Origin of the sequence: Sulfobacillus thermosulfidooxidans DSM 9293, from assembly GCF_900176145.1 — a bacterium.
Lineage (GTDB): Bacteria > Bacillota > Sulfobacillia > Sulfobacillales > Sulfobacillaceae > Sulfobacillus > Sulfobacillus thermosulfidooxidans.
In genome coordinates this window covers 1,603,420-1,661,090 of sequence record NZ_FWWY01000001.1, presented here as the reverse complement: position 1 = coordinate 1,661,090, position 57,671 = coordinate 1,603,420, and the positions used below count along the sequence as shown (strand labels likewise).

Annotated in this window: 50 protein-coding genes (2 of these 50 only partly in view); 13 read left to right on the top strand and 37 right to left on the bottom strand. The window is 48.2% G+C overall.

Annotated elements, in window-relative coordinates; all coding sequences use genetic code 11:
- A protein-coding gene (locus B8987_RS08345; protein ID WP_084661225.1) for a UDP-glucose dehydrogenase family protein crosses the window boundary here: on the top strand, positions 1-576 show its final stretch. 801 nt of this gene lie to the left of the window's left edge; only the last 576 of its 1,377 coding nucleotides appear in the window; its start codon lies off the left edge, out of view; the stop codon is at positions 574-576.
- 49 nt (positions 577-625) lie between these two features.
- Positions 626-1,579: an NAD-dependent epimerase/dehydratase family protein gene (locus B8987_RS08340; RefSeq protein WP_242940648.1), complete on the top strand. Its 954-nt coding sequence runs from the start codon at positions 626-628 to the stop codon at positions 1,577-1,579.
- Between the two features lie 90 nt (positions 1,580-1,669).
- Here B8987_RS08340 and B8987_RS08335 read toward each other — a convergent pair whose 3' ends face one another.
- From B8987_RS08335 to B8987_RS08310, 6 genes are all read right to left on the bottom strand, one after another.
- Positions 1,670-2,962: an arsenical efflux pump membrane protein ArsB gene (locus B8987_RS08335; RefSeq protein WP_176213267.1), complete on the bottom strand. Its 1,293-nt coding sequence runs from the start codon at positions 2,960-2,962 to the stop codon at positions 1,670-1,672.
- Between the two features lie 32 nt (positions 2,963-2,994).
- Positions 2,995-3,342: an ArsR/SmtB family transcription factor gene (locus B8987_RS08330; RefSeq protein WP_084661222.1), complete on the bottom strand. Its 348-nt coding sequence runs from the start codon at positions 3,340-3,342 to the stop codon at positions 2,995-2,997.
- A gap of 73 nt (positions 3,343-3,415) precedes the next feature.
- The gene (locus B8987_RS08325) at positions 3,416-4,993 is read right to left on the bottom strand and encodes a S53 family peptidase (protein WP_084661221.1); all 1,578 of its coding nucleotides are present in this window, start codon (positions 4,991-4,993) and stop codon (positions 3,416-3,418) included.
- A 30-nt stretch (positions 4,994-5,023) separates the two neighbouring features.
- Complete coding sequence (locus B8987_RS08320; RefSeq protein ID WP_084661220.1) at positions 5,024-5,500, bottom strand: hypothetical protein; 477 nt, start codon at positions 5,498-5,500, stop codon at positions 5,024-5,026.
- A gap of 122 nt (positions 5,501-5,622) precedes the next feature.
- A complete protein-coding gene (locus B8987_RS08315; RefSeq protein ID WP_084661219.1) occupies positions 5,623-7,026 on the bottom strand; it encodes a sugar transferase in 1,404 nt (467 codons plus the stop codon).
- A 131-nt stretch (positions 7,027-7,157) separates the two neighbouring features.
- A complete protein-coding gene (locus tag B8987_RS08310; RefSeq protein WP_084661218.1) occupies positions 7,158-8,237 on the bottom strand; it encodes a DUF3048 domain-containing protein in 1,080 nt (359 codons plus the stop codon).
- A gap of 159 nt (positions 8,238-8,396) precedes the next feature.
- Here B8987_RS08310 and B8987_RS08305 point away from each other — a divergent pair, with 159 nt between their 5' ends.
- Positions 8,397-9,551 (top strand): geranylgeranyl reductase family protein, encoded by a 1,155-nt coding sequence (locus B8987_RS08305; protein WP_278281299.1) that lies wholly within the window; start codon positions 8,397-8,399, stop codon positions 9,549-9,551.
- On the opposite strand, the gene B8987_RS08300 is transcribed toward B8987_RS08305, so the two are convergent.
- The 6 genes from B8987_RS08300 to B8987_RS08275 all read right to left on the bottom strand — a co-directional run bounded on the left by B8987_RS08300 (position 9,540) and on the right by B8987_RS08275 (position 16,583).
- Positions 9,540-10,661, bottom strand: coding sequence for a glycosyltransferase (locus B8987_RS08300; protein ID WP_084661216.1), 1,122 nt, complete (start codon positions 10,659-10,661; stop codon positions 9,540-9,542). The two genes, B8987_RS08305 and B8987_RS08300, sit on opposite strands and share 12 nt — an antisense overlap.
- On the bottom strand, positions 10,661-11,587 hold the full coding sequence (locus tag B8987_RS08295; RefSeq protein ID WP_084661215.1) for an NAD-dependent epimerase/dehydratase family protein: 927 nt from the start codon (positions 11,585-11,587) through the stop codon (positions 10,661-10,663). Before B8987_RS08295 ends, B8987_RS08300 begins: the two co-directional genes overlap by 1 nt.
- A 52-nt stretch (positions 11,588-11,639) precedes the next feature.
- The gene (locus B8987_RS08290) at positions 11,640-12,743 is read right to left on the bottom strand and encodes a glycosyltransferase family 4 protein (RefSeq protein ID WP_084661214.1); all 1,104 of its coding nucleotides are present in this window, start codon (positions 12,741-12,743) and stop codon (positions 11,640-11,642) included.
- 113 nt (positions 12,744-12,856) lie between these two features.
- A complete protein-coding gene (locus B8987_RS08285; RefSeq protein WP_084661213.1) occupies positions 12,857-13,954 on the bottom strand; it encodes a glycosyltransferase in 1,098 nt (365 codons plus the stop codon).
- Positions 13,954-15,414, bottom strand: a complete 1,461-nt coding sequence (locus B8987_RS08280; RefSeq protein ID WP_139793505.1) for an O-antigen ligase family protein — start codon at positions 15,412-15,414, stop codon at positions 13,954-13,956. The genes B8987_RS08285 and B8987_RS08280 overlap by 1 nt, the downstream gene beginning before the upstream one ends.
- Positions 15,415-15,437: 23 nt before the next feature.
- Entirely contained in the window at positions 15,438-16,583 is a 1,146-nt protein-coding gene (locus B8987_RS08275) for a glycosyltransferase family 4 protein (protein WP_084661212.1), read from the bottom strand.
- 237 nt (positions 16,584-16,820) lie between these two features.
- Between B8987_RS08275 and B8987_RS08270 the strand changes: the two genes are divergently transcribed.
- On the top strand, positions 16,821-20,117 hold the full coding sequence (locus B8987_RS08270) for a glycosyl hydrolase family 18 protein (protein WP_084661211.1): 3,297 nt from the start codon (positions 16,821-16,823) through the stop codon (positions 20,115-20,117).
- Between the two features lie 82 nt (positions 20,118-20,199).
- A complete protein-coding gene (locus B8987_RS08265) occupies positions 20,200-20,868 on the top strand; it encodes a hypothetical protein (protein ID WP_139793504.1) in 669 nt (222 codons plus the stop codon).
- On the opposite strand, the gene B8987_RS08260 is transcribed toward B8987_RS08265, so the two are convergent.
- The 18 genes from B8987_RS08260 to B8987_RS08175 form a co-directional block, all read right to left on the bottom strand.
- Complete coding sequence (locus B8987_RS08260) at positions 20,845-21,954, bottom strand: glycosyltransferase (protein WP_084661210.1); 1,110 nt, start codon at positions 21,952-21,954, stop codon at positions 20,845-20,847. The two genes, B8987_RS08265 and B8987_RS08260, sit on opposite strands and share 24 nt — an antisense overlap.
- Complete coding sequence (locus B8987_RS08255; RefSeq protein WP_242940647.1) at positions 21,918-23,243, bottom strand: glycosyltransferase family 4 protein; 1,326 nt, start codon at positions 23,241-23,243, stop codon at positions 21,918-21,920. Before B8987_RS08255 ends, B8987_RS08260 begins: the two co-directional genes overlap by 37 nt.
- A 205-nt stretch (positions 23,244-23,448) precedes the next feature.
- Positions 23,449-23,823: a carbohydrate-binding protein gene (locus B8987_RS08250; protein ID WP_084661209.1), complete on the bottom strand. Its 375-nt coding sequence runs from the start codon at positions 23,821-23,823 to the stop codon at positions 23,449-23,451.
- Between the two features lie 114 nt (positions 23,824-23,937).
- The gene (locus B8987_RS08245; RefSeq protein WP_020375618.1) at positions 23,938-25,839 is read right to left on the bottom strand and encodes a serine protein kinase; all 1,902 of its coding nucleotides are present in this window, start codon (positions 25,837-25,839) and stop codon (positions 23,938-23,940) included.
- Position 25,840: 1 nt separating this feature from the next.
- Entirely contained in the window at positions 25,841-27,190 is a 1,350-nt protein-coding gene (locus B8987_RS08240; RefSeq protein ID WP_076006359.1) for a SpoVR family protein, read from the bottom strand.
- 39 nt (positions 27,191-27,229) lie between these two features.
- Positions 27,230-28,270 carry a DUF444 family protein gene (locus B8987_RS08235; protein WP_076006360.1) on the bottom strand — a complete coding sequence of 347 codons (1,041 nt, stop codon included), beginning with the start codon at positions 28,268-28,270 and terminating at the stop codon, positions 27,230-27,232.
- 477 nt (positions 28,271-28,747) lie between these two features.
- On the bottom strand, positions 28,748-30,226 hold the full coding sequence (locus B8987_RS08230) for an MFS transporter (protein WP_084661208.1): 1,479 nt from the start codon (positions 30,224-30,226) through the stop codon (positions 28,748-28,750).
- Entirely contained in the window at positions 30,226-30,684 is a 459-nt protein-coding gene (locus B8987_RS08225; protein ID WP_084661207.1) for a MerR family transcriptional regulator, read from the bottom strand. The genes B8987_RS08230 and B8987_RS08225 overlap by 1 nt, the downstream gene beginning before the upstream one ends.
- A 114-nt stretch (positions 30,685-30,798) precedes the next feature.
- On the bottom strand, positions 30,799-31,332 hold the full coding sequence (locus B8987_RS08220; protein ID WP_020375613.1) for a chromate transporter: 534 nt from the start codon (positions 31,330-31,332) through the stop codon (positions 30,799-30,801).
- Between the two features lie 30 nt (positions 31,333-31,362).
- Complete coding sequence (locus tag B8987_RS08215; protein ID WP_084661206.1) at positions 31,363-32,499, bottom strand: ParB N-terminal domain-containing protein; 1,137 nt, start codon at positions 32,497-32,499, stop codon at positions 31,363-31,365.
- Between the two features lie 94 nt (positions 32,500-32,593).
- Positions 32,594-33,187, bottom strand: a complete 594-nt coding sequence (locus tag B8987_RS08210; protein WP_084661205.1) for a sugar transferase — start codon at positions 33,185-33,187, stop codon at positions 32,594-32,596.
- A gap of 1 nt (position 33,188) precedes the next feature.
- Positions 33,189-34,346, bottom strand: a complete 1,158-nt coding sequence (locus B8987_RS08205; protein ID WP_084661204.1) for a DegT/DnrJ/EryC1/StrS family aminotransferase — start codon at positions 34,344-34,346, stop codon at positions 33,189-33,191.
- Entirely contained in the window at positions 34,339-35,400 is a 1,062-nt protein-coding gene (gene wecB, locus B8987_RS08200; RefSeq protein ID WP_084661203.1) for a non-hydrolyzing UDP-N-acetylglucosamine 2-epimerase, read from the bottom strand. Before wecB ends, B8987_RS08205 begins: the two co-directional genes overlap by 8 nt.
- A 3-nt stretch (positions 35,401-35,403) precedes the next feature.
- Positions 35,404-36,519, bottom strand: a complete 1,116-nt coding sequence (locus B8987_RS08195) for a DegT/DnrJ/EryC1/StrS family aminotransferase (RefSeq protein WP_139793503.1) — start codon at positions 36,517-36,519, stop codon at positions 35,404-35,406.
- Between the two features lie 58 nt (positions 36,520-36,577).
- Positions 36,578-37,303, bottom strand: coding sequence for an acyltransferase (locus B8987_RS20135; protein ID WP_020375607.1), 726 nt, complete (start codon positions 37,301-37,303; stop codon positions 36,578-36,580).
- Entirely contained in the window at positions 37,300-38,334 is a 1,035-nt protein-coding gene (locus B8987_RS08185) for a Gfo/Idh/MocA family protein (RefSeq protein WP_020375606.1), read from the bottom strand. The genes B8987_RS20135 and B8987_RS08185 overlap by 4 nt, the downstream gene beginning before the upstream one ends.
- A gap of 54 nt (positions 38,335-38,388) precedes the next feature.
- Entirely contained in the window at positions 38,389-39,735 is a 1,347-nt protein-coding gene (locus tag B8987_RS08180; RefSeq protein ID WP_026040704.1) for a nucleotide sugar dehydrogenase, read from the bottom strand.
- Positions 39,719-41,620 (bottom strand): polysaccharide biosynthesis protein, encoded by a 1,902-nt coding sequence (locus B8987_RS08175; RefSeq protein WP_020375604.1) that lies wholly within the window; start codon positions 41,618-41,620, stop codon positions 39,719-39,721. Before B8987_RS08175 ends, B8987_RS08180 begins: the two co-directional genes overlap by 17 nt.
- Positions 41,621-41,924: 304 nt before the next feature.
- Between B8987_RS08175 and B8987_RS08170 the strand changes: the two genes are divergently transcribed.
- Positions 41,925-42,185, top strand: coding sequence for a hypothetical protein (locus B8987_RS08170; protein ID WP_020375603.1), 261 nt, complete (start codon positions 41,925-41,927; stop codon positions 42,183-42,185).
- Positions 42,186-42,226: 41 nt separating this feature from the next.
- Here B8987_RS08170 and ftsH read toward each other — a convergent pair whose 3' ends face one another.
- Positions 42,227-44,029, bottom strand: a complete 1,803-nt coding sequence (ftsH, locus tag B8987_RS08165; RefSeq protein WP_020375602.1) for an ATP-dependent zinc metalloprotease FtsH — start codon at positions 44,027-44,029, stop codon at positions 42,227-42,229.
- A gap of 170 nt (positions 44,030-44,199) precedes the next feature.
- Between ftsH and B8987_RS08160 the strand changes: the two genes are divergently transcribed.
- On the top strand, positions 44,200-44,736 hold the full coding sequence (locus B8987_RS08160; RefSeq protein ID WP_139793502.1) for a hypothetical protein: 537 nt from the start codon (positions 44,200-44,202) through the stop codon (positions 44,734-44,736).
- A 25-nt stretch (positions 44,737-44,761) separates the two neighbouring features.
- Here B8987_RS08160 and B8987_RS08155 read toward each other — a convergent pair whose 3' ends face one another.
- Entirely contained in the window at positions 44,762-46,081 is a 1,320-nt protein-coding gene (locus tag B8987_RS08155) for a transglycosylase SLT domain-containing protein (RefSeq protein ID WP_020375600.1), read from the bottom strand.
- Between the two features lie 257 nt (positions 46,082-46,338).
- Between B8987_RS08155 and B8987_RS08150 the strand changes: the two genes are divergently transcribed.
- From B8987_RS08150 to B8987_RS08135, 4 genes are all read left to right on the top strand, one after another.
- Positions 46,339-46,782: a MarR family winged helix-turn-helix transcriptional regulator gene (locus B8987_RS08150; protein WP_020375599.1), complete on the top strand. Its 444-nt coding sequence runs from the start codon at positions 46,339-46,341 to the stop codon at positions 46,780-46,782.
- A 238-nt stretch (positions 46,783-47,020) separates the two neighbouring features.
- Positions 47,021-47,902 (top strand): glycosyltransferase family A protein, encoded by an 882-nt coding sequence (locus tag B8987_RS08145; RefSeq protein ID WP_020375598.1) that lies wholly within the window; start codon positions 47,021-47,023, stop codon positions 47,900-47,902.
- A 264-nt stretch (positions 47,903-48,166) separates the two neighbouring features.
- Positions 48,167-48,778, top strand: coding sequence for a TetR/AcrR family transcriptional regulator (locus B8987_RS08140; RefSeq protein ID WP_037913984.1), 612 nt, complete (start codon positions 48,167-48,169; stop codon positions 48,776-48,778).
- A gap of 55 nt (positions 48,779-48,833) precedes the next feature.
- A complete protein-coding gene (locus tag B8987_RS08135) occupies positions 48,834-49,745 on the top strand; it encodes a glycosyltransferase family 2 protein (RefSeq protein WP_020375596.1) in 912 nt (303 codons plus the stop codon).
- Between the two features lie 8 nt (positions 49,746-49,753).
- Here the strand turns inward: B8987_RS08135 and B8987_RS08130 are convergent, their stop codons facing one another.
- Together B8987_RS08130 and B8987_RS08125 are read right to left on the bottom strand one after the other, a co-directional pair.
- Complete coding sequence (locus B8987_RS08130) at positions 49,754-50,728, bottom strand: Gfo/Idh/MocA family protein (RefSeq protein WP_020375595.1); 975 nt, start codon at positions 50,726-50,728, stop codon at positions 49,754-49,756.
- Between the two features lie 210 nt (positions 50,729-50,938).
- The gene (locus tag B8987_RS08125) at positions 50,939-52,162 is read right to left on the bottom strand and encodes an MFS transporter (protein ID WP_020375594.1); all 1,224 of its coding nucleotides are present in this window, start codon (positions 52,160-52,162) and stop codon (positions 50,939-50,941) included.
- 105 nt (positions 52,163-52,267) lie between these two features.
- Between B8987_RS08125 and B8987_RS08120 the strand changes: the two genes are divergently transcribed.
- A complete protein-coding gene (locus tag B8987_RS08120; protein WP_020375593.1) occupies positions 52,268-52,753 on the top strand; it encodes a hypothetical protein in 486 nt (161 codons plus the stop codon).
- A gap of 93 nt (positions 52,754-52,846) precedes the next feature.
- On the opposite strand, the gene B8987_RS08115 is transcribed toward B8987_RS08120, so the two are convergent.
- The gene (locus B8987_RS08115) at positions 52,847-53,773 is read right to left on the bottom strand and encodes a GHMP family kinase ATP-binding protein (RefSeq protein WP_020375591.1); all 927 of its coding nucleotides are present in this window, start codon (positions 53,771-53,773) and stop codon (positions 52,847-52,849) included.
- 84 nt (positions 53,774-53,857) lie between these two features.
- Positions 53,858-54,958, bottom strand: a complete 1,101-nt coding sequence (locus tag B8987_RS08110) for a LolA-like protein (protein ID WP_020375590.1) — start codon at positions 54,956-54,958, stop codon at positions 53,858-53,860.
- Positions 54,959-55,110: 152 nt separating this feature from the next.
- On the opposite strand from B8987_RS08110, the gene B8987_RS08105 reads away from it, so the two are divergent.
- Positions 55,111-56,883, top strand: coding sequence for a cation:proton antiporter (locus B8987_RS08105; RefSeq protein ID WP_020375589.1), 1,773 nt, complete (start codon positions 55,111-55,113; stop codon positions 56,881-56,883).
- Between the two features lies 1 nt (position 56,884).
- On the opposite strand, the gene B8987_RS08100 is transcribed toward B8987_RS08105, so the two are convergent.
- Positions 56,885-57,671: the 3' portion of an N-acetylglucosamine kinase gene (locus B8987_RS08100; protein WP_020375588.1), read on the bottom strand. 182 nt of this gene lie beyond the right edge of the window; only the last 787 of its 969 coding nucleotides appear in the window; its start codon lies off the right edge, out of view; the stop codon is at positions 56,885-56,887.

Genomic DNA, 57,671 nt, shown 5'->3' with positions numbered 1-57,671 from the left:
CTCGATACCCGCATTGGTTCCAAGTTTCTCAATGCGGGCATTGGTTGGGGCGGTAGCTGTTTTGGCAAAGATCTGGCTGCGTTGATTTATACGGCTAAAGAATATGGGTATGAACCCGCCTTACTCGAATCCACTCAACACGTCAACATACAACAGCGCAAGGGCGTCATTAAACGCCTCCAAGAAGAATTAAAAACTCTTAAAGGTCGGCGAATAGCTCTGTGGGGGTTAGCCTTTAAGCCAGGGACCGATGATTTGCGTGATGCTCCCTCGCTCAGCGTGATTCAAGAACTACTGCATTTAAATGCCCGGGTCATTGTTTATGATCCGGTAGCTATGGACAATATGCGCAAGCAATATCCCCACTGGGACATTCGATATGCCTCCAGTGCCTTAGCCGCCGTAGATGGAGCGCATGCGCTGTTAGTTATGACGGAATGGGACGTCTTTCGTCAAATCCCTCTCGCTGAGATCATGAGCCGTCTAGATTTCCCCGTGATCATTGATGGTCGTAACATTTTTGATCCGCAGGAGGCTAGCCGACTTGGGATCCGGTACCGGGGCATCGGACGCTAAGCCTATGACAAGCTGGTCAACGTTGGGAAAAAGAAAGGGACGAGAATCGATGAAAACGGCTATTATTACCGGTGCTGCAGGATTTATGGGCAGTCATTTAGTGGACAAGTTGGTGGAAAACGACTATTTTGTGGTAGCCATTGACAACCTGGCGACCGGAACTTGGGATAATTTGAAGCATCATCGTGATGAGCACGTCAAACGCCTAACATGGGATATTACAGAATATCCTCCTGATGATGTTTTGAGCATTGATCAGGCAGACGTTGTTGTCCACTTGGCTTCTGCAGCATCTCCCATTCATTACCGCCGCCTTGCGTTAGAAACATTACGTGTCAATTCCATTGGTACAGAAAACGCGTTGAAACTCGCCCGAAAATTTCAAGCCCGTTTCATTCTGGGATCGACTTCGGAGGTGTATGGTGATCCCCAAGTCTCCCCTCAAAGTGAAACCTACTGGGGCCATGTGAATCCCAATGGTGAACGGGCTTGTTATGATGAAGGTAAGCGCTATGGGGAAGCCATCGCTATGGAATATCATCGCCAATTTGGCCTTGACTTGCGGATTTTACGATTTTTTAACTGTTATGGACCACGCATGCAATCAGAAGATGGTCGCGTCGTACCCAATTTCGTTCGCCAAGCCTTAGAAGGCAAGCCCTTGACAGTCTATGGCGATGGACAACAAACACGCAGCTTCTGCTATGTTTCTGACGAAGTGGAAGGGATTTATCAAGCCATTATTCGGGACGGCTTGTCTGGTGAAGTATTCAATATTGGTAATCCGGAAGAGCGAACCATCTTAAACTTTGCTCAAGCCGTCGCCAAAGTAGCGGGGGTCCCTCTTTACACGGAATTTCGCCCCTTGCCAGCAGATGATCCCACCAATCGCTGCCCGAATATTGATAAAGCCAAAAAATATTTGGGTTGGTCTCCTAAAGTCTCTTTAGAAGAGGGACTCGAGAAAACTTTTGCCTATTTCAAAGAACAGTTAGGACAATAATCCCTATCAAAGACAGCTTCCTTTACTGAGCTCTTGGGCCTATATGATCCAAGAGCTCTTTTGTTGTCCAACATCCTCGAAAAGACAATATTAAGCTCCAATCACACCTGTCCAAATCGCTAAAGCGACTAAAGTCGTCAACAGCACCGGAATCGTGAGTAAAAATCCTACTTTCATGTAATAAAGATAGCTAATCCGCACCTGGCGCTGCTCTAAGACGTGAAGCCATAACAGTGTAGCCAAAGAGCCAATCGGTGTGAGTTTAGGGCCCAAATCCGAACCAATAACATTAGCATAGGCCATTAAATGCGTCATGACCGCTGAAAGATGGGCATGATGAATGGCTAAGGCATCAATTAGAACAGTCGGCATATTATTCATGACCGATGAAAGAAGTGCAGCAATAAACCCTGTGCCCACGGCGGCTGTTAAAGTGCCCCCTACACTCAACTGGTGAAATTGGTGGCCCAAAATGGCAGTTAGCCCTTGGTTTCTCAACCCAAAAACGACAATATACATGCCAATTGAAAAGACCACAATTTTCCAGGGAGCCTCTTTAATAAGCTTGAGCGATGAGATATAAGGACTTTGGGCAGCTCCTGCTAATAACACGGCCACTGCCGCCATCGTAAAAATTGAGACGGGCCAATGAAGAAACTGGCTAAGAAAATATCCGGATAGTAACAGCGGAAGAATAATCCAAGCCAGGCGAAATACCCGGACGTCTTTTATCCGACTTTTGGGATCCGGTAAAGCACTGGTGTCAATGTGTACGGGGATATGCTTGTGGTAATAAATGAATAATGCCACTAAGCTCGCGCTTAAGGCCACAAGATCGACGGGAACCATGTGCACCAGGTAGGATAAGAAACCGAGATGGAAATAGTCGGCGGACACAATATTAACCAAATTGGAAATCACCAGCGGGACAGAGGTTGTATCGGCAATAAAACCGCTGGTCATAATGAACGCCAACGTCGCTTTCGGAGACAGCTTTAAAATGCGCGTTTGCTCATAGACTAGCGGTGTCAGAATTAAGGCGGCCCCATCATTGGCAAAGAACATGGCCACCACTGCCCCCAATAATCCTATCCATATAAATAGCTTGTATCCACTGTCTTTGGCGAGGTGGCTCATGCTAAGCGCTGCCCATTCGAAAAAACCAATGCGGTCCAGTACCATCGAAATGAGAATAAGCGCCACGAACGTTAAGGTCGCATCCCAGACAATATCCACGACTTCAACCACATTAGCTATGGACACGAGTCCGAGTAATAACGCGATAATCGCGCCACCCGCCGCACTATAGCCGATGGACAGCCCTCTTGGCTGGACAATAACTAAAACCAGAACAATGATAAATAAGATAATAGCCAGCAACACACAATCCCCTTTGTTCTTATCTTGCAATCCCATTAATGTCGTTCATGGTCAGGCACAGGACAACCAGGTGCTTGGTCTACAGTTCTAAGAATGACCGCATCATGTTGTCCCAAATCTTCCAGAATTTGCGAAAAGGATGGCAGACGATCCCACGTTGACGGATTCAAGGAATAATAAATCCATTGTCCCGGCCGTCTTTCATGGATTAAACGGGCCTCTTTGAGACGGGCAATATGGCGAGAGATAGCCGGTTGGGAAATCCCGAAAATAGACACAAATTCGCAGTTGCAATACTCCCGGCGGGAAAGTAAGGTGACCATGCGTAGCCTTGTTTGATCACTCAACGCTTTAAACAAGATACTGACCTCTTCGGTGGTCATTGGTCCCGCTCCTCTCATTGATATATTCATAATCATATTATTATGTTTTGCCGCATGAAAAAAGCTTGCCCTGTTAAGACAAGCTCTTTACCAAAGACACCACGATAGGACTTCCCCATCCCGTCACAGCATCCCATCCCGGCGTGCAATCATAACCTGTTACCCCGTCATAAGAATTATTCCCCACGGTAATATCGTGAAAAGTGGAGGCATGATCGATCCCATAAAGTCTGGGATTCATATACCCTATAAGAGATTTCCCTGCCTGGACCCGATTTTGATTAATCAGCGCCGTAATAGCCGCCCAAATGGGAGAAGCCACCGATGTTCCTCCCACTACGGTCCACATCCCTTGAAAAAACACCGCGTAGCCCGTATCCGGATCGGCATTCAACGCCACATCGGGCACCCCGCGTCCCACATGATAACCCGCTTTCACAGGCAGTGGGATGCCCTCTTGATAGGCCGGGACCGCAAATACCTGACTGATACCTCCCCCCGATGCTCCGTTATTATTCACATCCGTCCAGCCGGTTTCTTCGACTATCTGCCCTTGGCTATTTAAGAGCAAATGCGTGCCACCTACCGATACCATATGCGGAGAGTTCGCCGGCGCATCGACATGACAAATTTTTCGTCCGGGTCCGTGCAGACCATAAGCTCCCTGATCCCCAGAAGCGACGAAGATCGTCATACCAATCAAAGCCGCATTGCGAGCCACCATATCCCATGCCTGCATAGTAGAAACGGGAAACCGTGTTTCGCCATCCCCATAACTGATCGATAAAATATCGGGACAATTAAGCACGTCGTTATAAGCATACTGCAAAGCCTTAAGAACGGATAAAGCAAAAGAGGTATCCGACGAGCCTGCATTGGCTTCATAAACCACCAAGTTTGCCAAAGGAGCCATAGCTCCTGCCCATTCAATATCCAACGTTGCCTCCAAATCGTAGGCATTAACCCCCAGATCATTCGGGGTTCCATCAACCGATACAAAGCTCACATTTGGGCAAGCAATACCAAATTGGTTCCAGAACGTCATCACATCCTGGGGATTAAAGCCATTTGAAAATTCGAGAAGCCCAATGGTAAGCCCTGAACCATTGAGCGAAGCGGGAAACGCGTAAGCCGTTTGAATATCAAGGGGAAAGAACCCCTGCCCATTATTAGCCAACTCTTCTGGGTGTGTCGGGAATCGAAAACGGGGATATAACTTAGACACGTTTTCCAAGCCCACAAATCCAACAATATGGGGAGCGAGCCATTCAGGCACCAAGGGTTCACGGAGCGGCATAAACTGTCCATCTTTTTCCCCAAAGGGGATTTTCAACGTTTCTTCAATTTGACCCAAGCTTCCTTGCAACCACAAAATAAAGCCATCTTGTTTCAACACTCTTACCCCGTGGCGACTTAGCCATTGACGGGCCCGGTCGATAAGATCAGGATCAGGTCCATAAAGTTGGAGGACCTCCTCACGCGTTAACACGCTGGAATCGTAAGCCAATCGTCTTTTAAGGTCCGTTTCGTGACGAGATTTGAAGACGCATGCCCACTGGGTGGTCCGCTCTTTGTAGGAAATGCGGTGATAATCCTGAAGGGTTTCCTCGGGCAATAGATGTCCAGTTGCTCTCACTAGTTTCGCCTGCATCGTATCCCGCCCACCTTTCTCCCTAAAACGCTACCGTTCAACTACTCCCCATGGGTTAAGAACATGGGATGTTTGCACCATACAAGATGGGCACAGCACTTCCACCGTAATTTGCCCCCGTGAATTAGGCGGCAAAGCATTGGCCAAGGCCTCAAGAACTTCCCCATGAGGGACCATCTCATGACACTGTCCACAGCGCCGTAAGGTCATATACCATGGTTCATCAGGCTTTTTCCATAACTCTTGAATGTCATCAGTGTCTACAACAATCGTCTCGAGTTCCCCAGTTTGTTGTAGCCGGTGCAAAATTGCCATGCGCCCAATACGCTCAATAAGTGACAAATCAGAAGAAAAGGGATCGCGCCTGCTGATTTCGAGCCAAAGTGAGCGTGGAATAATCACCGAGACCATGGCCGTGTGGTCTCCTGTAGGCAATGAAAATACGCTCCATGGCCCTTCAGGTGCATCCCCAATCACATGCAAGAGTTGGGGCTCTAATTCCGGCATCTGCTACCTCCCTCATAATGATTTGGAAATATCTTCATCCATCATAAGATAGGGAGATTCAGGATGCAAAGGTGGAGAGAGAAGAATAGCTTATGCCATCTCCCCTCTCCGGCTTTATCCGCCTAGTGAGCACCTTTTTGTTGAAGAACAGCGGGAATAGTTTTCAAAAGAATTTTGAAGTCTAACAAGAGGGACCATGAATCGATATATTCCATATCTAATTGCATCCACTGCTCGAAATCGATCTCATTGCGCCCTGAAATTTGCCATAAACACGTAATGCCAGGACGGACCGATAAGCGTTTACGGTAGTCTTCCCCGTAGCGTTCGACTTCAGAGGGAAGAGCCGGTCTCGGTCCCACTAAGCTCATGTGACCTAATAAGACATTCAGTAATTGGGGGAGTTCATCGAGGCTCGTTTTGCGTAAAAACTTTCCAATGCGGGTCACACGGGGATCATCTGGCACCTTAAACACGGGACCACTCATAACATTCAAATGGGCAATTTCTTCTTTAAGGCTTTCGGCATTGGGAACCATGGTCCGAAACTTGAAACAGGGAAATAAGCGCCCGTTAAGACCAACCCGTTGTTGAACAAAAAAGACGGGGCCATCAGGACTGTCCCATTTGATTAACAATGCCACCAGCGCCATAATGGGCAACGTCACGATGATCCCCAAAAATGAGAAGAGAACATCCATTATTCGCTTGACGGCTTGACGAGCTGACTGTTGGCCGCGGCTGGAATTGACCACTAAAACGGAATTCCCATAAAAATCATAGAGCACCGATTTATAGGCAAACGCTCCGACTTCGTCTAACACTAATCGTACTTCTTTCCCTTGTTGATGGGCCATGCGAATCGCATTCATCATCACGTCATCGGCCATGGGCAGAGCTAAGACGACGGTGTCCACCACCGTAGAATGTAGTAATTGCCGGAGTTTATCAATTCCCTGATGCCCCTTTTCGACAGACCCTAATGGAATTTCCAAACGATCAATCACTTCCATGCCGGCTTCTGGGACAGCATCAACCGTCCGGGCAAAAATTTTTACCCGTTTAGGATACCCCATCACAATAAGACGCCGAACATCCATGCCTCCCAACCGAAACCGGTTAACGCCCACCTTGGTCAAGGTGTGCACCGTTAACTGCAAGATTAAGGAAATCACAGGAAGAAGGACGAAAATGAGGCGGGAAAACCATGTCGCTTTCACAAAGAAAATGAGTAGGGCTAAAGCTAGCGTACTCTCCAGGTTGGAAAGTACGAGCATCCGCGCTTCGGCGGGAAGCTGATTCCACCGCCTTGAGTATCCTTTAAAGTTAAATTTGAGCACAAGCCAGTTCAATGCTAACAAAACCGGAGAAAACGAAAAATAAAAGGTGATTAGTTCCACCGTTGCTACACGTGGATTGAGCCACGTTAAATACACATGCACCGCAATGAGATAGGCTAGATAAGCAGCGCCGGTGTCGACTAAAACCGCCAACTCATCCCATCTATTGGTCCAGTGTTTGAACACCCTATCACCCCAGTTTCAATATCCTCATTATACCAGCCCAAGTGTTGTCATGAATGATAAAAATTCAAGGTACTAACCCTAAGACATTGATCATACGGGGTGAAATCTTCAGTTTCTCATCACCTATCTCATCATTGCAACTGCAATTGAAAAGGATTGGCTGCCGATTGGCTATTAGGCACGACTTCGATCCAGGTTTGACCGGGAGCAAATTTGGCTGGTTCCCCATTATTCAAATAAAACTTAGTGGGCATCCCCGGCCCTTGATTACGCCATGTTCCGTGATAAATGTGATTGCCTAAAATGAGGAGAGCCTTGCCCTGACCATGGGTTTGAATTTGAATCCATCCCGTATGAGCCGGATCGGGTAAATACTCTTCTTGGGTATATTGGATAATGATATTGGAGGCCAAAACCGGCTTATGACTATTCTCGCCCATAACCTGGACATATTGATTATCCGGACATTCCGGGCAGAGCACCCACCGGGTCCAGCCTCTTTGTTGTTCATCCCACCGCCATTGTTCAATCGTGTTGTGCGTATTCCATGTCAAAGTGATCGTTTGATAGCGGGGTGGCGTTTTTCCCGGCTTGGGGCCAAATTGCCAATGAGGGCTAATCCCTGGATTTCCCCAAGATGCTTGCGCCATCTGAGCCGCTTTAGGAATGCTGACAAACAAATTATGTGGAGCTGGCCGGTAGTTGACCCGGTACGCGAGTCCGTAGGCATTCGCATCAACGTCCAAATTGTGGATATGATCGCGGTTAATGCTAACATATCCCGGATCGGATGCGCCCGCATGCACATAGGCCGCCCCGGGCCATTCATGGACCCAACTCACAAAATACGGCCTGGCCGATCTCACCGGGCCGACTTGAGCCGGTTCTTTTCCATAAAACAAAAGCATAAACCTGGAATAATAAAAGAACTCGGTATAGGCCTCATAAACCACATCGGCGGAGCGAAGGCCATATTGCGGACGCCCATATTCGCTATTTTCTACCATTACCGCAAGTAAAGGACCATGATGGGACGATGGCAATCCTGTCAAAGGATCAAGATTTTTCATTGAGGCGCGAGACGGCGAAGCCGAATTCAATGAAGAAGGAGCGGAGGTATGAGAACGAGGCGAGGTTTTGGCTGTGCCACAGCCAGCAAGAAGTAAAGCGGATCCCAAAATCACAAAATGTTTGCTTTTCCAATGTATCATTCAATTAATCTCCTATCAGCATGTATGGTTGATACCGGTTATATTTCACCCAAGTATTCATGGGCATGACATCGGTTTTATTGCAGTTTTCTGTCCTATTCAAAAAACCTCTCATGTTACACTAAAACGGAATAGGGAAATAAAGCAAGGTCTAAGTCTATTTTAGGGGGTTATGTCATGGAGGACGTCATTATTATTGGAGCAGGTCCCGCAGGTTCCACCGCAGCCAGGCTTCTCGCTCAAAGTGGCAAGCAAGTGTTGGTGCTGGAACAGGCAACATTTCCCCGCAAAAAACCTTGTGGAGGAGCCATAACCTCTCGCGCTGTACCGTTACTTCCCGATCAATTTATGAACCATGTGTTATCTTCCCCCACAGCATGGACCTTTCGAGGCAAAAAAGGATCGCGCACGCTCAAAACCTCCAAGCCGTTTTGTTATACTGTGGACCGTTCCCAGTTTGATCACTGGCTGGCGCAAGAGGCACAAAAAGCGGGAGCCCAAGTGATGTTTAACACTCCTGTGACGGCCCTAGCTTTTGATGGAGAACAGTACATTGTTAAAACGTCCCACCGTTATTATTACAGCCGCTATCTCATCGGTGCCGATGGTGCCAAAGGCGTCACGGCCAAATATTTAGGACTGACAAGACCCCATAATGGAGCGGCGGTGGAAACCGAAATTCCCTTTCCTAGCTCCTTACTCGATCACAGTAAAGACCTGGTAGAAATTGACGTATCGCGCTATCCCTGGGGATACGCCTGGATTATTCCCCATGGGTCTATAGCCAATATTGGCGTGGGATCCTTCAAAGCCAGCAAACTTCCCTCACTCAAAGGGTTACTGCAAGATTATATCATGGCCTCTTTCCCTGGTGCCTCGGCCTTAGATACGATCTGGGCTCATCCCCTGCCTTATCGTGTCCATTTTAGTTCTTTGGCCATTGACCACGCCGTTCTTGTTGGCGATGCGGCGGGACTCATGGACAGTTTTTCGGCCGAAGGTATTTTTTCCGCCCTCTATAGTGCCCATATCGCCAGTGAGGCCATTAATATCGCCTACCAACACCACAGCGGCACCGAAAGTTATAATGCTCGCATCCGTGAAGATTTCTGGACTCACTTACGCCCGGCCATTAAAATGTCCCATCTTTTTTATCCTCTAGCCGGATTCTGGACTGAGTGGTTTTTACATCACACAGAATTACTCGAAGAGTATCTGGCCCTGACTCAAGGAGAGTCGACCTATGATCAACTGCTCGCCAAAACCCAAGCCACCCTTCTGGCTAAGCTTCATATCCGTCCGTTAACGCGTTAGCTGATTAATCCACTCCGCTTGCATAGCCAAACCAAACAGCTGGTCTGTGATGCTCTTCTGGGATCGATAACGCTCGCGGATATGGGGTTCGGTCAACCACATAGCGAGCCTGTCTGCCATCTCCATGGGATTTCCCGTTTCCACTAATTCTCCCCCTCCATGGGCCGAGATGAGCTCCTTCACGGCCGAAGGGCCCTCATAGCCCAAAACCGGAACGCCCACAAACATCGCTAGCTGAGCATCGATACCACTGCCATCCCAGTATTGAGGGGCCACGATGATGTCACAAGCCCGAAACCACGCCAAAATATCGGCTGGCCACTTGGGAAAAAGGCAATCTAAGGACAATGATTGCGCCAATTGTTCCAGATTTTTCCGAGATGGGCCATCTCCCAGTATCACCATCCGAAAAAATAGGCCTTGATCATAAAGCGTCTTTGCTATCATCAAAAGGCCCTCGACCCCTTTAAAAACATTCAACCAGCCAAATATCCCCACAACAGGAGCCCTGGGAACAAAATCCTCAGGCCATGAAAAAGAATGTGTTCGCGTTTCCATGGCGGATAGAGGTAATGACAAGCGAGTAATGTGCGACGAAGGCACAGCAAAATGTTGAATTAAATCATCCTCTATATGACCCGATAGGGTAATAACGTGCGAGATTTGAGGATACCACCGCTGCATTAATTGCTTGATCCGAGGGGCCTGATCACCCCGTGTCGCCATTAATTCCGATAATGAGCGGGTGGCAATTAACGTGGTACGAGCATCCACATGATGTTTTCCACTGGCCATGATGGCCTTAAGTTCGAAATCCAGATTTTGATCCAAAATTATCCGGTCATAATAGCTGTAAAGACGGCGGAACAATCCTTTCAATTTTGTCAATCCTTTGGTCAATGGCGCAACGCCACTCAAGCGGTTAACCGAAGGACAGTCAAGGATTTCCACGTTTTCCGGGAAAGGATAGGGACCCGTGTGCGGTGGTAGAGGATTTAATGGCAAAATATCAAGGGCCAATCCCTGTTGTAAAAGAGTCGACGCCACTATGGCCGCGATCATGGTTCCTTCTGTTCCTTCCAATGAGGAAAGAACCCATAATACGCGCATTAGGGCTTAAGCTCCTGGTTTAAGAAATATTGCCACGTTAACGCTAAGCCGTCCTCCAACGACGTCTTCGGAACGAATCCCCAAGCTTTTGCCTTTTCTTGGGACAACACGCTATCATGGATATCCCCAAGCCGGACCGGCGCCAATCGATAACCATCTTGCGGTTTTCCTGCGACTTTAGCCAGGGCCAGAAACAGATTATACACGGAGGTACGCGTTTCGGTACTCACGTTATAGACGGTTTTGGGTCCAGGATTCTCTAGCCGGTGCAAAAAGGCCCGTGCTACATCCTCGACATAGATAAAATCCCTGGTTTGCTGTCCATCCCCATGAATTTCCAGAACGCGGTTTTGTGCCATGGCTTCACAAAAGACTGCCACAACGCCCCCTTCGCCTTGCGTACGTTGTCTCGGACCGTAAACATTGGCTAGACGAAAGACCACGGCATCGAGTCCATGCAACTTGGCGAAATGAAACACATATTGCTCGGCGGTATATTTCGACCATCCATAAAATGCAATAGGATGGACCGGGCCGTCCTCCCTGAGAGGCAAATGAGGCACATCTCCATAGACAGCGGCTGAGGATGCTGTTCGGAACTGCGTGGCGCCTAATGCTTGCGCCGCCATCAACATCCTAAGGGTTCCTTCCAAATTGAGACGCAAATCGGTTAGGGGATCGACCTCAGATGCCGGAACGCTAATTTGCGCGGCCAAATGGATGACGATGTCTACCGGGCCAATTTTATTGAGCCACATTTCTGGCTGTAAAATGTCGCCATAGACAAACCGTGCCCCTTCGGGAATATTTTCCCTAAGACCTTGACTCAGATTATCGACAACCGTCACCCGGTGTCCGTATTCAAGCGCTTTTTCACACAGGTGGGATCCAATAAATCCCGCGCCGCCCGTGATTAATAAATGCATTGTCCATTTACCTCGGTTTCCAGTTTTTTGATACCGTACTGCTGCTAAGAAACTATTCCCGGACTAAGCGATGATAAAGTTTTTGATATTGTTGAGCAATATTTTCCCAACTAAAATCTTCCGCTCGGGCACGTCCCCGTGCCGCCATTTTTTGTGCCAGGGCGGGTGTTTGAATGACTTTTATAATAGTGTCCACCCAGGCATCAACCTCCTTAGGAGGCACTAATAACCCGGAATCGCCCACCACCTCGGAGACAGCCGAGATATCGCCCGCAATGACGGGGATTCCCATTGCCAGAGCTTGCGCTGGGGGAAGTCCGAACCCTTCATAGGTTGATGGATACACAAACAGATCCGCTGCTTGGTAGAGGGCAACGACATTACGGCGACTCAAATACGGCGTTAGGATAACCCGGTCTTCCATGCCGAGTTCCGTCACAAGCCTGGTCGTCGGTTCATGATTTAAAGCTCCCACTAAGACCAATTCCCCATCGTTCAAGCGCGCAAAGACTTTTTGGCAAGCTTGCAACAATGTTTGAACATTTTTCCTCGGATCATAGCCGCCCACGTATAAAAGACGCGGACGTTTAACCAGACCATAGGTGCTGGTGATTTGTTCCATTTGTTCCACCGCGACCGGGCGAAAATAATCGGGATGCACGCCATTGGGAATCACAGTGACCTTTGCAATCCACTGGGGGAAAAAATCTGCAATATCGCGGTATGTCGCTTGAGAGATGGCAACGATTTGACTGGCTAAAGGAAGGTATTTCCGAATCTGACCGAAATACAATCGTTCCCGCAGGCGACCGTGATAGGCTTGTAGACGGTAAGGGATTAAGTCATGTACTGTGACCACTGTGGGGACGGCTAAGGGCCTTGGGGGGTGCATCATATAAGGAATATGCACCAAGGATACATCTTTGGGACTCGATAAAATGCCAACATTTTCCCACCACCATTTGTGCCACGGAGACCGTTTATGTCGAGGAGATAATCCCAAACAGGTTTGATCGGGCAATAGAGCCTGACCATGACGTCCGACTCCTAAGACTTGAGTTCCGACTCGATTCAGTCCCCATACCAGACCTTCTGTATATTCCTCGGTACCTGTTCGGCACTCTTCCATAATCGAAATATCCATAGCAATCTTCATGAAGGTTGGAGTTATCCCCTCTAATAGTGTTTCTGTCTAAAAATGTTTAATGATATCATACCGCATCAGAAAGTCGGGTGATATAGGATCGTCCTCTTTGTCATTGAGCCTGCCTAAGAGGTCGGTTCGTGATGAGACAACGCTGCATCGATAACCAGAGACATCGCTTCACGAAACCGTTCTGGCCGAAATTTTTCACTGTGACGGCGAATCTTCTGGGCATCCCACGCCATGTTTTCCGCTGTCCGGATGGCCTCGATCAGGTGCTTCACATCCTGGCTATGAAAAAACACGCCGGTTTCTCCATCGATAACGGTATCTAACACGCCACCCCGCCCAAATGCAATAACCGGGTGACCTGCAGCCTGCACTTCTATGGGCACAATTCCAAAATCCTCTTCACCGGGAAAAATTAACGCTTTAGCATTTTCGATTAATTGCTTGGCCACGTCATCACTGACAGCTCCAGTGAATTTAATCGTGTTCCCTGCCAGGTGTTTTAAATGACCCCGTTCTGGTCCGTCTCCCGCTACGACTAAGGGAATCCCCATCTGATTGGCCGCTTCAATAGCTAAATCAATACGCTTATAGGCGACTAAACGGGATAATACCAAGTAATAGGAACCCGGATTTTTTACCTCAAAACGGTCAACAGCCACCGGCGGATAGACAATTTGCGCCTGCCGATGATAATGCTTCAGAATGCGACGTTGCACCAAGTGGGAATTAGCTACCAATACATCGGGCCGGTCAGCGGCTAACCTGTCCCACATCCTTACATAATGAAAGACTGGACCCATGAGTCGTTTGGTAATTCCCTTGGCTTCCCGATTGCGATAATCATGATACAAATCCCAGGCATAACGCATAGGCGTGTGGACATAGGCCACATGTACCGTGTCTACTGGCGTAATCACCCCTTTAGCCACGGCCGCCGACGATGAAATCACCAAATCATATTGCGACAGATCGAATTGCTCGAATCCATAAAGGAGAAATGGCAAATAACGATTATACCACCTTTTGGCACGCGGCAATCTTTGCACAAAAGAGGGGATAATGTGTTTTTGGCGCAATCTCGGCGATAAATGATCAAAATCCACCACCCCGGTGAAAATGGGTGCATCCGGATACATCTCCGTTAAAGCCTCTAAGACGCGTTCTGCCCCTCCCATGGTCACGAGCCAATCATGAACTAGAGCGACCCGCATTAGGAAACCGACCCATTTCGATAATGTTCATATTGTGCGGCAATAAAGGCTAAGGCGATTAATAGCGGCACAATGACGCCTTGATCAATCAAAAAGTCGACCCAATTATGCACAATAAAGGCCACGGCCGTGCCAAACGCACCCATGAGGGCCGCATAGCCATATTCGTTCAAAACCGGTAGCTTTTGCCGAATAATGCTGACTGCCTTGCTAATCCATGACCATTCAAACCATAGTGCTGCCAGAATGCCGCCCACCCCTAAATCGGCTCCCCATTCCAGATATAAGTCATGGGCCATCGGGGGAACGGCGGCCAGGCCTTTGGGTGGGTGTTGTTGGATAAACAAATGAAAGTTACCGAGTCCCACGCCTAAGAGAGGATGTTGCCGAATCGCTTGCAGGGCGGATTTCCAAATTAATAACCGTTGATCCGTATCAAAATGCCCTTGGGGATTCAAAAGCGCGGTAACCGTGGTTTTAAGCCGCTCAATGGTATTTTTATGGGCTCCGATGAATAAAGCCGTATGACTTAAATCAGTCTTCCCCAGGAAAAACACCGCAAGAAACATTAAAATGGGAATGCCAATGCCGTATGCGGCGAACATTTTCACGACTTTAGGTTTTGTCACGGCCACTAACACCAACATAAAAAAGACGGCCGCGGCATCCGCCACCCATGACCCGCGAGAATAGGAGAGGACAGCGCCTAAAGCTGTCAGGACCGTGGCAACCACCAGCCATCCCTTCTTGAGATAGCGAGGGCCTAAGGTCAATAAAGCCAATGCTAAGGGAAAGGTTTCATCATTAAATGCTCCAAATACATTGGGTTGTCCAAAAAATCCGGTCGCTCGCACGTGGTGGCCATCCACGATGTTATAAACGGGTCCCAACTGAAACAAAAATTGGTACAGTCCATACACAGTCACCGCACTCACCGCCAAAAAGAGTGCGGTAAAATAACCGTTCCAGATTCTTTCATCCGTTCCCGCATTCCGAAACACAGCGACCATGACGACAAAGAACTCGATATATTCAAGAATTTTAATAACCGTACCAAAACGACTGAGACTTTCCCCTAACGATAACACGGACAGTAATAAAAGAAAGAGAAGGGGCAAGCGAAAAGCTTTCGGTAAAAACGTCTCGACAAGACCGCCGAAACCTTTGTGGACATTTGCCAGGAACAATTTGATAGCCAGCACTATGGCCATAAAATCGGCCACATAAAATTTATGATGGTGCAAGATCATTCCAATGGGAAAGGGAGCCGCCAGAATATAAAGTATGGCAGCAAGAGGCAAGGACAAGGTTGCCAACCAAATATATCCCACAAAGAAAATAAGGGCTCCCACCATTCCCAAACGAATAGCGATAACGGCACCCAATGCGACAATAATCAACGGAACCCACATCGTTTTAGCAAAAATCTGTTCCTGGATTTTGGTCACTTCGGCTCGCATAAAACATCCTCCCGCCTGGCAGTTTATAACTGGGCAACCTGCTGGTAAACCTCACGGGTCTTTTCTGCTACCTGATCCCATGTATAAGACTTGGCCCGCTTCAGCCCTTTTTGCCTTAATACTTCCCGTAACGTCGGCTTTTCCCATAAATCCAACATATATTGCGCGAGCTGATCAATATTTTTTGGATCGACAATGAGCGCCGCATCCCCACACACTTCCGCTAAAGCGCCCTGATTCGAGGCAATCACCGGTGTACCCTGAGCCATTGCCTCTAAGATGGGCAAGCCAAATCCTTCATAAAAGCTTGGATATACAAGCGCTATACTATGTTGGTACAAGGCTTGTAATGTCTCATCTGGAACGTATTCTAACAAAGAGATGGACTCTTCAATGTTCCATTTTTTAGGAGCTTCCAATACAGGGGTATACAACCATCCTTTTTTCCCGGCAATAACCAAATCGACCTGCCCTTCCAAATGATTGGCATGAACAAATTCGGCAAAGGCGTGAATCACCCCTTCAAAATTTTTTCGGGGTTCGATGGTTCCTACAGCCAAGAAATAGGGCCGGTCACGCACATTGACCAAGGTTTTCCGGGTCTGAAATGGGACCCCGTGCGCAATCACCGAGATTTTTTCCCGGGACACATGTAAAATCTCTTGCAGGTCACCCGCCGTAGCTTCACTCGGCACAATGATGTGGTCGGCAACTTTCACCGACTGCTTCATCAATTCTCTCTTCACAACAGACTGGGCCCACGGAAACATTTGGGGATATTTAAAGGCCACAAGATCGTGAACCGTGATGATCGTATGCTTGACGGGACGCAAGACAGGTAATTGATAATCAGGAAAATGCACGACGTCATACGACCGTGTTGATAGCCACAGAGGTAATCGCCACTGCTCATACCAAATTCTTTGACGGCTACTATCCAAAGAGTCCGGAGGATAGATTATGTCCACACCAGGAATCTCTTGCCCTGGCAAAGCCAACACGTCAAGGTGATCGATCGCGTTATATTGGCTAACATACGCAGCTAATAAAGATCCGATGTAACGCCCAATCCCTGCTGACTGAGGCTGATAAAGCAGGGCATCGACTATAATCCGCAGACCATTCCCTCCTATCTTCCCGGCCCTCGTACTTAAACCGTTCTTTATCATACGACAAGAGCAAGAAATTGTCTTAAAAACCGCCTCGTCGTTTAGATCTTTGTTGACATTTGGATCATTGTTTTCCACACTCTGAAAATCCCTGCCATAAGCTCACACAATACGGAAATAAATTCCGCGCGAAAAGAGGATATTTAGCGAAGTGTGCCGTATACAGTAAATGTTATTGTTAAAAGTTGTCGGTTTTAGGCACAGCCTGTTGAGCACATCCTAGGAGGATTTCCACGTATGAGACAAACGCGGGTCAGGCGCCATCGCCGATCTCTGTTTCGAAAATCTATGTCCCGAACTGCGGGGCCAAAGATGGCCCTCATTTCATCCGCATTGATTTTAAGTCAAATCACTATGTCTGGCGCATTTGCTCAAAGTGCTGTCAATATTAGTGGCTATACTTTATCCCAAACACAAAATGATTTAACAATTAACGGGCAAGGATTTGGCACCACTGAGGCCACGGTAACGATTGATGGCCAATCAGCCCCCATTTTATCGTGGTCCAATACCGCGATTACCGTTTCCATTCCGCAAACGGCTGATCCGGGTCCCATTACGGTCACCACATCGCAAGGTCTCACTTCCAATAGCATAACCTTTTTAGGCGTCAGCCGTGGCTCTTATGCCTTATCTTCCGATGGCAAGGTTACGGTTAACGGCAACGTCCCATTTTACGGAGATTTGACCACCATTAACGCATCAACGTCATCACCAGCCGTCCAACTTGTACCGACCAAGGACTACCGTGGGTACTGGATTTTAACGCAGGATGGTCACATTTACGCATTTGGCGATGCCACGTCGTTCCCATCCTTACCATCAGGTAGTGCCCAAGCACTGTCCATGGCAGTAACGCCATCAGGCCAAGGCGCGTATGTCTTGACACAAAATGGTACGGTATATGCTCTGGGCAATGCCACCAATTATGGCAACGCCACAAGCTCAAATGTCGTGAGTATTGCGGCCACTCCAGATGGTCAAGGCTACTGGATTGTAAGCCAAAATGGAGAAGTTGAAGCATTTGGGGATGCTAAAAATTACGGCAGCCTGAGCACATCGACAACCCCGACAAGTAATGCCACAACCAATTCAACAGCATCCTATCCAAATGGCACCCTCGTCCGTCAACAAGGTACAGCCCCTGTCTGGGTGGTCGAAAACGGAAGCCTGCATCATATACCCACTGCAGCAATGTTTCTTTCAATGGGTTATCAGTGGAACCAAATTCAAGTTGTGCCCTCATTGACAGGCATGAATATTGGTAGTCCTCTCGTAACGCCATATCCTTCGGGCACATTGCTTCAAGTCACCGGGCATCATGCCATTTATTTGGTGATGCAGGGCGTTTTGCATCACATTGGCAGCTGGTCAACATTTGTGCAAATGGGTTTGACCGGAAAACCTATTGTGAGTGTGAGCCAATTAGGTGCCAACTGGCCTATGGGTCCGACGTTGAATAGTCCCGTGACGTACTATCCGTCGGGAACTTTAATACAACAACAAGGCACCCCCCAAATCTATATGGTTAACAATGGGGTTCTTCAACATATTGCCAATGCGAGTGTATTTTTAGAGATGGGATATCAATGGAATCAAGTTCTCAAGGTATCATCTCTTCCCAACTTACCGATAGGACCGACTTTGACGACACCGTCCCGGGCTTTTCCCACCGGAACGCTATTACAGGTTCAAGGTCAAAGCCCGGTCTATCTTGACCAGAACGGGGTGTTGCGTCACATTCCCAATCCCACCGTTTTGTATAATTTAGGCTACAGTTTTCAAAATGTCGTGACCGTTCCCTCATCCCAGGTTATTGCCGGGCTTACGATGGGCACCGATCTAGAAAGCACAACAATACCGGGAGTAGCGTCCCAGTCCCCCGATCCATCCAGTCCGTCTACTCCACCGCCTTCTCCCGCGGTCCAAATCGTTCCGACATTAGACGGCCAAGGATATTGGATCTTACAGTCTAACGGTACCGTCACAGCTTTCGGGGACGCCAAAAATTATGGGGAACCATCACCAACTGCCACGGGTGCAGAAGAACTCCTTCCGAGTTTCGACCAGCAAGGCTACGATGTAATTACCACCCAAGGACAGGTCTATAATTTTGGAGATGGACCATCTTTGTCTGTGCCATCAAATGTGGTAAGCGTTGTCGATTCTCCAATCACGGCCACCACAACGACCACACCAATTCCTTTAAAACAATTTAACGGATTTCTCTCGATGGGCTATGGCTTTTTTGTGGACAACTTCCCTAATGGTGTCAACAATTCATCGTTTGAAGATCTTTTGCAACATGGCAACGAACTATCGGTTATTAATCCTGCCTGGTTTAATTTGTCTCAAGATGCCAGTGGCAACTGGAACATTACCAGTTGGTCCACGCAAGGTGCTTACGCGGCCCCTTTGATCAACGGTCTTAACAATATCCAATATGTGACTCAACAAGCCCATCAAGAAGGCGTCATGGTACTGCCCTCTATTGGCAACTACTACAGTCCCGGTAATGGTCCCATCTCCACCCCAGCGGACGTGACCTCACTCGTCCAACAAATTGTCAGCTTGGTCAACCAATACAATTTCGATGGAATCACCATTGACTTTGAGAATAATGGGGATGGAGGTCTCAGTTTACAAGCCGCATCCGAACAATATACGAATTTTATTCAGCAACTCGGGACGGCCCTTCATCAAGACAATAAATTACTGATGGTGGCTGTTTATCCATCAAGTTATCCCGACACCATTTACAACTATCAGGCCATAGCTCCCTATGTCAATTTTATAAACATGATGGCCTATCCCGAGCACAACTCGAGCACATGGCCAGGACCTACCGCAGGTTACCCGTGGGTCAGTAGCCTGGTACAAAATGCCTTGGCACAAGGGGTTAATCCCAGTCAAATTATTTTAGGTGTAGCTCCGTATGGACACGAATGGACCGTCACGAATAACGGTGTGGTTGGACAAGGGGCCGTGAGCTACCGGGCAATTCAAAGCCTATTACAACAACAAAATATTACCCCGTTATGGGATCCCGTAGAAAAAGAAATCGTGTTTACGGCTGGTCCCTTGGCTCAAGCACCATCTCCTGGGCTGTCCATTCAAAATGGGAATGCCTATTCCCCACAAGTCGCTAACTTACAAAATCTCTTAAATATTGTGTTGCTGCAGTACGCCCTGCAAAATGGACAAACTCCTAGACCCTGGCTATGGGCCGATGGATATTTTGGCACCGCGACTCAAAATGCCCTCGAGGCTTTTCAACAGGACTTCTCAGTCAACACGCAAACTCCAGGCGTGTATGACACAGCAACAGCCCAAGCCTTGCAGCAAGTCATTAATCAATGGAACATTGGTCAAAACATTTATTGGTCCGAAACTTCGCGGTCGATTAAAGACCGAATTGAATTGGCGTTAGCCAATCATTTGGGTGGCATTGCAGCATGGCGCTTGCCGTTTGAAAGTACCGGATATTGGACAGATATGGCCCAACTCACCCCGGTATTTCATGGCCAGCCATAATTCGACATTCGTGGTATGATCGAATGCGTGAAAAGATTCAACTTTTAGCGTACTCAGCATCGTTACAGAAAGGTGTCTTGCTATGATACGTGTGTCGAAACACTCTTACCGGTGGTTAGCGCTGCCTCTACCCCTATCTCTTATGATGATTTTGGCGGGATGCGGCTTTCACAGCGCATCCACCACCCATCATACCATTCAGGTCCATTCCTCTACAGCGCCAACGCCGTCCCCTTCACCCTCTCCCAGTCCCTCACCAAGCTCGGTGCCGAGTTCCGTCGCGCCATCACCCAGTCAATCATCCACCACACCGAGCCAAGGCCAGTCGGTAACGCCTCCCCCACCGCCGGGAGCCGGATCATACCGGGAGCTTCACATTGTGGTCGAACACGCCACGAACGAGGGGACCACCACAATTAACGGCCAATCACTACAAATTGATTTGCTTACACTCAAGGTGGAAAATCCCACCTCAGGCATAATTGGTCTTGCCTTAAATGACGTTAGTGTGCTAGCTGGTAACAGTTCCTACAGCTGGAATGATTTTTCTTCGAAGGGTCTTAGTGAAAATAATTCCCTGTTCCCTTATCCTCCCACGCCAAAGAGTCCTAGCGCCGACGTAACCCAAATATTGCCAGATAGACCATTGACAGGAGACATCACAGTTCTTGTCCCAGCCCGGTCATCATACGAACTGGTGTTTAATGGCACCACAGATCCTACCAGTTCACAAGCCACGTTTAGTTCCTAAGGATTTCTTAGCCTGCAAATCCGCCACTAAGATTTGCGCCCGGTGATCCCAACTATGTTCCTGTTCAATTACCCGGCGCGCATTGTAAGCATAGAGATCCAGCAACTTGGGTGAACGCAAGCAGCTTTCTAGGGTCTTTGCTAAGGATTCGCTATCAGGCCGGGCAATTTTCCCGACCTGATAGCGTTCCACAAACCGTGCTGCCTCAGATTGATCCGTCACAATCACGCCAAGCCCATGCGAAAGATAATCCATCAATTTAACGGGCCATGCCAAGCGCGTATAAGCGGTATCGCGCCGTGGAATGACAGCCACTGATGCATGGGCATACCAGTATTCAAGATCCTGACCTTGGGCTTCCACCAGGGTGATATAAGAAACCGGCGGGGACTTTGGCCATTCAGCACGCCGCATCACCAATGCCAAATGCACATCTGGCATTGATTGATGAAGCTTATGGACCGCATTGATTAATATATCAACCCCATCATAAGGACCGCCAGCACCCACATACAAAATCCACTGTTCGGGTTGTTGACTCGGTTTTATTAAAGGCAGACGAGGATACAAGACCCCACCGGGTGGAAGCAGGCGCACCTCTTTTCCTCCGACCAACTGACCGAGTGCGGTTGAAGGCACATAAATGATATCAGCAAGATGGCGGTACATAAAAAGCGTAAGAACATAAAGCCATTTCATCACACGCTCCCGATAATTTTTGGGCGGATACAATTTCGGAAAGCGTTGATAGTAATCGCGAACGTAAACCGCAAGGGGAATCGCTTTGTGCTTGACGGCCCAGAGAAATCTGAAGTCAGCTGGTGTCGCGAAGGAACTCGCACTTTCCACATAAACCATATCTATTGAGTCCAAGATCCCGCGCCTTAATGCTTCATGAAGCCATATCGCTCGCTCTTTTCGCGTACCAGCAATAACGGTCAGGGTACTTATTTTGGCTAGCGACTCGGCCATGTGCATAATGCGCACTTTTGGGGCACGATCAAGGGTATCTAAAGGGTAATGGCCGATGAGAAGGACACGGGGTTTAGTCATAGGCCCGGACGGGGTTGAATCCCCTTTAACCATTCATCGGCAATATGCTGCCAGGTATAGTGGTCATGAACAAATTGCCAGCCCCGTTGCCCCATTTGTTTCCACGAGTCCTCCTGCATGTGCGCTAAGTGCATCACCGCATGAGCTAAAGCCTCGCCATCCTCGGGCGGCACCACCATCCCTCCTTCGGATTTGCGAACCAGTTCAGCCATTTCACCCTCTCCCACATAGATAATCGGGACTTTGGCCGACCAGGCCGGAAACACTTTAGAAGGACGAGCACCATGAAATAGCGGGTGCTTGCGCAACGGCACCACAACCGCTCGTGAAATCGCGAAATATTCCGGCATTTTCTCGACTGGCTGCAACTCCTCGAAAAAAACATTGGTCAGACCTTCCGTTTGAACCCGCTGCAGCAAATGCTGTTTTACGGGTCCTTCCCCGACCAGGACAAAAACAATATCAGGTTCTTTTCTGAGGCGTATTGCGGCATCAATGATAACGTCTAAACCTTGCGCATAACCTAAAGTGCCCGGGTAAAGAAAAATTTTCTCCTGCGCGCCACCAAATTTATGGCGCAACGACGCCTTTGCTGGCAGTGCAGGAAACTGATCGAGATTGACACCATTGGGGAAAAACAACACCCGGCTTGGTTCGATAGTATGGGTATCCATCACAGCACGTCGAATGCCCTCGGTAACCGTAGAAACATAGTGGGCATGGCGATACAACGACAGTTCTAGCTCTTTCGTTAACCGGATCAACCAAGGATTTTTAACCAGTCCCAGGGCTACCGCCGATTCGGGCCAAAGATCGGAAATCGATAAAATATAAGGGACATGATAGAGTTTTGAGTACAACCGTCCGGTAATCCCCAAAAACAACGGGGGCGACTCGACAAGTAAATAATCCGGAGGCGAAAATTGGCGGAGGCCCCAAAAACTTGTTACCACAAATGAAAAATAATTGAGCAGACGCCACCAAAATCGTTTCGCTGGGGAAACACGCCAAATCCACATCCGAACCACCTCAATGCCGCGAATTTTTTCGCGCACCATCCATGGTTGGCGTTTTGCCCCGGTGCCCAGATGATGAGGCAATGCTGTGACCACCGACACCGAATGTCCTCGTCGTGTCAGTTCCTGAGCCATAGCTTCTAACCGCAATGATGCAGCCCCCGGTTCTGGTGGATAATATTGGGTCAAAAAGATAAAACGGAGCGGTTTGAAATCCATGAGCTCGGCAATCTCTCCCCCTAAATTCCCACTTTTTGTATCGCGATGATTAGGCTGATTAATACATGCTGTGATAAATTTTGACATATTCTTTTCCCATCATTACACAGTATTACCCCAACAAATTTAAAATTGGGTGAGAAATACCTCGCTCACACCATGTCTTATATCTTACACGAATCCACATATCCTAGAGGCAAAACCGGCTAGAAATCATCACACAAAACCCCAAGAAGCCATAAATTCTGCCCCTTGGGGTTTTAAGTGGGACCATTAGAGGGATAATGTCGAATTATTCCGGAATAAATTGCGTTAATGGTCCTGCGGACGGCCCTTGAGTACGCTCTGGAACATTCAATTCTTCAACCGTAAAGTTCCCTTGGTCCTTCGAAGAAAATGTTCCTAAGTTTACCCACCGCGCCGTCGCTTGTTCGTTCACGGTCACTTTATTGACAAGACCGGCATGATTAATTTGATAAGTAATTTGACCGTTTCCGGCCGGAACATAGACTTTGACTTCATAAGCTGAAGCCGAGCCCGCCTCAGGATTTTCGATGCTTACCGCATACCGTTGGTTGAGCCCCCAAACATGCACGGCATCTGTCATCAAAAATGATCCCACCACTACGACAAGACCGCCTAGAATCCAAGCAATGGACTTTCCCATAAAAAAATACCCTCCTAAAAACCAATGATTCTTGAAGCCATGGATCAATCCATGGCTTCATCTCTTACGGAATATAGTATAGCGGAACTAGTCTTTAGTGGCGATAAGAAATCCTTATTTGGTCAACAAATAGCCAACATAATCCAATAGCTCTTGAGCACAATGTTCGCAATATCCCATATCATCAATTAACCGGCGCTTAACCTCCATGACCCGGTTCTTTTGCTGATCGTTTAACACCTTCGTAGACGTCGTGACTTTGACAAGGTTGGCTACGTCGGCAAATAATTTCTTTTCAATGGCCTCCTTCATTTTGGGATGGGAATCCCAACTGAGCGATTGTCCTCTTCGGGCCATAGCTCCTGCCTTATTCACCATTTCTTGGCGAAATGCTGTAGCCGCGGCATCACTAATACCCAGGGCCTTCTCGAGATCTTGAAGTATTTTTTCGTTGGGTTCGACTTCTTCCCCCGTAACCGGGTCTTTGACCGTTGAATGCATGATACGAGCTTCAGCATGTTCCAAATAGTTGTCATACAATAACTGCGCAGCATCTTGAAACGAATCGACAAAGGCCCTTTGAATCTCATTCTTGGCTGCTTCGTCATACAATTCATGAGTAGCTTTGAGCGATTCCAACAGGTCTTGGTTTTTGACCTGGGTAATATGCTGCTCAAAGCTTTCCCGAATCGCCCGCAACATAGCCGTTGGGGTGACGCAAGGCTCTTTGTCACTCGCCATGGCATAAGACAAGGCATCGAGAATATGACGCGGCGAAATACCTTGAAATCCTTCACCTTGCTTACGGGCAAGTTCCCGAACGCGGTTGATTTCCCTTTGCTGCACATCGGGTAACTCTTTGCCATCATATAATGTAAGCTTTTCCTTGATGGAAAACTTGGCATCTCGGGCGAGTCTGGTACCGACACCAAACATGGCTGCCACTTTGAGCGTATTCGGTGCAATATGCTTGCCGAGTTTTTGTCCCCCCAGGTTCATCATCTTTTGATAAGTCCGAATTTCTTGACTGACGGTCAGGTTATACGGCACTTTAATTAAGAGGACCCGGTTATGCAACGCTTCATACGCCTTGTTGCTGACGAAGCGTTCAAATTCATTTTCATTGGTATGGGCAATAATGGCTTCATCGGCATCAAACAAGCCAAAACGTCCCACTTTAATCTTGCGCTCTTGGGCCAATGTTAACAACCCGTGCAGAAAATCTGGTTGGGCTTTTAACATTTCAATAAACTCCATAATCCCCCGGTTAGCAGCATTGAACGCACCATCAAATCGGTACGCGCGAGGATCAGATTCCGAACCGTAGCGTGAAATCGTCGAGAGATCCATCGAGCCCACGAGTTCGCTAATGTCCTGCACCTTACTATCCGAAGGAGCAAAAGTGCCAATGCCAATTCGGCGCGATTCGGAAATTAAGACGCGTTTGACGGGCACTTCTTGTAAGCGTCCTTGATATTCATGATCAATCATCCACTGGCAATAAGGACATAGATCGCCTTCAATTGTCACCCCCGTTTCTTGCATAAATTCTCGGCGTGCCGCCTCCGGCAATAAATGTAATGGTTCTTCTTGTTGGGGACAAAAACTAATCGCATAAAGGGCCCCCTCATCAGTTCGGGAGTATTCTTCCAACCCCTTTTTTAAAATTGCTGTGATGGTTGATTTTCCCGTGCCAGGACTCCCCATCATTAACAAAATCCGGCGTCTAATGTCCATTCCACGTGCCGCAGCGGAAAAGTACTCGACGATTTCATTGATGGTGTCATCAATACCGAAAATGTCTTGGCTAAAGAATTTATAACGGGGCACTTCTTGTCCCTCAAGCTTTTCAACACCGTGCGACATAATCATCCGGTAGATGCGGGCATGGGCCAAATCGGCGATGGACGGTGTTTGTTGCACCTTGATCAGGTAATCCGCAAACGTGCCTTCCCATGTCCATGCCCCCTGAGGGGGTTGATGTTTGGTTAACCAATCTGTATCAAATCGTGCCATATTAAGCCCTCCTTCTCCAATCGGCTTCATTGCCATACCAGATTTTGTGCGCACTGGTCAGCATCACATCTCCACCCCACAAGTAAGCAATCGCATTCAACACATCCTGGGTGTAATCTTTGTGCAGGGGTTTGTCACCATGGTATATCAAGTCCAGCCGATGGCTTTGGGCATCAATTTGCTCCACAAATATTTCGGGAGTATCGGGAAGAAAAACCCGCTGGACATCGCGCATCAAATCCTCAACCGGATAATATTCTGTTCCCTTGTTTGGGTCTTGCGCATCAATCGGACGTTCTAAAGGCCACAAATTTTTGTCTTGTGCTAAGCGAACCAACTCTGGCGTGATCCACTGATTGATCCACTGCAAATCCGTTTGTTCCGCAACAATCTGAAAGCACGTATCGAGTCCATGAAGTTCGTTAATAAGCTCCCATAAGGTCCATCCAAAGTAATACGGATTAAAGAAATTGCGGCTTTGCGTGACCAGAGCATGCATGCGCATCGCTTCAATATGATCTTGAGCGTCCCACTGCGAAAATTCCCGAGTTAGGCGAACATGCCAAAATGTGGCCCATCCTTCATTCATGAACTTCGTCCGCGCTTGTGGCTGAAAGTACAGCATTTCCTCCCGCAACATGCGTAAAGCCATACGTTCTTCGTCGGCCAAATGGCCAAAATCTGCGACCAGTGCCAAAACATCCTGAGTATAAGGCCAGATTTTATACGCCGGCACATAACTCACGTCATCATCGTGGTCGAGGGCTTTGGGTTCGTACAGCTCTTTCACCCAATCAAAGGATCGTTGTTGGCCTTTACTTTTGTCTTTATCGGGAATACGAACAAAATCTGGTGCTCGGTAATATGGGTCAACCAATTGATACAGGGTATGCGCGGCATCAATGAGCTTTTCCACGCGGGAAAAGCTGCGTTGGCGGTGAAGATCCTCCAACCACTCAGCATGTTCGCGAAACCACATCCCGATATTGGGTCGGCGCACGGCACTAAGAAATTGATTGCGAGCAAAAAAATCGGTGTGCCCTAACACATGGCCTATGACAAGTACGTTATAAGCATCCGCGTTCTTATCCAACAAGTAGGCTAAGGCCGGGTCGCCATTGACCACAAGCTCATAGATCCTCCCAAGCCCTTGCTCATCCCGTTGTTTGGCCATCCAATACCGTTCTCCATGTGTCCAGTGACGATATCTTCCTGGAGCAAAGTAGGAGGATAAAGTATAAATATCTTCATCGGAAACGAGGTGAAATTCGGTCGGCAGAGGAGTGAGTCCATGAGCACGCACTAACTCATCCATCTCTTTGACCCAGTCGTCTAACGTTCCGTGGACCATTGTTATCACCTCCAGGTCCTTGACACCAAAAACTTGCTGTTAGCTGCCATGGCCATCTATGACAGCACGAATCGCGGGAAGAATATGCTCCTTGCTATCAATCTTGGCCATCCGCATGGCTGGATGAAAATGACCGCCGAGTTCCGCGCTTTTGCGGAACAAAGACCACAGGGGCGATACGCCTTTGTGTCCTTCCACTTCGAAATATCCCAACAACGATGACGTGGATAACAGGGTCTGAATAATTTCTATGAGTTCCCGGCCGTAATCTGACCAAATATCACCGTCGGAAAAATGTAATAAATACCGATTCCAATCCTCGTGAGGAAAATCATGATCCCACAATTGCAAAATCGTTTGATAGGTCGATAAAATCGCGGTGCCCCCAGTAATTTCTCGGTTGAAAAAGTCTTTTTCATCCACTTCTACCGGCACGGTTGTGTGCAAGAAATACCGAATTTCTGCGTAACGGTACTGACGGCGAATCCATTGAACGAGCCACCACGCGGCCGATTTCGAAAGATAACGTTTAGATTCGTCCATAGAGCCTGAGGCATCACGGACGAGCGTAATCACCGCGGCTGTTACGGGTTTGGGATAGGTACGCCAACTTCGGTAACGTAAATCATCCTGGGTTAAATAATCGCGGCCTTGCTTGGCCGCTTGATAGAGGCTCCGCCGTTTATCGATATTGGACCACGGCCCGTGTGTTGAGACGTCATCATAGCGATCTTCTTCCCCATGTAACACACCGCGTGGCTTATCGTCTAATCGGGGGAGTTTTAAATCCTCAAGCAGCAAATCCATGATTTCTTCCGTGGTCAATTCAATCCAGACCACATCGTCACCACCCTCTTGACCGGGTCCAAGACCATTGCCTTGTCCGGCGGAACCCTGAGGTTGGTAACGAAAATCAGGTTCTTCCAATTTCCGAACCGCGACGCGAATGCGTTGATCTGGCGCACTCCCCATCACGGCTTCTTGCGTAATCAGTTCGGGCAATTTTGCCTTAATCGCTTGACTCAGTTTCCTTAAATACCATTGGCGATCCAGTTCGCCTTTGTGGTCATAGAGATCCATGGTCATCCCTCCGTTCATGGGAACGAAAACAGAGACCGGCAGAGATAAGTGGGAAAGGAGAAATTCGTAGGGAAGGTGCTTCAGGTTGAATTTAGTATAGCATACTCCCGATTATTCCGACAGTAAGAATCGTGCGAATTCAGCTGGATGAACAAAGGTTTGATTGCATTTTGTGCATCTTTCGTTTATTATCCTAGTTTATCGTGAATTTTATGTCACCTTCACCTCACGACAATATCGATCCGTTGTTTAGTCAACCGCTTAACTTCAATTGTGGTGTTGAATGTGTTGTGTTCGACGCTACTTCCCCTGACCGTAATCTGTGAGTGATGAAATGTTTTAGATACGTTTACTATATCCTAGACCAAGCCCTATTTAGAATGATAAATTTGCATGTCCTGATGAAATTTTATTCATGGATATAGCGCCCGTTAAAATGTTCAGGAATCTCTTTGTCCCATGAGAGATTGCTACACGTCAAAGACGCGGTTGTTTGATGGAATCCAAAGAGCGGGAACGGTTCGGTCTTAAAGAGTCCGCACGAAGGACAGACAAGATGGTAGCCAAGACAGCAATAAAGGCCATGACCAAAAACGCCAGATGGAGACCATGAATAAATCCGGTGATCGATCCCTGGGCTTGGTGATGGGAAATGCCCCGGACAGTGCCGGCAAAGATGGCTAACATGGCCGGTTTGGGAATGCTTTGGGTAACCAGCACCAGTGAAAAGGCTACAGATATGAGCATCCCGGTATTCGTGGTCAAAGACCGGATGCCTGAGGCTTCTCCCCGCCTGTTGACTCCAGCCGCGTTCATGATATTACTGGTATTCGAGGAATTAAAGAGGCCCGAGCCAATACCGGCTATAATCATCCACAGGGCCAACTGCCAATAAGGAGTGTGGACCTGGATATCTAAGCCTAAGCCCACCAATCCCACAACCGTCAAGACCGTTCCTAAAGTGGTAGGCAACAAGGCTCCGAACAAATCAGCCATCCATCCCGAAATCGGCGCGAAAACGAGCATACCAGCCGCCAAAGGAATAGACAAAATCCCGGCCTTAAGCGCACTATCACCTTGTGGGCCCTGAAAATAAAAGATCAGCAAAAACAAAATCGCCATACGCGATATGGCTAACAGAGCCGCGGAGATATTGCCAAAACCAAATGTGCGGTTTTTAAACAAGCTCAAATGTAAAATGGGGTCTTTGGCATGACTTTCGTTCCAAAGGAACACGGGCATGAAAATGACAAAGGCAACAAAACCCAGATAGACTTCCCATTGATCCCAATATTTAATAGCCCCCCACGTAAGAGCTATTAACAAACCACTCACAGCCAGAATATAACTGGCGACGCCCACCGTATCAAACGCCTGGGAATCTGTCTTGATACGCTGGAAGGATAGGCCTAACACTTTAACGGCAAAAAGCACGGCGATAATACCAAAGGGTACATTAAACCAAAACGTCCATTGCCAACCGTAATCCGTTGTCAACCAGCCCCCTAACACTGGGCCAATAATTTGACCGACAGCAACAACCATCACATTGATACCCAGAGCACGGCCTAATTCGTGGGGTTCAAACCAATCGGCCACGATCGCAGCGCTATTGGCCATGAGCATGGCTCCTCCCATTCCTTGGAGGACTCTTAATGTGATAAGCCATAGAGCCGAATGCACAAAACCCGCGGCCAAAGAGACCCCGGTAAAAATAAGCATCCCTAAAATATACAGACGCCGGCGCCCAAAGTGGTCGGCGAGGCTTCCTGCCATTAACACCATGACAGTCTGGGCCACCATATACGCCATCATGATCCACATGGCCGACAACAAAGAGATCGACAAACTCCGGATAAGATCCGGCAACGCAATAATCAGCGTGCTGAAATTCAACGCAGAAAGCAGCGCCCCCAAGCTCGTTACCGCTAATACTGCGTATTTTTTCGCCGTCATTATTCGCTCCCCTGATCTTTGATTTGTTGCTTTAGATCGCGGGATAATTGTTCATAGCGTTGTAGCTTTTGCTCAAGGGCTTGTTTCATCTCCTCAAGCCGACTCATGCGTTCGTTCACTAATTCCCATTCGCCTTGGACCACAATAGCCGCGCGTGCTAACACCTCTAATCGTTCCTTGGGAGAATGAGACCGGTGATATTGAGTGCGAAGATTTTCAATGGCATCCTCAGCCTGGATGACCTGCCGAATTTCCTCAAGAGACCATCCCAATAACTCTTTTAACTCCTGGATATGCCGAATGCGTTGAATGGTGCGTCCATCATAAACCCGGAAACCTCCATCCAGACGTCTAATCGGTTCAATTAAACCCACATCCTCGTAATAGCGCAGTGTACGCGTTGTGGTCTGACAAAGCTGCGCTAATTCACCAATTTGCATTTCATGGGGAATGTCCACCGACTTATCACCTCACACCCGGTTAACCAGGATTCATATCTTTGTCATAATATTACTCTAACGTAAAGGTAATAGTTTGGCTAGAGTCTCCCATAGCCCCATAAACCGCGTTTCTCAGCGGAGAAAAAGAGCACCGGTAATCATCGAGCCAATAATGACCAAAACCGGAGAAATTTTCAGTTCTTTGATGGCCACCAGTCCGAGAATAAAGATCACCAGAGGAATCACGTAGCGGTGAGCGGGAAAGGTGCCCGGAATTAAGTCGAGAATCAGTAATACCAATAACACAATCACAATCGGTTTGACCCCGCGAATGAGTCCAATCACGTAGGGATTAGACTTGTGCGCTAAAAGAACTTGATATAATCCCAACATTAAGACCAAAGAGGGTAAAACCACTCCGATGAGCGCGCTAAGGGCTCCCATGACGCCACCGACTTGCCATCCGATGGCCGCTGCCAACTTTGTAGCAATAGGTCCTGGCAGGGCATTGCCAATAGCGAGCATTTCCGCAAACTGCGTGTTGTCCATCCAGTGATATCCGTTCACCGAGATGGCCTGAATCAAGGAAATGGATCCGGGACCGCCTCCATAGCCCAAAATGCCGACTTTAAAGAATCCCCAAAATAACTGCACCCACTTGCCCACACAATGGCCTCCTTGATGTCATAACCCCTTTTAAATAATGCGAACAGGTACCATCGTCACCTGTTTTTCTTTGGCAACCAGATAGCGAACATATCCATCGAGTAACACATAAGCTGGGCGCCCTTCATGACCAGAATCCCATTGCTTCACCAACAATGGGGCTGGTTTCTCAGGTTGATTGCGTGCCTTTTCTATTTTATCTGCGCGTGGGGGATGCAGTTCAAAGGCTTTAGGGATATAGATTTGATCGATAGCCACATCGGTCTCGATGTCTTTCATCGGCCGAGCATCAATCTTCGCTCGGCTCTCCCACCGAACAATTTTTGACGAGATAGGCAACACGTCACCCCGAAACACGGCGCCGGAGGATCCACTCCCTTTTTCCGGGCGCCAATAACCTTGGGACTTAATCAGGGTGAAAAAGATGCCGCCCACCGTGCGCAAGCTCCCATCTTGCCGATAAACCCAAAAAGACTCGGGGGCAGCACTAGGATTTTTATAGTAGTGCCACGCCTCATCAACTCGGGAGACCATCATCTTCGTCCCGTAGTCTAAAATTAATTGCGCGAGAACGTCACTGAAATGATTGGGGCTCTCTTGCAGTTGCCATAGGATGCGCTTGGCCGCTTGCAACGCGACCGGGTAGGCTGAAACAATTTGCGGCAACAGCCGCAAGGAAATTAACTCCTGATCAAGACGAGCTTGAGGACCAATGACATAAACCGGACGGGTTCCTTTTTGGCCCGCAAACCCACTTAAGGCAATGACTCCAGGAGACAATGAGGGGGCTGTTATATGCGACAAGAGCCGATCGCGGCGTAAAACATCGTATAGGGAGACCTTAATCGTTTCACCTCGGTATACCGCACTGTGAGCGGCTTTCCATGAAGTGGACAAGGGAGGACGAACCGTTAGGATAGGCCCATCATCTTCATCTTTTGGTTCCTTCCTAGATGTGTTGCCCAGATTTTCTGCAACTAACCGGTAGGAATCCCGCTTAGATGCCATGAGATCTTCCAAGCGAATGATGGTTTTACCCTGGATCGTTGTTCCCGACAAGATCCCATTTTGCAAATCGGACCAAATAACAGAAACGGGTAATCCTGTGACTTCCGACAAGGTCATCACTGACCATGAAGGGCTTGATGTGGCTCGGGGGCGCCCCACATCGCTCATCCTTTCTCCATCCGACCATGTTTACACACGTCATGTTGTTTATAGACTTTATTCGCTATAAAGTGCCAAAATTCCTCTATATTTTTTAATATGCGCCTTTCCGGCGCAATACCGACGTTATCGTTTTCCATAAAATGACCAAATCGAGCCAGATTGTCCAATGTGTACAGTAATCCAAATCCCACTTTAAGCTTTCTTCGAGCGTTAAATCTCCCCGGCCCATGACCTGGGCCAGTCCCGTTATGCCAGGACGCATACGGTGTCGTTCATGAGCATAAGAGGGATATAATGCCACCATTTCTGGAATTTCTGGCCGTGGACCGACCAGGGACATCTGCCCCACCAAGACATTGAAAAGTTGGGGCAATTCGTCGAGGGAGGACCGGCGCAGAAATCGTCCCATTTTGGTAATACGCCTATCCCCTTCATCTTGAAATTTATAACGTAGTGCTTCTTCAGGAGCCGGCGGTTGCCATTTTTTCTCGGCTCCATAATACATGGTGCGAAATTTCCACATACGAAATGGTCGTCCATCTTTACCAATGCGAGTTTGTACAAACAGTGCTGGTCCTGGCGAATCCAGGCGAATGACCAGGGCAATGAGTACCAAAAGCCAGCTGAAAACAACCAGCAAAATGAGCGAAACCATGATATCAAAAAGACGTTTGATGTAACTCATATCAACGGCTATGACTCAACACAATATCCCGAACCGCTTCAATGACATCGTGAACATCGTCATCGGTCATGGACGGATATAAAGGGAGAGACACTTCTGCCTCAAAAAATTGCTCCGCGTTAGGAAATTGTCCCGGTGTCCATCCATACCGCATTTGATAGTAGGGATGCAAATGAATCGGAATGAAATGCACTGAAGCCCCGATATTGCGAACTTTTAACTCTTCAATAAATTGATCGCGACTTAATGACAAAGCCTCGGTAATAAGCCGTAACGGGTATAAGTGCCACGCATGTTCGGCATAATCCCGCTGAGTAGGCAGAATGACTGGTAAATCGGCCAATCCTTCCGCAAATTGTCTGGCAATATCTTGCCGGCGTTTTTGCATGCGGGTCAACTTATGCAATTGAACCAGTCCTAAAGCGGCCTGCAAATCTGTCATGTTGTATTTAAAGCCGGCGGCTTCTATTTGGTAGACCCATGACCCCTGGGCACTATAGCGATTCCACGCGTGTCGTGACATGCCATGAAGGGACAAAATCCGGATTTTATCGGCTAATTCGGGATCAGGCACAACCAAGGCCCCGCCTTCACCGGTTGTAAGGTTTTTGGTGGCATAAAATGAAAAGGCGGTAAAATTGCCAAACGTGCCAATCGGTTGCCCTTGGTAGGTCGAGGCCATGGCATGCGCGGCATCTTCCACCACCACCAAATGATACGCATCACGCAGGCGATTTAATTGCCGCATGTCCACGGCATGTCCCGCATAATGCACGGGCAACAAGGCTTTAGTTTTATCCGTGATAGCCTGTTCAACCATGCTCAAATCGATATTCCCGGTATCTTTTTCAATGTCCACTAATACAGGGGTCGCTCCGACATGAATAATCACATTGACCGAGGCCGCAAATGTATAGGGGGTGGTAATCACTTCATCCCCCGGCCCAATATCATTAGCCAGTAATGCCAAATGCATTCCCGCCGTGCACGAAGCCAGTGCCAGAACCGTTTCCCCATGCAGGTGTTGCGACAATTCCTCTTCAAATTTCTGGGTTAAAGGTCCGCGGCTAATCCAGTGGCTACGTAAGGCTTGTATGACAGCATCCTCTTCTTCCGGCCCTAAGTCCGGTAAGTTATAGGGTAAAAAATGTTCACGCATGAGAATCATATCCCCTTTGCAAATCCTCTACAATGCATCGTACCGGATCCGAAGATGGTGATGTGGGCCGGCTCCTTAGCCGCTGATGTTGCACCGCATCACGAATGCGCTCGTAATGGGTGCCACAAAGCACCGCTTGACCGCTTTCGATGAGTTCCGTCCACTCGGTTTCATCCCGCAGAATATAAGTTGGCGTCCCAGCCCGGCACGCTTCTCGTTGAACGCCGCCGGAATCTGTTAATACAGCTTGGGCATGCCGCTCCAAGGTCACCATATCTTGGTAGCTAAGGGGTTCAACAATGTGCAGCTGAGAAGTGGCTATGAATGCTTGCAAATGGAACTGCTCGATGCGCTGCCGTGTTCTTGGATGCAGAGGCAACACCACTGGCCAAGGCAAATCGGCTAGAGCCTTTAACACGTCGCGTAATTTGTCCGGGTCATCCGTAGTTTCTTGCCGGTGCACGGTGGCCAACGCAAACGGTTTTGACTGCAGTCTTAACTGTACCAATATCTCGGGGTTATCTGGAGTATTGTCCCACAGCACATCCATAACATCCCCACACAGCACTACCCCTTCCGTAATGCCTTCTTGAGCTAAATTGTTTACCGCTTGCTTGGTGGGACAATATAATTTAGTCGCCAAATGGTCGGTCAACACACGGTTGATTTCTTCCGGCATAGCCCGGTTAAAACTGCGTAAACCCGCTTCAATATGGGCAACGGGAATATGGAGTTTACTCGCAGCCAAAGCCCCGGCTAACGTCGAGTTGGTATCTCCATAAACCACAACCCAATCCGGGCGCTCTTTTTCTAAAATAGGATCGAGTGCCATGAGCATTTTGCCCGTTTGAATGCCGTGAGTCGCTGATCCGACGCGCAAATCATAATCCGGTCGGGGAACAGCAAGACCGTCGTAAAATATCTTAGACAATTTCTCATCGTAATGTTGACCGGTATCAATGAGCACTTCCTTGGCATATTGACGCAAAAGCGGCGAAACAACGGCCGCTTTGATGTATTGGGGGCGGGCTCCGATGATGCTTACCACTTTCATCCGTTATCCCACCCGTTTTCCATAAAAATGACCAATCATTTCAATCACATAATCAACTTCGGAATCTGTCAATTCCGGAAACATGGGCAAAGACAACACTTCATTTTGCACTTGCTCACTAATGGGAAAATCGCCAAGGTGATAGCCCAAATCCCGCAAAGCCGGTTGAAGATGTAACGCTAACGGATAATAGACCGTTGTTCCGATACCCTGACTTTTCAAAAAGGCTTGTAAGCGGTCTCTATTCTCGACGCGAATCGTATACTGGTGAAACACATGAGTAAAGCCCTCGGGAACCACGGGAATGTGCACCGCTTCAAGTCCTAGCGTGTGAAGCCCATCACTATAGCGCTTGGCAATGTGTTGACGTTTTTGGGTCCACCTATCTAAATAGGGGAGTTTCACTGATAAAATGGCTGCTTGCAGCGCATCTAAGCGCGAGTTAATTCCTACGACCTCATGATAATATTTCTTGCGGGCCCCGTGCGCCCGCAGTGCCCGGACAGCATTTGCCCATTCTTCCCGCTGGGTCGTAACCAAGCCTCCGTCACCTAATGCTCCTAAATTCTTTGTCGGAAAAAAACTAAACGCCGCCAAATCACCCACACTACCCGCCGGTTTGCCCCGCATTGTGGCGCCGATAGCCTGGGCCGCATCTTCAATGATAATTCCATCAAAATTTTGTCGTAAGGCCTCGACATCCGCCATCAGCCCAAAAAGGTGGACCGGAAGCACGGCCCGGGTCCGGGGGGTTATCCGAGTCCGTGCTTGTTCCGGGTCCATATTAAAAGTATCCACTTGGATGTCAGTAAAGACCGGTTTAGCCCCTGTTCGCAAAATACTTCCGGCGGTAGCAAAAAATGTAAAAGGCGTCGTGAGTACTTCATCACCTGCTCCGATATCTGCTGCCCGCAAGGCGAGATATAAGGCATCGGATCCGTTTCCTACACCGATAGCAAAACGACTATGGGTATAGTCTGCCATTTGCTCTTCGAAGGTTTTGACAATATCACCCAGAATAAACTGCCCTGATTCCATGACCTGTTGGATGGCGGCGGACAATTCTTTTTCCATTTCTTTCATTTGTCGTGTGAGTGTAAAGGATGGAACTTCCATCATCCATTCATTCCCTTCGTTCCCTTTGTTCCCTTCGTTTCATCGATTGATCAGGTATTTCTCATTCCATGGGTTGCCCATCGGGTAAGAATAGCCACTGTTCTTCCGGAACTTGCCTCACGACACGGGCAGGAACCCCCATCACTAAACGATAAGGAGGGACATCACGGGTCACCACAGCTCCCGCCGCCACCAAGGCTTCTTGACCGATATGAACCCCAGGCAACAACACCGCCCCACCACCGATTCGGGCTCCACGATGAATAATCGGTCCTTGCATGGCTGCATGGCGGGCTTCTGTCCTGGCGACATACGGATCATTGGTAGTCGTCACCATGGGCGCGATAAAGACATGGTCTTCAACAATAGTCGTCGCCGTCAGATACACCGCCGTTTGCAATTTGGTGTAATCTCCGATTTGGCAATCATTCTCTACCGTGCTACGCTGTCCAATCACCACCCGCGTCCCCAGTTGGCAACGTTCCCGCACAACAGCTTGATCAGCAATAAAACTCTCAGGGCCAATAGTGCTTCCCCGGTAAAGAATGACTTGCGCGCCCACGACCGTGCCCTGACCAATCTTTAGAGGCATCAAATCTCCGGTTTTTAGCGTACTCGTTTTACTTTTCGATGGCGTTTTCCCCAAAATCACCCCATCGCCGATGACCACATTATCTTCAATAATCACGTGGGGATGAATAATGACATGATGACCCAAAATCACATTCCGACCTATCTCAACATCTTCTGCAATCACACAGTGCATTCCTTGTTCGGTGGGTTTCATGCGTTTTCCCCTGTGATTTCTGACATGTGAACAATGCGTCCTTCCCGTCCCGAGAGCATAAGGGCTTCAATGACGGCAATATCACACAGTGCGGTCGCGGCATCGAGACGCGGTGTCACACCATTTTCAATGGCCTCCGCAAAGTCCTTCAATGCATCATGATGACTCTGCCAGCTAGGACGTGCAGGCAAATCCAAGATTGCTTGACGTACCTCTTGTTCGTTATCATTGCCGACGCGCCAGGTATGAATCTGATTGACCGTGGGTCCAATCACCACCACACCATTTTCCCCCACAATCGTCAACCGTTCTTCCAAGTTAGTTTTGGGCACACACGTGGTCGCGGCCAAGGAGGCTAAAGCTCCGGAACGAAAACGTATCGTCCCCGACACGCTATCTTCTGCTTCAATCTGGTGGGTTAAGGTCGCGGTATACGCAAAAACTTCTTTCACAGATCCCATCAATTGGAGTAACACATCAATCGCATGAATGGCCTGGTTAAACAAGACGCCTCCATCCATCGCATAGGTTCCCCGCCACGGCGCTTCATCATAGTACGACTGGGGTCTGGCCCATCTCACAGCGACGCCGCCATTGACAATACGTCCCAACCGCCCATCTTGATGGGCCTGAAACAATTGCTGAATGGCGGGCAACATCCGATTAAATTGCGTCACCACGGCAACAACGCCCTGTTGTTTAGCAAAATCGACGATGGCCTTAGCGTCTTGATAGGAAAGCGCAAGGGGCTTTTCCACCATGACATGTTTGCCCCGTTCCAGGACCTGAAAAGCGAGTTGACGGTGAAGTCCAGAAGGTGTTGCAATAATCGCCGCATCAATGTCCACGTTATCTAACATCACGTCTGTTTGATCAAATGCCAAAGCGTCAAAGGCCACCGCAGCCGCTTCCGCTCTTTCCAAGTTGGTGTCCACCGTGGCCACTAAATCAATGGCCTCTTGATGGACAAGGGCTTGCAGATGACGTTGCCCAATCTTGCCACATCCTATCAACGCCGCTCGTATTGCCATAGGTAATTGTCATCCTTCCTCTTCCCGAATCATAAGGCTCTAGCTAAGATGCGCTTACAATCGGACAATATTATCCCGCCCGGCCAGCTTTTTGGTCGCGTTACGCGAATCCACAACCAAGGCGCTGTGATTCACCACCCATTCATAATCAATGCATGAATGATCGGTTGTTATCACAACACAGTCCTGGGATTCCAACAGCTCTTGAGTCAATTCCACAGACCGAATTTGACGCGAAAAAAACGTGTGGGGTTTCACGACGGGCACATAGGGGTCATGAAATTCCACATGAGCCCCTTGCTGCTCTAACAATTCGAAAACTTTTAAGGCCGGCGATTCTCGTTCATCATCGATATCCTTCTTGTAGGCAATACCTAATAACAAAATTTTAGACCCATTAATCGCTTTTTTCCGCGCATTCATCGCTCGTGTCACTTTATCGACCACAAAATATGGCATGCGCAAGTTAATTTCGCCGGCCAATTCAATAAACCGTGTCGGGAAATCATATTCGCGGGCTTTCCAACTCAAATAAAAGGGATCCAGCGGAATGCAGTGCCCTCCCACACCAGGTCCTGGTTGGAAAATTTGGATACCAAAAGGTTTGGTTCCGGCCGCTTCCAACACTTCCCAAACATCAAGCTGCATCCGGTCACACAATAAAGCCAGCTCATTCACCAGGGCAATATTGACGGCCCGGTACGTATTCTCAAAGACTTTTGAGAGTTCCGCAACCCGTGGCGAAGACACCGGAATCACTTGAGTAATAGACTGTTGATAGAGGGCTGTAGCCACTTTGCGACATTTTTCGGTAACACCCCCAACTAATTTCGGGGTATTGCGCGTTTTGTAGACGGGATCACCGGGATTGACCCGTTCTGGAGAAAAAGCCAAGAAAAATTCTTCTCCGATTTTGAGTCCACTCGTTTCTAATATCGGTTGAAGCACTTCCTCGGTGGTACCGGGATAGGTGGTGCTTTCCAGCGCAATTAACTGGCCAGGCCGCATAATTTTTCGCACTTTATCCGCCACCGCCAAAATATAGGACAAGTCCGGTTCTTTATTAGTCGTCAGAGGGGTAGGAACACAAATAATAATCACATCGGCTTCCGTTAAGGCCTGGTAATCGCCTGTCGCCTTCAGCCGTTTGTCCCGGGTTAACGCCTTTAATGTATTACTATCCACATCGGGGATATAGTTTTCGCCACGGTTTACCCGTTCCACTTTGCTCAGGTTATCATCTAAGCCAATGACCGAAAATCCGGCTAAGGCATGTTCCACGGCCAGAGGTAATCCCACATAACCGAGTCCTACCACCCCAATTAATGCCGTGCGGCTGGTTAGGCGGTCCATTAAGCGATCATAATAGGTCGTAGTCGGATGATTAGTGAGCACGAGCATGTCCTCCTGTTGTCAGCAATTCCGGCGTTTGCAGGGAATACACATTGTCGGATTGGGGTTGATATTCGGGTACAATTTCCTTTAATAATTTCCTGATGCGTGGTTCATCAGCCGCACGTCCTGCTTCCACCAATTCTCTGAGCAACGGCAACACCCGTTCGGGATCTGGCGTTTCGCCAACGTGAATGAAAATTCGTGAATTTTTCGTCGCCTTCGTTTGATCTTCGGGAGTTAGGAGTTCTTCGTAGAGTTTTTCCCCGGGTCTTAAGCCGGTAAAGACAATATCAATATCAATGCCTGGGCGTAATCCGGAGAGGCGAATGAGATTTGTGGCCAAGTCCATAATCCGTAAGGGCTCCCCCATATCCAAAACGAATGTATCGCCGCCTTCTCCCATGGCTCCAGCCTGAATGACCAGTTGACAGGCTTCCGCCACCGTCATGAAATAGCGCACCATATCAGGATGCGTAATCGTCAAGGGGCCCCCTTGCGCTATTTGCCTTTGAAACGTTGGTAAGACACTGCCCCGAGAACCCAGCACATTGCCAAAACGCACGGTTACGAAACGCATCCCGTAACGCTTCGCATAAAAACTTCCCAGAATTTCTCCGATGCGTTTCGTCGTACCATAGACGCTCGTCGGATTGACAGCCTTGTCGGTGGAAATAAAGACAAATCGCTCGACATGCATTTTTTGACAAATATCTAAAAATCCCCATAATCCTTCCACGTTGTTGCGGATGGCCTCGGGCGGTTGGATTTCCATTAAGGGAACATGTTTATGAGCTGCCGCATGAAACACAACCTGGGGTCGGGTCTGTTGCATAACTTGTTGCATGCGCCCCTGGTCGCGCAGATCCGCAACGACCGGGATCACCGGCAAGTTTGGGAATTTATTGCGCATTTCTTGTTCAATATCGAATATAGAGGTTTCATCAAGTCCCAGCAACACCAGCGCACGAGGTGTAAATTGGGCCACCTGTCGACATAATTCCGAACCAATGGTTCCTCCAGCTCCGGTCACCATAACCGTTTTATTGGTTAGGTAACTCGCAATTTCTCCTAAATCCACAATCGCCGGTTCTCGTTGTAACAAGTCTTCGATTTGCACGTCACGAATTTGATTGACCAGCACTTGCCCACCAATCATTTGATTGAGTGCAGGCAGCATCCTGGCTTTCACATTGAGATCGCGGCATTGGTCAACCAAAGGCCGTAAAATTTTACCGGATGCCGAAGGAATCGCAAACAAAACCTGATCCACGTGATAGTCATGAATCACGTGCGCTAATGCTTTTGTTGTCCCTAGAACTTTTAATGAGCCAATTTGCATGCCATGCTTGGCCACATCATCATCTAAGAATCCAACGGCAATGCCGACTTCAGGATGGCGACTGAGTTCTTGAGCAACAAGTTGGCCCGCTTTACCCGCCCCAACAATAAGCACTCGAGGAGCGGCCTTGCTCCGAGGAACCCAGGTGAAATCATAGTAAGATCGAATAAGAAAACGCCACCCACCTACCAATGCTAAAGCAAACAACACATACAACAGATAAACCCCGCGAGGATAATGCGCTACACCATCTAACAACAAATAGCCATCCAAAAAGACCGTGCTGCCTAAAATGGAACCCATTAATACTTGGGCATCACGAGGTCCTGCATATTGCCACATCCGGTGATAAACACGCGTAAACCACATCAAAAGCAATGTTGTTAACGTGAAATAGATAGCAATATGTTGGTAAGGACGTAAATATTGCGCGGGAATATAAGGAACGTCAAAGCGAAGATACAACGCCATGTAAACCGATGCATTGATCATAATGGCATCAATTAACATCGCGAAGGCTATTTTTAAATAAAGACGTAGCCGTCTTTTCAATCTATTCCCCTCTTTCATTCGCCAGCGTCCGCTAGGTTCGGACAGGACCTCCAAGCGCCAGCATTATACCATGTTTCCCGATTATCCGACGATGGTATCCCCTGGGTCTTACTTGCTTCCTTTATAGATGAAAAACGTTGAGCAATATTCGACGTTATTTACTAGACAAAATCATTTTCGTTCTCTATAGTAACGCGGGCAAGATGTTTGGCGTTTAATATAGAGATGGAACACAAAATCATGGCGTTTTTGTTGCTCGTCCCGTATAGGAAGGGCAGCAGGATATTCCGGATGGGGGATTTATGTGGCATTAAGAGTTGATAAGTCTCAAGGATCACAATGGCTTAGCGTGCCCGTGCCTGATGACAAACAACCAAGAAAGCAACATCGGGTCCAAATTGATCGTGAAGTACTAAACTTGATTATGCAGGAGGATCCCCGTCCTCCGGAGCTTATCCTTGACTTGATTGCGCGGCGGGCAGTCAAGCGCATGCCTGTACCTAACAGTGAGGAGGGCGACCGGTTAATCACCCGCCATAACTTGGAACTGGTCTGGCCCAAATAATACAAAGGGACGCAGTATGCCTGCGTCCCTTTGTGCGCTCCTTATGTCGTAGCACGCAAGATTTCTTGAAGTTCCTTGGCATCTAAGGTTTCCCGTTCAATCAGCTCAATGGCAATCCGGTTCAATGTCGCCCGATGTTGTAACAAGATATTTTTGGCCCGCTCGTATTGCTGCAAAATAATGTGACGCACGGCTTGGTCAATTTTTGAAGCCACCTCTTCGGAATAATTCCGTTGGCGGACTAAATCCCGCCCCAAAAACACTTGATCTTGACGGGTTCCATACGTCATCGGACCTAATTCCTCGGACATCCCGTATTCTGTAATCATCTGTTTAACCATTTTTGTCGATTTCTCTAAATCATCGGAGGCGCCGGTCGAAATTTCTCCAAAAACAATTTGCTCGGCTGCTCTTCCCCCGAGTGACATCGCCACTTTATCGAGAATTTGTTCTTTGGTGACAAGATAGCGGTCCTCTTCGGGTAAGGGCATCGTGTAGCCCATGGCCATGCCACGGGGAATAATCGTCACCTTATTCACCGGGTCGCCATGGGGAACCAACATTCCTACCAACGTATGTCCGCCTTCGTGAAAAGCAACGACACGCTTCTCAAACGCCGATAACACCCGTGTCTTCTTTTGGGGTCCGGCCATCACGCGTTCTGCCGCTTCTTCAAAATTTTTCATGGTGATCTTTTTCCGGCGTTCCCGTGCGGCTAAGAGAGCTGCTTCGTTGGCTAAATTAGCGAGATCCGCACCGGTAAATCCTGGTGTCCTACGAGCAATCACATCGAGATCAACGTCTGAATCAAGCGGTTTATTGGCCACGTGCACTTCCAAAATCTTTCTTCGTCCTGCTTGATCTGGCCGGGGAACCATAATTTGGCGATCAAAACGTCCCGGCCGTAATAATGCCGGATCCAAGACGTCAGGACGGTTGGTTGCGGCCATAACGATGACACCCTCATTGACACCAAATCCGTCCATTTCGACCAGCAATTGGTTTAAGGTTTGCTCGCGCTCATCATTGCCGCCTCCATAGCCAGCTCCCCGCATCCGACCCACAGCGTCTAATTCATCGATAAAAAGAATGCATGGAGCATTCTTTTTCGCTTGCTCGAATAGATCGCGAACCCTGGACGCTCCAACACCCACAAACATCTCCACGAAACCTGAACCACTTTCCGAGAAAAAGGGAACTCCAGCTTCTCCGGCGACCGCTCGTGCTAAAAGAGTTTTTCCGGTACCAGGAGGGCCAAATAACAAAACCCCCTTGGGAATTCTCGCTCCCATATCTAAGTACCGTTTGGGATTTTTTAAGAAATCTACAATTTCTTCGAGTTCTTGTTTCTCCTCATCGACACCCGCAACATCGGCAAATGTCACCTTCGGTAAGTTATCCGCCTGTAAACGCGCCTGGCTCTTTCCGAAAGACATCATCCGATTGCCGCCTTGACTTTGTCTAAAGAAGAAAAACACAAAACCGATCACAATCAAGACGGGCAAAAAGTCGCCAATGAGACCAATCCATACAAAGGAACTGGATGGCTTTTCTACCGTAACATTGGCCCCTGCCTTATTAAGTTCCGCACTTAATGTATTCGTTTCGCCTGGGGCATAGACGGTCTGATAATGCTGGCCCTGTTTGTTAGTCCAACTCACCACATGTTGAGATGGATTCACGTCGGCAGTAGTCACCTGATGTTTGAGGCTCGCCGTGATCAGCGAACTGTAAGGTAGTTCCTGAACTTGTGCTGTGCGCGCATTGAGGATATCCATCAATGTCGAAATAAACAGCACCACCAGGACTATTGTGATGACGCCTCGAAACCACCGGTTTTGCATCGGATCCCCTCCGCTGTGAAGCTAATGCTCCGTAAATAAAAATAAAAAATTTTTGCCTGATACATTACAATAGCACTTTTCGTCAAGATTGCGCTATAGGTTCTCACTCTCGGGCTAGTTTTCCTCTAAAACGGGCATACTCATACCAAAAATTGGTGAAAGGAGAATCGATGATGTTTTGGAAACAACGTCTCCCCTGGCTTCTTCTGGCCGCTTTGTGGCTGGAATCTGCTCTTGTCCGTCCCTACCTTTCTCCCATGGTGCCCATCTTTCCGTTTTTCCGTTCATGGCCTGCGGCCTGGGGAGTATGGCTGCCCCCCTTAAGTGTGGCCTTGTTGTATCTCATCCTCGGCCGAATTTTTGGTCAGAAATCGTGGTTACCATGGTTGATGACGGGATTCTCTGGGCTTTACATTACCGTTGACACCATCATTTTTTCTACCCATTTGGGGCCCCATGTTCGTAGTTTATTTTACAGAATCCCAGCCTCTCTATTCGTTCTTGGGCTCTTTATTGTGGCGATGGATTCAAGACACTCGAGACCCAGTTCGTGGATTTCCGTAATTGCTGGCGTGGGCATGATTGCGGCATTTTGGGGAAATCCGTGGTGGGCCTTCATCATGGGTCTCATTTTAGCTATCCTGATATGGAGGCGCCGTCTGGCACCACAGCAACAGGAGCCCGACATGGAAAAATCCCGCAGTTAGCGGGATTTTTCCAACCTCGGGTTATTCACCACTGGCTATACATAGCATATAAAGCTTCCACATTGTCGACATAACCTTGAGTGGCGGGAACAACTCGATCTCCATATGCTTGGACGGCACCGGGACCTGCATTATAGGCTGATAAGGCTAAAGAAAGATTCCCTCCAAACATATTTAACATGTCACGGAGATATAAGCAGCCTGCTATCAGATTTTGTTGGGGATTATAGAGTTCACTGGGGGAGATTCCTAGTACTTCTGCCGTTCCGGGCTCCAACTGCATAAGGCCGATCGCTCCTGCAGAACTCACCGCATGCGCATTACCACCCGATTCTTCTGTAATCACTGCAATCACTAAAGCGGGAGGTAGATTATCTTGTTCAGCAATCGGCGTCACAAGTGGCAACATCGCGTTGTATAGCTCTCTTCGAGATAACGTGCCTTGACTAAATTGTCCCAGCAACGCTTGGATTTGGGAAGCAATTTGGTTAATCTTTGAACCCAATTGCGCCATATTTTGTTGGATCTGAGCCTGCTGATTTTTTAATGTTGCTTCGACTTGCTTTTGTTGAGCTAATGTATTCGCGGCATTTTGGGCAGCACTCATAGCTTGATTATGCAAAGAAATTGCTTGGCTTTCTTCTTGTGCCAACATGTTTTGTTCTTGTTGTAATAAGGCTTGGTGCGCGGCCAGGGACGCACGAGTTTCCGACAGTAACGTGGCCTCCGCTTTTAAGCTGGCCTTTTCTTTGGCTTCTTGGGCTTCTTCCTGTTTAATGACATTAACCTCTGAGGCCGCTTGTCCCGCAATCTGACCTAATAAAGACAGACGACTGACAAAATCGGTAAACGAATGGGCGCCTAATAAGACATCCAGATATCCGATCGATCCGCGCTCCTCAATCAACTGCAATTGCCCATTTAACAGTTTGCTTTCCTGAATTAAACTCGCCTGCGTTTGTTGAATTAAGGCCTCAGTTTTTTGATAATTGGCCTCGGTAGCATTCAACTCGTTTTGAGTTGCATTCAGTTGTGCTTCGGTGCTGCTCAACAAAGCTTGGGTTTGCTGCATTCGTGCCTGTGTCGAGGCGATTTGTTGATTTGCGGAGCCGACCATAGCCTGATCTTGCGCCAATTTTTGATTTAAGGAACTAATTTGCTGCTGTGCCTGATCGATAGCAGCTTGGGTTTGTTGGTACTGACTCTGTTCCGCCGCTAGCTGAGCCTGTGCTTGGGCTTCTTCTTGTTGTAACTGCTGCAGTGAAGCCCCGTAGGTCATCACCACTGGACCAGCTAATACAAGAAGACTTGCTCCTGTCAGCGCCAAGGCGATTTTGCCTCGCATGCGTCCAAAAACCCCTCCTTCTCCTACCGGCAGCTCGCAGAAAAAATCGAATCCTGCCTAAATTCTTTCTTGCGCACTGCCACACTGCCATAATATATTCGCGATACATGCTCTTTTTCCTGCTAAACTGCTAGGATATCGATCATTTTCCAGGTTTTTCTGGTATTGCCGTCGAACTGTGTCAAAACATAATAGGAACAAGGGAATACTCGGCCTTCGGCCAAAATTACAAGTGATGATGCTAAGGAGACTAGACCGTGGAAGACGATGTGAAAGCTGCTTTACGTGTGTTTTTTGATGCGGTACTCACTGCTGAACCGTTGTTAAATGAATTGCGCACCGAATATGGACTGAGCCTTGCGCAAATCCGTTGTTTGTTTCAGTTACGCTCTGGTGACCAAACGGCTGGAGAATTAGCCAAATCCTTAGGAATTCGGGCCACGTCACTCACCCGCATGATTGAACGTCTGGAAACAGAAAATTGGGTCAAAAGACAAAACGACAAACATGACAGACGCCGCATTGTTTTGACTTTAACCGAGGAAGCTGAAGACATGCTTTCGCATTTGGACTTTTTCTTAGATAGTCCCGCAGCAATGGGAATAAAACGGATGACACCTCAAGAACGTGTCGAATTTACCCAGGCCTTACAGCGGTTTTTACAACACGTTACGGATACACAAAATCTCCATAGAGATTGAGAGCGATTGACGGACCTTTATCAACAGACAAATACTAATCCCAGCTAATTTCAGGACGAAGGCCAGGCGATTGACTGGGCATTAATCTCACCTGTCAAAAAGCTCGGTTGGCCCCGCAAAGTGGAGAGTTGAATGGGGTGCGTCAGTATGCTAGCACACAATTATTCTCTGCGCCACCATGTACCAACGCAGCCCATGTGACCATATACTCTTAGAGCACCCGACATGGAGTGAATTCATGAATTATGGTATCGTTATTCCGGTTTATTTTGGCCGGTCGTTCATCAAACGGGCATTAGACAGCGTCTTTGCGCAAGAAGATGTGTCAGGACGTTTAAATGTTTTGATTATTGAAGATGGGACCCCGGAACCTGAAGATGTGGAAAGCCTTATTGCCGGTTATCCTGTTCAGTATGTAAAACTCCCGGACAATCACGGGGTATTTTACGCACGCTGGGTTGGATTGTCTCAGCTTCCAAGCACCGTGGAATTTTGCGCGTTTTTGGACCAGGATGATGCGTGGCATCCAAAATTTTTATCTCATCTTACGACTATCCTCATGCAAGATCAGACCGTGGGATTTGTTGCCTGTAATGCGCGCGTCATGGGTGTTCACGGGAACTATGTGTTGTACCAAGATCGCCGACCTAATTTATTGTTAGCCGACTTAAAGGTAGCTAACCAGCTGATTTCACCGAGTCAAGTCTTGATCCGCCGCGATGCGTTAGAAAAATTAAATTGGACTATAGACCTTCCTTATCCCGGTGCCGATGATTGGCTTCTATGGTTAGCCATATTGTCCCTAGGCTATCAAGCCACTTATACCGATGAAATACTTCTCGATTATTATGACCATGCCGCCGGAGCTCATCACCGTAAACATATTATGGCCCAAAGCGAAGAATACATCGTTGAACACTGGTTTCCCCGTTTGCAACTGACAAAGTGGGATCAACGTCTCTATAAAGGGCGTATCGGCTGGGATCATATTGTGCAGGGATTACGAGCAAAGAACCTTCGCCATCTCGTAAAGGGCTTAAACTATTTGGTTCGTGATCCTATTGCCGTCAATGCGGCACGGCAATTCCGCCGCCGTCACCGGAAAAATCATATTGTCTAAAACCACAGACGTGATGACTGGAAAACTCACATCATTGTATGAGGCGCGGACACGCAATGCATCTCATCATCTCTCATCATGACGAAGGATTATCTTAACCATAACAATCTGGGCTACGAGCTTTGGTATAATGCCCGAGTAACCCATTATTGTGTCGACGCGGTAAATGACATGGAGTGAGCTGATGACCGGATAACGACAATCAACGTGATGGCATATCACAATCGCATCGACAAATCTCATCAGGGAGGGTTATTGTCAACAGTGGCCAAAGATCTGCACACTAAAGCCCAAATCCTAAAAGGAGCCAAACAGGTATTTTCCCAAAAGGGATTTCAAGCATCCATTAAGGAAATTGCGTCGGCCGCCGGGATCTCAACCACAAGTCTCATTTTTTGGTATTTCAAGGATAAAGAGAGTCTCTTTTTGGAAGTCATCAAAAGTGCATCTCCCTTAGCTCAAGTGCAAGAGGTCTTAAGCACAAAGCCGCCCCATTCGGGTGATGTCGCATCACCACAAGCCATTGCAGCCGTTGTTGAGAGGTATTTTTCGGTTTACGCTGATCCCCTCAATCGTGCGATATTGTTTCAAATGCTCGCGCATACCGAAAGACATGCCGAAGTTCGGGCGTTATTGCATGACCAGTTAACCACAGTGATGAGTGGTCAAATGACCCATATTATTAGAGAAGGACAAGATGCTGGACAGTTTCGCCATGATTTGCCTGCAGAATTTTTGGGACAAACATGCCTTGGTCTGCTGTTTGCTTTAGTCACCCGGTGGCACGTTGAAGGCATTCTCCCCTGGTCGGCCCATGATGTCACGCAAAATCTCCTCGCCCTGTTAACCCCTCTGCCAGAATGTCCATCACCGTAATAGATTGTTCATGAAAACGCTCGTTCGATATTAGACAGTAAGGTGTGAAACCGGAATGATGGAATCTTTGCCTTTTGTGTCGATAATCATTGCAACCTACCACCGGGATGACAGTTTGGTCAACACGATCACCGATTTAATCCATTTAGATTATCCATCTTACGAAATCTTGGTGATTGATCAAGATCCGTGCCATAGTCGTGCTGTCCATGATATGCTTGAAACTTGGCATAAAACCCACGCACTCCGCTGGATTCAAACGCCAAAACCAGGACTGACCCGAGCCCGTAATGTGGGAATCACTAAGAGCCGGGGAAGTCTCATCATCTTTGTTGACGACGATGTTCAAATTCCTGATCGGCAATTTCTTAGGTGGCATGTCAGTCTTTTTCTGCAAAATCCTCATGTTGGCGCTGCCGCAGGACGGGTCTTAGAACCTGGGAAACCACCGTTGACCGTTCGCCGTCACATCGGATGGATGGGCTACTGTGGGATGCGCGAACCCGGTTTTGGATCCGATTTTTCCGCTGCTGCCTATAGCGTCCGGGGATGCAATATGGCATTTCGCAAGAGTGCCCTACTCCATGTTGGCGGATTCGATGAGCGCTATACCCGTTCTGCATTTCGCGAAGATACCGATATTTCTTTTCGAATTAAAAAAGCCGGCTATGCGATTTGGTTTAATCACAAAGCCTGGCTTTATCACTTGTCGGCACCTCATGGAGGTACCCGTGACGAATCGATCGCTGTGGAATCCGATATCATGCTCAATGACTGGCGATTTGCCTTATTTAACCTCTCAATAGGTCAACAATTTCTCTGGATCGCCAGACTTTATGCCTCACGGGTGGTGAAAGCCAGTCTAAAACGCGGTTATTTTTCTGAACGTCGCCGGGCCTTTTGGCAAGGGTACCATCAAGCCAAAAGAGACCGGGATGCGGGTCCCAGGGTCAGTCTCCTATGTTAGGCAAACGATCATGCAAAACTCGGCAGTTCGTGCCATGACCTACGCACCAGTTCCATCGTTTGTGCAGTCGGTAAGCCAACGTCTGTCACTAATTGAACCGGTTGACATTCTTGGCGAAGGACCTGGTGAATGTGGGAAAGCATATCCGTAAAGGGCAATTGTCCTTTCATGGGGTATTCGTAGATAACTCGATTCCCTTGCCGCCATTCAATAGCGTCGCGGGCGCCTGGATGATACATTTTCGTAATCCGAATTTCCCCCTCCGTCCCCACAAAGCGGGTAAAAGTATCATAACGGCGGAAAAAGGAGACATTCATCATCAGCTGGACCTGATCAGGATAGGTCAACATCCCCCACATCGCGCCGTCTACCTCGCCTTTCATCAGGGCTTGGGCGATTACCTGATGAGGTGTGTCCTTCAATAGGAGCGAGGTAATGTGGACGGGATAACAACCTAAATCATTGAAGGCACCCCCGTCAAAAGCTTTCACCCAACGGACATCATCAGTTCGCGCCAGCACCGTATTGAAGGTTCCATGAATCTCTTGGGGAGCACCAATCGCTCCTTGGCGAATCAGCTCTTCTACTCGTTGCCACTGAGGCTGGAATTGAAATGCGTACGCCTCCCATAATAAAGCATGCCGCTGTTGTGCGCGTTCGATAATTTCTTGCGTTTGGGCCAAGGATCCGGTTAATGGTTTTTCGCATAAAATGGCCTTACCTGTTTGTAAAGCTTTTAATGTCCATTCGTAATGCAAGTGATTGGGTAAGGGGATGTAAATGGCATCGACCTGATCATCGTCTAAAACCGCTTGGTAACTGCCACTCGCACGAGCCACATTGTAGTCCTTGGCAAACTGTTCTGCCCGGGCTAAATCGCGACTGCCAATATGCCATGCCACGCCAGTTCGCGTTTCATGCAGTGCGGGTAAAAAGGCGCTCTTTACAATACCCGCGGTTCCGAGAATTCCCCAACGGATCATAGCAAACTTCACTCCTTTAGTTTCTTTAGGTTTTTCAGGTTCTAGCTCTGTGAGCATTATGTACTGTTGACCCTCTAGGCTTTCTCTATCGCCTTATCGGATCTTGGCCGTTTTCCTCTATCAATAAATTTCAAAAGATCATTTCTTAACATTTTGGGATGTCTCCTGTAGTATACAAAACTCTCAGATCAGAAGGATCCTACATAACCGTCACGAAATGTTCGAGACCCGTGAACGCGTCCCATTTTGTCTTCCCGCATGCCGAGCTAAAGCACTGGCCAGCAGTAAAATAGCCATCAATGTCGCCCATGCGGCCGTGAAATGTTTGGTCCAGTCAATTAAAGATCCAAGTAGCGGCGGAAAGATAGCTGATCCCAAAAATATAATCGTACCCACAAGCCCCATGGCAAACCCCGCTTGCTGAGAGGGCACGGATTCCGCCGCCCAAGTCAAAGACAGGGCATTCCATCCAATCGTCCCCATTCCTGTTAAAAACCAAACTCCCATGATGACCCCGTAAGGAACATGGGCGGGTAAAAGTAAAATCACCGCGATCATTGCACTCGCTAAAAGTCCAGTGAAAGATATCACCCGCGGGCGATTCCCCTGTAACCGGTCACTCATTCGACCAAAGAGAATCCGGCCCAATCCTCCGCCAATCTGGGCCATGGCCAAAACCCAACCCGCTTGACCCAAGGTCAGATGACGATCATCGTGTAGATACTCCAAGGTGAAAGTCACTAAAAAATATTGCCCGGCCACCATCAAAAAGGAAACGGCCGCCGGCCATTTCAACGGACGAAAAGAGGTGGACTCCTTCCCTGTTTTCCGCACTGCAGGTTTAATGTCAGGTATCAATGCGCTAAAGATTCCATTGAATAACACCAATTCTGCCATAAACAACAAATATACTGCAGATAATCCGAAATGTATGACCATCACCGGTAATATCACTGCGGCCAGCGCCGCGCCAAAAGGCACTCCTGTTTGCCGGATACCCATAGGCATTCCCCGGTCGCGGCCTTGAAAAGCGGTGAAAATGGCTTTGCTGCCTGACATCGGTACGGCAGACAAGCTCAGTCCCAGTAAAAAGAAGCACACCAACACCATCACAAAGCCTTGAACCCAGCGCAATCCGAACGCCAATAAAGCCATGATCCATGTTGCGCGGAACAATAACCGTTTAGGACCCCATTTATCGGCAAGGATGCCCATAAATACCATACTAGTCATGACGCCTAAGCTCATTGCCGACGTAATCAAGCCAATTTGTTGAAAATCTAGGGCGTATTTTGCCGCCAAGAAAAATCCTAAGACAATGACACCTTGCTGCACAAAAGTCATTCCCGTTTGCGATAACGTGGCCCAAAGAAGATACCATTTGGGGTCCACCTTGCCTAAAAATCTCTGGGCGTCCTCAAGGGGTTTTTCCATCGGTTTCCCTTCTTAGCGAAAATTACCGTACATGACCATGGTTGACAGCGCGTACATTTTTTCGAGCTGTCCTTCAAGAAAGGACTGTATTAGGAGGGACAAAGTATGCTTAAGCTACCACACCATCTTAACCGGGCCATTATCATGGGCATACTGGGCACTATTCTTTTTGAAGCGTTGGTCGCATCGGCTCCTATGATGGGAGCACCTGTTCTCAATGTTGCTTTGTGGGATGGTAGCCTTTTCACGTTAAATCTTCGACTCGCCACCATCTTGGGATTTGGTTTAGAACTTCTGTTAGGAACAATTTTAGCGTATATTTACCAACATTGGATTGGCTGGCGTCTTCAGGGCCCTTTCTGGCAAAAAGGTCTGGTATTTGGCATCTCACTATGGGTATTATTAATGGTCTTCGGTCTCCCCCTATTCGACCGTATTAGTCCTTTGGTGAATAATGGTCTGATGCTGGCACCGGGGCTGTTTGCGAAACGTTTTGGCCTCAGTACGGCGTTAACCTTTCTCCTCGCCCTATTAGCCTTTGGTCTTAGCCTGAGCTATTTCGATGACCATGCCAAGAGCTTTCCCTTTTAGTAAGAACAAAGAAAAGATCGCGTATCTAATAGAACCGAAGGCCCAAACGGGCCTTCGCCATCCTCTTTGACCTTTTCTTTTGACCCTTGACTTTTAGGCTTCATGCCGATCTTCCTGGCCTTGAGAGTCTTCCAAGGCCACAGAAAATTGCCCTTGTGTGGCCATAGACCGAGTCAAGGTCCAAAAACGAAAGACTGGACCATTATGTAAACTACGTAGAAATCGTTCTGCCTGCGCAATGGCCCCACTGCGGAAGTCATGCGGCGCAAATAAGTACCCTCGTGCGGTACCACTGTGTGCCGTGACCACGCCCCATCCGTGTTGGTGCGCTTGTTCAATCACTTGGGCAAGAATCTGATCATGGGGATTTCGCTCCCATTGCACTTCTGCAGAAATTAGACCCGCTTTCCCGAGTCCCCCAACATCATGGGCATAGGCCGCTTCTCTGGCCATGCGCAAGGCTTGTGCCAGCCGCGTTTGCTGAGCAGGCGAATACGGTTTACGAGATTGATGATGCAATGCGGTATTGACCCGCCCGTGCCCGATTAAACCTACAATCACAGCATGAGGAGCCCTAGGCCATTTTTCTAACAGGATCCCCTTAACGGGTTCAAACGCAACCATCTGTGGATACATGACGCCGTCAGATGGTTCAATTTGTGCGGCTATTCGCGCAATCATCGATGGCAATAAGGTTCGGCCATAGGCGGCAGCCACAGCTCGGATAGATGCCACGATATCCGCGGAACTTGATGCCATACCCTTCCCGATGGGAATTACTGAGGAGATACTTAATGTTCCTCCTGGTTTTTTCAACGCGCGGCATGCTAACGTCGCAGCAATTTGTGCTTTTTTACGGTGTCTGGGATACACCACAACATCCTGATTCTCCCCCGGAATGAATTTGGCCCGGGTTCCCCACCGGATCGGTATTGTTACCAAAAACGGAGTTTCATCAATAACCCCTTGAACAAGTTCGCCAAATGTTCCGGAAGAGAATCCCCAGCCGGCCTGCTTCATAGGGGCCCCCTCCTTGAAACTCCCCTTTATTGTATCATGCCAAGCTTAAGGCGTCAGGCACCCAGAGTCGCTTAGCTTGTCTCTTTAGGGAGAACTAGGAGTACTCCCACTACTGGGGAGGACGGATGAGGTTAACGACGGAAGATTGCCCCACTGGTTTAACAAACTGTCTACTGTGGAGGCATTACCCTCCACAATCACTTCGGTGTTGTGGACCACAAAAGCCGCCTCTTCCATGTTATCCGGAAGATTGGCCACCACAACGGTCAAGGAGCCCACACTTTCTGTCGTCGATGTTAAATTGCTGTTCGGTAACGCCGTGATCGGGTGATGGCTCGATTTTTCGGTAATAATGACCGAACTAGAGTCTTGTGCCGTGAAACTCAGAATCACCACCCGTTGTCCTTGAGCATTCGTCCCCGTATTAATCGCATCAAGCGTCATACCCGCACTCGAGGGTGGTAAGACAATGGGAAAGTTCAGTTGACTTTTGGCCAGATTCAAGGCAGTTCCGGTCTGGGTCAATGAAATTGCTGGTGTTACTCCTGGGGGCGGTGAAAATGAAAATGTACTGGCAGAGACATTCGGATTAACCTGAAAATGGCTAAACGTTTCCGCTATCTTCGTTTTGCCGATCTGCATGCTAAAAGACTCTGGGGTATTGGTAGCGGTATCATAGATTAACAAGGCATCTGCCGGGCTCTTAGAAGACGGGAGCACCAAGGTCATCATTAAACTGACCTTGTCACCTTTGACCCGCACACCATGGACTTGACTATGACGAAGCCAATTGGGAAGCTCCGCGGCAATCGTCCAGGGCGCATCGGCTGCCGGAAGGCCTGCGAATACGGAATAGTGTTTGGAATTTTGAGGATACCAAATGGTCTCATGGGAATTCACATAAATGGATATAGGATGGCTTCCCAAAAGATTGATGACATATTGACCGCTTGGCAGATTACTGGTAATTTGATAATCCAAAGTCTTAACCTGGTGCGCGGAGATGATTTGGGTCTCCTTCACCGTGGCACGAACATTTTGCCACGAAGACATCCGCGACAAGATTTCACTGACAACAGCTTTGGGCTTAGAATTATGGGTGATGGCCTCAGGGTGACCAAAGCCACATCCTGCGAGTACTACGACCCACCCTCCAGATATGAGATACGCATACCAACGTTTCATGGTTCTATCGTATCGTGTTTAGTCCGTTCGGGCAATCTTTATGCACTGGGATTAACGGACTGGCATGGAATCCTCAAGCGTTGTGTATCATGAAAAGTGCTCAAGCAAAGACTTTTTAGGATCCATAAAAATACCATTTTTTGCGGAGGACTATGTCAAACGTCATTCTCTCAATTCTTGTAGTTTCCATTGTCGCCTTAATGGCGCCGTGGATTTTATTGCGCACCAAAGTCAAAATTCCCATTGCCGCGGCGGAAATTCTATTAGGCGTCGTGTTCGGTAAAAGTGGACTAGGTTGGATTCAAATTTCTGGGCCTATTAGTTTTTTGTCACTATTTGGCCTGTCTTATATTATGTTTTTGTATGGCTTGGAAACCAACCTGGATTCATGGCTCAATCAGGATCATGCCAAACTTCAACATGCTCGCTGGCTTTGGCCCATTATTGTCCTGTGGATTGGATTAGGTTTTGCTGAAGGTTATCTTCTGCTAACGTTTCATGTGATTCACAAAATGATCCCGATTTCCTTGCTGCTGGCATCCAGTGCTCCTACCGTCTTGTTACCCACGTTAAAAGAACGGGGGCTCGTCAACACCAATTTTGGACAATGGATTTTGTCCATCGGGTTACTCGTCGATTTCACCACATTAATGGGCGTCACCGCATTGGCCGCTTTAGATCACCATGGTGCCATCTTGCGCATCTTTTTGGTCGTGTTAATGTTTGTGCCTCTGGTTATCGCCAAATCCACATCAAGATTTTTGCACCGTGCATGGTTTGGCAACGGTCAAGATACGGTCACCAGTCAAATTGGGGTCCGGGGCGTGATGATGATTATTACCCTCTTTATTGCCCTAGCGGAAACCTTGGGAACCATCACCGTGTTGGGAGCATTCCTGGCGGGGGTCGTGGTATCCTTAATCGTCGGCAAAGATCGTGAGATTCTCCAAGATAAACTGGATGCCTTAGGGTTTGGCTACTTCATTCCCTTTTTCTTTGTGACCGTCGGAAGCGATCTCAATCTTCACCCGGCTTGGCAATCCAATCACGTTCTTTTGCTTACTGTGTCTTTCCTTCTCGGCATTATCGTCATAAGTATCGGCATTTCCTTTCTTTTGGCGCGCTTATTTCCAAAAAGAGAAACCATTGCCATGGCGACCTTATTAGCCACCCGCTTATCTGTAACGGTGGCAGGTTCCTTAATTCTGTTTCAGGCGCATATTATCTCGCAATCCGTATATCTGGCGATGATTATCACCTCAATTTTGTCCGCCGTCCTGTTTCCACCCATTTTTCACCGGTTCAGTCCTCAAAAACCTTTGCCGAAGCAAGATATTATGCTCATTGGCCCTGCTCACTGGGTCAAGCCCATTGCCAGTCATTTAGCTGCCCAAGACTATCCTGTCTTAACCTATGACAATGGCTCAGACGCCTTAGCAAGCGCGGCGATTCATGCGGGAACTGTGCGCGTGGTCGCGTTATTGGGCTCCGCCCACTGGCAAAAGAATATTATTTGGGGCAATCAGTTGCAGCATATTTTAAACCCCGATCATGTCATTGTGGATGTGCCCACCGAAGCCCGGGAACAAGCTAATGCTGCGGGTTTAATCCCTTTTGTCGCTCCACTAGCTTCTATGCAGCTATTGGAAACCCTCATCCGTTCCCCGTTATCAGGGCTATCCGACGCTAACATGTGGTCCTCCATGATGGAATTGGAAGTGACGAGTCCCTATGCCATTAATGTCGCTCTTAAAGATTTAAAACTCCCTGAAGATACCCTCGTTATTGGCATATCACGCCACCGGGAACATTTAATTCCCCGGGGTTCCACTGTGCTTCGCGCGGGCGATGTGATTACCATTGTGTGTCCTGGACCCAGGCGCAGAGAAATCCGGCAAATATTTGAAGTTCCGCCGCCCTTTTAAATTAAATGTGCTGCGCCTGGGGAATAAGCTTCGACCGCCATTCATCAACTAGCTCTCCCCCCAATTGAGCCGCCTGGAGTAAGGCGCCCAGAACGGGTGGTAAGAGGGGTAAATGAATATCACTAAGCGGAAATTGCGCGTGGACGAGTTCCCGAAAATGATTTTGCAAAACCGGTGAGACGCCTTCCCATAAGGATCCGACTAATATGACTTCAAAGGGATCATTATGCCAACTTAATTGATTGGCAGCGGCGATCACTGTTTGGGCCAGGGATTGCGCCATGCTTTGCAACAGGTCTATCGCCACATGATCATTTTGATTCGCGGCCTCAAAGCATGCAGGAACCAAAGCTAAAAACGCAAAAGGGTGAATGGTGTGAAAATACATCGCGCGTTTTAAGTCTTCATAACTGTTCTGACCCAGTTTACGCAACACAGCGTCTTCCAAAATGGTTTTTGGCCCGCGCCCTTCGTGACTGCGAAAGGCGACATGAAGAACTTCGCGGGCCAAATCGGCTCCCCCACCAAAGTCCCCCATCTCATAGCCTAATCCACCAATTTGACAGCGCTGGCCATTTGGATGTATGCCCAGAACATTGGTAGAGGTCCCACAAATCACAGCAATCCCATAACCTTGACGCGATCCTCCCAGCAAGGCAATTTCGGTATCATTGACAATGGTATAAGATAACCAGGGCAACAAGTGCGTTATTTGTTCAGACATCGCGGCAATGTCTTCAGGAAAATCTGCGCCGGCTAATCCCAAAACGGCTCCTTTGACGTCCTTC

Coding starts and splice junctions, on each gene's coding strand:
- B8987_RS08340 (WP_242940648.1), top strand. CDS start 626: ATGAAAACGGCTATTATTACCGGTGCTGCAGGATTTATGGGCAGTCAT.
- B8987_RS08330 (WP_084661222.1), bottom strand. CDS start 3,342: ATGACCACCGAAGAGGTCAGTATCTTGTTTAAAGCGTTGAGTGATCAA.
- B8987_RS08325 (WP_084661221.1), bottom strand. CDS start 4,993: ATGCAGGCGAAACTAGTGAGAGCAACTGGACATCTATTGCCCGAGGAA.
- B8987_RS08320 (WP_084661220.1), bottom strand. CDS start 5,500: ATGCCGGAATTAGAGCCCCAACTCTTGCATGTGATTGGGGATGCACCT.
- B8987_RS08310 (WP_084661218.1), bottom strand. CDS start 8,237: ATGATACATTGGAAAAGCAAACATTTTGTGATTTTGGGATCCGCTTTA.
- B8987_RS08300 (WP_084661216.1), bottom strand. CDS start 10,661: ATGCGCGTATTATGGGTTCTTTCCTCATTGGAAGGAACAGAAGGAACC.
- B8987_RS08295 (WP_084661215.1), bottom strand. CDS start 11,587: ATGCATTTATTAATCACGGGCGGCGCGGGATTTATTGGATCCCACCTG.
- B8987_RS08290 (WP_084661214.1), bottom strand. CDS start 12,743: ATGAAGATTGCTATGGATATTTCGATTATGGAAGAGTGCCGAACAGGT.
- B8987_RS08285 (WP_084661213.1), bottom strand. CDS start 13,954: ATGCGGGTCGCTCTAGTTCATGATTGGCTCGTGACCATGGGAGGGGCA.
- B8987_RS08280 (WP_139793505.1), bottom strand. CDS start 15,414: ATGCGAGCCGAAGTGACCAAAATCCAGGAACAGATTTTTGCTAAAACG.
- B8987_RS08275 (WP_084661212.1), bottom strand. CDS start 16,583: ATGATAAAGAACGGTTTAAGTACGAGGGCCGGGAAGATAGGAGGGAAT.
- B8987_RS08270 (WP_084661211.1), top strand. CDS start 16,821: ATGAGACAAACGCGGGTCAGGCGCCATCGCCGATCTCTGTTTCGAAAA.
- B8987_RS08265 (WP_139793504.1), top strand. CDS start 20,200: ATGATACGTGTGTCGAAACACTCTTACCGGTGGTTAGCGCTGCCTCTA.
- B8987_RS08260 (WP_084661210.1), bottom strand. CDS start 21,954: ATGGTTAAAGGGGATTCAACCCCGTCCGGGCCTATGACTAAACCCCGT.
- B8987_RS08255 (WP_242940647.1), bottom strand. CDS start 23,243: ATGTCAAAATTTATCACAGCATGTATTAATCAGCCTAATCATCGCGAT.
- B8987_RS08250 (WP_084661209.1), bottom strand. CDS start 23,823: ATGGGAAAGTCCATTGCTTGGATTCTAGGCGGTCTTGTCGTAGTGGTG.
- B8987_RS08245 (WP_020375618.1), bottom strand. CDS start 25,839: ATGGCACGATTTGATACAGATTGGTTAACCAAACATCAACCCCCTCAG.
- B8987_RS08240 (WP_076006359.1), bottom strand. CDS start 27,190: ATGGTCCACGGAACGTTAGACGACTGGGTCAAAGAGATGGATGAGTTA.
- B8987_RS08235 (WP_076006360.1), bottom strand. CDS start 28,270: ATGGATCTCTATGACCACAAAGGCGAACTGGATCGCCAATGGTATTTA.
- B8987_RS08230 (WP_084661208.1), bottom strand. CDS start 30,226: ATGACGGCGAAAAAATACGCAGTATTAGCGGTAACGAGCTTGGGGGCG.
- B8987_RS08210 (WP_084661205.1), bottom strand. CDS start 33,187: ATGAGTTACATCAAACGTCTTTTTGATATCATGGTTTCGCTCATTTTG.
- B8987_RS08205 (WP_084661204.1), bottom strand. CDS start 34,346: ATGCGTGAACATTTTTTACCCTATAACTTACCGGACTTAGGGCCGGAA.
- wecB (WP_084661203.1), bottom strand. CDS start 35,400: ATGAAAGTGGTAAGCATCATCGGAGCCCGCCCCCAATACATCAAAGCG.
- B8987_RS08195 (WP_139793503.1), bottom strand. CDS start 36,519: ATGATGGAAGTTCCATCCTTTACACTCACACGACAAATGAAAGAAATG.
- B8987_RS20135 (WP_020375607.1), bottom strand. CDS start 37,303: ATGAAACCCACCGAACAAGGAATGCACTGTGTGATTGCAGAAGATGTT.
- B8987_RS08185 (WP_020375606.1), bottom strand. CDS start 38,334: ATGGCAATACGAGCGGCGTTGATAGGATGTGGCAAGATTGGGCAACGT.
- B8987_RS08180 (WP_026040704.1), bottom strand. CDS start 39,735: ATGCTCGTGCTCACTAATCATCCGACTACGACCTATTATGATCGCTTA.
- ftsH (WP_020375602.1), bottom strand. CDS start 44,029: ATGCAAAACCGGTGGTTTCGAGGCGTCATCACAATAGTCCTGGTGGTG.
- B8987_RS08160 (WP_139793502.1), top strand. CDS start 44,200: ATGATGTTTTGGAAACAACGTCTCCCCTGGCTTCTTCTGGCCGCTTTG.
- B8987_RS08155 (WP_020375600.1), bottom strand. CDS start 46,081: ATGCGAGGCAAAATCGCCTTGGCGCTGACAGGAGCAAGTCTTCTTGTA.
- B8987_RS08145 (WP_020375598.1), top strand. CDS start 47,021: ATGAATTATGGTATCGTTATTCCGGTTTATTTTGGCCGGTCGTTCATC.
- B8987_RS08135 (WP_020375596.1), top strand. CDS start 48,834: ATGATGGAATCTTTGCCTTTTGTGTCGATAATCATTGCAACCTACCAC.
- B8987_RS08130 (WP_020375595.1), bottom strand. CDS start 50,728: ATGATCCGTTGGGGAATTCTCGGAACCGCGGGTATTGTAAAGAGCGCC.
- B8987_RS08125 (WP_020375594.1), bottom strand. CDS start 52,162: ATGGAAAAACCCCTTGAGGACGCCCAGAGATTTTTAGGCAAGGTGGAC.
- B8987_RS08120 (WP_020375593.1), top strand. CDS start 52,268: ATGCTTAAGCTACCACACCATCTTAACCGGGCCATTATCATGGGCATA.
- B8987_RS08115 (WP_020375591.1), bottom strand. CDS start 53,773: ATGAAGCAGGCCGGCTGGGGATTCTCTTCCGGAACATTTGGCGAACTT.
- B8987_RS08110 (WP_020375590.1), bottom strand. CDS start 54,958: ATGAAACGTTGGTATGCGTATCTCATATCTGGAGGGTGGGTCGTAGTA.
- B8987_RS08105 (WP_020375589.1), top strand. CDS start 55,111: ATGTCAAACGTCATTCTCTCAATTCTTGTAGTTTCCATTGTCGCCTTA.